General features: G+C 69.5%; 58 protein-coding genes and 3 pseudogenes (1 of these 61 only partly in view). 33 read left to right on the forward strand and 28 right to left on the reverse strand.

Translation table 11 applies throughout. The features are described 5' to 3' along the window. Together AB0H64_RS30955 and AB0H64_RS30960 are read left to right on the forward strand one after the other, a co-directional pair. Positions 1-314: hypothetical protein (locus AB0H64_RS30955; RefSeq protein ID WP_357631723.1), on the forward strand; the 314-nt coding region annotated here is incomplete at its 5' end. After that, a complete protein-coding gene (locus AB0H64_RS30960) occupies positions 275-2,083 on the forward strand; it encodes a transposase (RefSeq protein ID WP_357631726.1) in 1,809 nt (602 codons plus the stop codon). The genes AB0H64_RS30955 and AB0H64_RS30960, both read left to right, overlap by 40 nt. Positions 2,084-2,449: 366 nt before the next feature. Here the strand turns inward: AB0H64_RS30960 and AB0H64_RS30965 are convergent, their stop codons facing one another. Both AB0H64_RS30965 and AB0H64_RS30970 read right to left on the reverse strand, forming a co-directional pair. After that, positions 2,450-2,821, reverse strand: a complete 372-nt coding sequence (locus tag AB0H64_RS30965; RefSeq protein ID WP_357631729.1) for a beta/gamma crystallin domain-containing protein — start codon at positions 2,819-2,821, stop codon at positions 2,450-2,452. Positions 2,822-2,985: 164 nt separating this feature from the next. Continuing rightward, entirely contained in the window at positions 2,986-3,684 is a 699-nt protein-coding gene (locus tag AB0H64_RS30970) for an SDR family NAD(P)-dependent oxidoreductase (protein ID WP_357631732.1), read from the reverse strand. Positions 3,685-3,932: 248 nt separating this feature from the next. On the opposite strand from AB0H64_RS30970, the gene AB0H64_RS30975 reads away from it, so the two are divergent. Then, on the forward strand, positions 3,933-4,832 hold the full coding sequence (locus AB0H64_RS30975; protein WP_357631735.1) for a helix-turn-helix transcriptional regulator: 900 nt from the start codon (positions 3,933-3,935) through the stop codon (positions 4,830-4,832). Between the two features lie 508 nt (positions 4,833-5,340). Then, on the forward strand, positions 5,341-6,267 hold the full coding sequence (locus tag AB0H64_RS30980) for a recombinase family protein (RefSeq protein ID WP_357631738.1): 927 nt from the start codon (positions 5,341-5,343) through the stop codon (positions 6,265-6,267). A 309-nt stretch (positions 6,268-6,576) separates the two neighbouring features. Here AB0H64_RS30980 and AB0H64_RS30985 read toward each other — a convergent pair whose 3' ends face one another. The 9 genes and pseudogenes from AB0H64_RS30985 to AB0H64_RS31025 all read right to left on the reverse strand — a co-directional run. Further along, positions 6,577-7,428, reverse strand: a complete 852-nt coding sequence (locus AB0H64_RS30985; RefSeq protein ID WP_357631741.1) for an oxidoreductase — start codon at positions 7,426-7,428, stop codon at positions 6,577-6,579. Positions 7,429-7,570: 142 nt separating this feature from the next. Beyond that, a complete protein-coding gene (locus AB0H64_RS30990) occupies positions 7,571-8,446 on the reverse strand; it encodes a helix-turn-helix transcriptional regulator (protein WP_357631743.1) in 876 nt (291 codons plus the stop codon). A gap of 419 nt (positions 8,447-8,865) precedes the next feature. Then, entirely contained in the window at positions 8,866-10,131 is a 1,266-nt protein-coding gene (locus AB0H64_RS30995; RefSeq protein WP_357631745.1) for a hypothetical protein, read from the reverse strand. After that, positions 10,128-10,265, reverse strand: a complete 138-nt coding sequence (locus AB0H64_RS31000; protein WP_357631747.1) for a hypothetical protein — start codon at positions 10,263-10,265, stop codon at positions 10,128-10,130. The genes AB0H64_RS30995 and AB0H64_RS31000 overlap by 4 nt, the downstream gene beginning before the upstream one ends. A 287-nt stretch (positions 10,266-10,552) precedes the next feature. After that, on the reverse strand, positions 10,553-11,173 hold the full coding sequence (locus AB0H64_RS31005) for a recombinase family protein (RefSeq protein WP_357631749.1): 621 nt from the start codon (positions 11,171-11,173) through the stop codon (positions 10,553-10,555). A gap of 269 nt (positions 11,174-11,442) precedes the next feature. After that, a complete protein-coding gene (locus tag AB0H64_RS31010; protein ID WP_357631751.1) occupies positions 11,443-12,375 on the reverse strand; it encodes an amidohydrolase family protein in 933 nt (310 codons plus the stop codon). Next, a complete protein-coding gene (locus tag AB0H64_RS31015) occupies positions 12,372-13,028 on the reverse strand; it encodes a TetR/AcrR family transcriptional regulator (protein ID WP_357631753.1) in 657 nt (218 codons plus the stop codon). The genes AB0H64_RS31010 and AB0H64_RS31015 overlap by 4 nt, the downstream gene beginning before the upstream one ends. Beyond that, positions 13,025-14,461, reverse strand: coding sequence for an N-acyl homoserine lactonase family protein (locus AB0H64_RS31020; protein ID WP_357631755.1), 1,437 nt, complete (start codon positions 14,459-14,461; stop codon positions 13,025-13,027). The genes AB0H64_RS31015 and AB0H64_RS31020 overlap by 4 nt, the downstream gene beginning before the upstream one ends. Before the next feature lie 338 nt (positions 14,462-14,799). Further along, positions 14,800-15,006: pseudogene (locus tag AB0H64_RS31025) on the reverse strand (Tn3 family transposase); the annotation flags it as partial. A gap of 640 nt (positions 15,007-15,646) precedes the next feature. On the opposite strand from AB0H64_RS31025, the gene AB0H64_RS31030 reads away from it, so the two are divergent. Then, the gene (locus AB0H64_RS31030; protein ID WP_357631757.1) at positions 15,647-16,546 is read left to right on the forward strand and encodes an alpha/beta hydrolase; all 900 of its coding nucleotides are present in this window, start codon (positions 15,647-15,649) and stop codon (positions 16,544-16,546) included. A 358-nt stretch (positions 16,547-16,904) separates the two neighbouring features. Here the strand turns inward: AB0H64_RS31030 and AB0H64_RS31035 are convergent, their stop codons facing one another. From AB0H64_RS31035 to AB0H64_RS31055, 5 genes are all read right to left on the reverse strand, one after another. Then, complete coding sequence (locus tag AB0H64_RS31035) at positions 16,905-17,264, reverse strand: hypothetical protein (RefSeq protein WP_357631759.1); 360 nt, start codon at positions 17,262-17,264, stop codon at positions 16,905-16,907. A 50-nt stretch (positions 17,265-17,314) separates the two neighbouring features. Then, entirely contained in the window at positions 17,315-18,220 is a 906-nt protein-coding gene (locus tag AB0H64_RS31040) for an NAD(P)-binding domain-containing protein (RefSeq protein WP_357631760.1), read from the reverse strand. Between the two features lie 75 nt (positions 18,221-18,295). Next, a complete protein-coding gene (locus AB0H64_RS31045) occupies positions 18,296-19,180 on the reverse strand; it encodes an RNA polymerase sigma-70 factor (protein ID WP_357631762.1) in 885 nt (294 codons plus the stop codon). 71 nt (positions 19,181-19,251) lie between these two features. Next, on the reverse strand, positions 19,252-20,196 hold the full coding sequence (locus AB0H64_RS31050) for an NAD(P)-dependent oxidoreductase (protein WP_357631764.1): 945 nt from the start codon (positions 20,194-20,196) through the stop codon (positions 19,252-19,254). A 218-nt stretch (positions 20,197-20,414) separates the two neighbouring features. Then, positions 20,415-20,738, reverse strand: coding sequence for a tyrosine-type recombinase/integrase (locus AB0H64_RS31055; RefSeq protein ID WP_357631766.1), 324 nt, complete (start codon positions 20,736-20,738; stop codon positions 20,415-20,417). Positions 20,739-20,871: 133 nt separating this feature from the next. Here AB0H64_RS31055 and AB0H64_RS31060 point away from each other — a divergent pair. Next, positions 20,872-21,216: pseudogene (locus AB0H64_RS31060) on the forward strand (Tn3 family transposase); the annotation flags it as partial. After that, positions 21,202-21,594, forward strand: a complete 393-nt coding sequence (locus AB0H64_RS31065; protein WP_357631918.1) for a Tn3 family transposase — start codon at positions 21,202-21,204, stop codon at positions 21,592-21,594. The pseudogene AB0H64_RS31060 and the gene AB0H64_RS31065, both read left to right, overlap by 15 nt. Before the next feature lie 609 nt (positions 21,595-22,203). On the opposite strand, the gene AB0H64_RS31070 is transcribed toward AB0H64_RS31065, so the two are convergent. Next, positions 22,204-23,043: an NAD(P)H-binding protein gene (locus AB0H64_RS31070; protein ID WP_357631767.1), complete on the reverse strand. Its 840-nt coding sequence runs from the start codon at positions 23,041-23,043 to the stop codon at positions 22,204-22,206. Positions 23,044-23,315: 272 nt separating this feature from the next. Between AB0H64_RS31070 and AB0H64_RS31075 the strand changes: the two genes are divergently transcribed. From AB0H64_RS31075 to AB0H64_RS31115, 9 genes are all read left to right on the forward strand, one after another. After that, positions 23,316-24,197 (forward strand): sigma-70 family RNA polymerase sigma factor, encoded by an 882-nt coding sequence (locus AB0H64_RS31075; protein WP_357631769.1) that lies wholly within the window; start codon positions 23,316-23,318, stop codon positions 24,195-24,197. A gap of 84 nt (positions 24,198-24,281) precedes the next feature. Continuing rightward, positions 24,282-24,755 carry a carboxymuconolactone decarboxylase family protein gene (locus AB0H64_RS31080; protein ID WP_132597164.1) on the forward strand — a complete coding sequence of 158 codons (474 nt, stop codon included), beginning with the start codon at positions 24,282-24,284 and terminating at the stop codon, positions 24,753-24,755. A gap of 93 nt (positions 24,756-24,848) precedes the next feature. Further along, a complete protein-coding gene (locus AB0H64_RS31085; RefSeq protein WP_357631771.1) occupies positions 24,849-25,235 on the forward strand; it encodes a DoxX family protein in 387 nt (128 codons plus the stop codon). 405 nt (positions 25,236-25,640) lie between these two features. Further along, positions 25,641-25,952: a tyrosine-type recombinase/integrase gene (locus AB0H64_RS31090; protein ID WP_357631773.1), complete on the forward strand. Its 312-nt coding sequence runs from the start codon at positions 25,641-25,643 to the stop codon at positions 25,950-25,952. Positions 25,953-26,103: 151 nt separating this feature from the next. Then, positions 26,104-26,271 (forward strand): alpha/beta hydrolase, encoded by a 168-nt coding sequence (locus tag AB0H64_RS31095; RefSeq protein WP_357631775.1) that lies wholly within the window; start codon positions 26,104-26,106, stop codon positions 26,269-26,271. Positions 26,272-26,449: 178 nt separating this feature from the next. Beyond that, the gene (locus tag AB0H64_RS31100; protein ID WP_357631777.1) at positions 26,450-27,280 is read left to right on the forward strand and encodes a hypothetical protein; all 831 of its coding nucleotides are present in this window, start codon (positions 26,450-26,452) and stop codon (positions 27,278-27,280) included. An 830-nt stretch (positions 27,281-28,110) separates the two neighbouring features. Beyond that, a complete protein-coding gene (locus tag AB0H64_RS31105; RefSeq protein ID WP_357631779.1) occupies positions 28,111-28,710 on the forward strand; it encodes an RNA polymerase sigma factor in 600 nt (199 codons plus the stop codon). A gap of 2 nt (positions 28,711-28,712) precedes the next feature. Next, positions 28,713-29,615 carry a CU044_5270 family protein gene (locus AB0H64_RS31110; protein WP_357631781.1) on the forward strand — a complete coding sequence of 301 codons (903 nt, stop codon included), beginning with the start codon at positions 28,713-28,715 and terminating at the stop codon, positions 29,613-29,615. A 3-nt stretch (positions 29,616-29,618) separates the two neighbouring features. Further along, positions 29,619-29,789, forward strand: coding sequence for a hypothetical protein (locus AB0H64_RS31115; RefSeq protein WP_357631783.1), 171 nt, complete (start codon positions 29,619-29,621; stop codon positions 29,787-29,789). Between the two features lie 407 nt (positions 29,790-30,196). On the opposite strand, the gene AB0H64_RS31120 is transcribed toward AB0H64_RS31115, so the two are convergent. The 3 genes and pseudogenes from AB0H64_RS31120 to AB0H64_RS31130 form a co-directional block, all read right to left on the reverse strand. Continuing rightward, a complete protein-coding gene (locus AB0H64_RS31120) occupies positions 30,197-30,790 on the reverse strand; it encodes a TetR/AcrR family transcriptional regulator (protein WP_357631785.1) in 594 nt (197 codons plus the stop codon). Positions 30,791-30,828: 38 nt separating this feature from the next. Beyond that, positions 30,829-31,911 (reverse strand): saccharopine dehydrogenase, encoded by a 1,083-nt coding sequence (locus AB0H64_RS31125; RefSeq protein ID WP_357631787.1) that lies wholly within the window; start codon positions 31,909-31,911, stop codon positions 30,829-30,831. Between the two features lie 296 nt (positions 31,912-32,207). Next, positions 32,208-32,444: pseudogene (locus AB0H64_RS31130) on the reverse strand (helix-turn-helix domain-containing protein); the annotation flags it as partial. Positions 32,445-32,639: 195 nt separating this feature from the next. Here AB0H64_RS31130 and AB0H64_RS31135 point away from each other — a divergent pair. After that, positions 32,640-32,912, forward strand: coding sequence for a TetR family transcriptional regulator C-terminal domain-containing protein (locus AB0H64_RS31135; RefSeq protein ID WP_357631789.1), 273 nt, complete (start codon positions 32,640-32,642; stop codon positions 32,910-32,912). A gap of 231 nt (positions 32,913-33,143) precedes the next feature. Here the strand turns inward: AB0H64_RS31135 and AB0H64_RS31140 are convergent, their stop codons facing one another. Together AB0H64_RS31140 and AB0H64_RS31145 are read right to left on the reverse strand one after the other, a co-directional pair. Then, positions 33,144-33,287 (reverse strand): hypothetical protein, encoded by a 144-nt coding sequence (locus AB0H64_RS31140; RefSeq protein ID WP_357631791.1) that lies wholly within the window; start codon positions 33,285-33,287, stop codon positions 33,144-33,146. Between the two features lie 66 nt (positions 33,288-33,353). After that, on the reverse strand, positions 33,354-34,034 hold the full coding sequence (locus tag AB0H64_RS31145) for a TetR/AcrR family transcriptional regulator (RefSeq protein ID WP_357631793.1): 681 nt from the start codon (positions 34,032-34,034) through the stop codon (positions 33,354-33,356). A gap of 34 nt (positions 34,035-34,068) precedes the next feature. On the opposite strand from AB0H64_RS31145, the gene AB0H64_RS31150 reads away from it, so the two are divergent. Beyond that, a complete protein-coding gene (locus tag AB0H64_RS31150) occupies positions 34,069-35,523 on the forward strand; it encodes an FAD-dependent monooxygenase (protein ID WP_357631795.1) in 1,455 nt (484 codons plus the stop codon). Positions 35,524-35,866: 343 nt separating this feature from the next. On the opposite strand, the gene AB0H64_RS31155 is transcribed toward AB0H64_RS31150, so the two are convergent. The 3 genes from AB0H64_RS31155 to AB0H64_RS31165 form a co-directional block, all read right to left on the reverse strand. Next, entirely contained in the window at positions 35,867-36,151 is a 285-nt protein-coding gene (locus AB0H64_RS31155) for a hypothetical protein (RefSeq protein WP_357631797.1), read from the reverse strand. Between the two features lie 175 nt (positions 36,152-36,326). Further along, positions 36,327-36,881 carry a carboxymuconolactone decarboxylase family protein gene (locus AB0H64_RS31160; protein ID WP_357631799.1) on the reverse strand — a complete coding sequence of 185 codons (555 nt, stop codon included), beginning with the start codon at positions 36,879-36,881 and terminating at the stop codon, positions 36,327-36,329. Further along, on the reverse strand, positions 36,878-37,477 hold the full coding sequence (locus AB0H64_RS31165) for a helix-turn-helix domain-containing protein (RefSeq protein WP_357631801.1): 600 nt from the start codon (positions 37,475-37,477) through the stop codon (positions 36,878-36,880). Before AB0H64_RS31165 ends, AB0H64_RS31160 begins: the two co-directional genes overlap by 4 nt. A gap of 427 nt (positions 37,478-37,904) precedes the next feature. Between AB0H64_RS31165 and AB0H64_RS31170 the strand changes: the two genes are divergently transcribed. After that, complete coding sequence (locus tag AB0H64_RS31170) at positions 37,905-38,390, forward strand: DUF1062 domain-containing protein (RefSeq protein ID WP_357631803.1); 486 nt, start codon at positions 37,905-37,907, stop codon at positions 38,388-38,390. Positions 38,391-38,462: 72 nt separating this feature from the next. Next, on the forward strand, positions 38,463-39,095 hold the full coding sequence (locus AB0H64_RS31175; protein WP_357631805.1) for a single-stranded DNA-binding protein: 633 nt from the start codon (positions 38,463-38,465) through the stop codon (positions 39,093-39,095). A gap of 51 nt (positions 39,096-39,146) precedes the next feature. Here AB0H64_RS31175 and AB0H64_RS31180 read toward each other — a convergent pair whose 3' ends face one another. Then, positions 39,147-40,049 (reverse strand): LysR family transcriptional regulator, encoded by a 903-nt coding sequence (locus AB0H64_RS31180; protein ID WP_357631807.1) that lies wholly within the window; start codon positions 40,047-40,049, stop codon positions 39,147-39,149. Positions 40,050-40,237: 188 nt separating this feature from the next. Between AB0H64_RS31180 and AB0H64_RS31185 the strand changes: the two genes are divergently transcribed. The 6 genes from AB0H64_RS31185 (at position 40,238) to AB0H64_RS31210 (ending at position 46,304) form a co-directional block, all read left to right on the forward strand. Further along, positions 40,238-40,540: a DUF1330 domain-containing protein gene (locus tag AB0H64_RS31185; protein WP_357631809.1), complete on the forward strand. Its 303-nt coding sequence runs from the start codon at positions 40,238-40,240 to the stop codon at positions 40,538-40,540. A gap of 840 nt (positions 40,541-41,380) precedes the next feature. Continuing rightward, positions 41,381-41,614: a hypothetical protein gene (locus AB0H64_RS31190; protein ID WP_357631811.1), complete on the forward strand. Its 234-nt coding sequence runs from the start codon at positions 41,381-41,383 to the stop codon at positions 41,612-41,614. Beyond that, positions 41,611-42,093, forward strand: a complete 483-nt coding sequence (locus AB0H64_RS31195) for a Clp protease N-terminal domain-containing protein (protein ID WP_357631813.1) — start codon at positions 41,611-41,613, stop codon at positions 42,091-42,093. Before AB0H64_RS31190 ends, AB0H64_RS31195 begins: the two co-directional genes overlap by 4 nt. Before the next feature lie 120 nt (positions 42,094-42,213). Continuing rightward, entirely contained in the window at positions 42,214-43,107 is an 894-nt protein-coding gene (locus AB0H64_RS31200) for an ABC transporter ATP-binding protein (RefSeq protein WP_357631815.1), read from the forward strand. Then, positions 43,104-43,937 (forward strand): ABC transporter permease, encoded by an 834-nt coding sequence (locus tag AB0H64_RS31205; protein WP_357631817.1) that lies wholly within the window; start codon positions 43,104-43,106, stop codon positions 43,935-43,937. The genes AB0H64_RS31200 and AB0H64_RS31205 overlap by 4 nt, the downstream gene beginning before the upstream one ends. A 429-nt stretch (positions 43,938-44,366) precedes the next feature. Further along, positions 44,367-46,304: a BRCT domain-containing protein gene (locus tag AB0H64_RS31210; RefSeq protein WP_357631819.1), complete on the forward strand. Its 1,938-nt coding sequence runs from the start codon at positions 44,367-44,369 to the stop codon at positions 46,302-46,304. A gap of 250 nt (positions 46,305-46,554) precedes the next feature. On the opposite strand, the gene AB0H64_RS31215 is transcribed toward AB0H64_RS31210, so the two are convergent. Next, on the reverse strand, positions 46,555-49,728 hold the full coding sequence (locus AB0H64_RS31215; RefSeq protein WP_357631821.1) for a S8 family serine peptidase: 3,174 nt from the start codon (positions 49,726-49,728) through the stop codon (positions 46,555-46,557). Positions 49,729-49,974: 246 nt separating this feature from the next. Here AB0H64_RS31215 and AB0H64_RS31220 point away from each other — a divergent pair, with 246 nt between their 5' ends. The 4 genes from AB0H64_RS31220 (at position 49,975) to AB0H64_RS31235 (ending at position 52,728) form a co-directional block, all read left to right on the forward strand. Beyond that, positions 49,975-50,106, forward strand: coding sequence for a hypothetical protein (locus AB0H64_RS31220; protein WP_357631822.1), 132 nt, complete (start codon positions 49,975-49,977; stop codon positions 50,104-50,106). Positions 50,107-50,174: 68 nt separating this feature from the next. Then, positions 50,175-50,741, forward strand: coding sequence for an RNA polymerase sigma factor (locus AB0H64_RS31225; protein WP_357631824.1), 567 nt, complete (start codon positions 50,175-50,177; stop codon positions 50,739-50,741). Then, the gene (locus tag AB0H64_RS31230; RefSeq protein WP_357631826.1) at positions 50,734-51,801 is read left to right on the forward strand and encodes a CU044_5270 family protein; all 1,068 of its coding nucleotides are present in this window, start codon (positions 50,734-50,736) and stop codon (positions 51,799-51,801) included. The genes AB0H64_RS31225 and AB0H64_RS31230 overlap by 8 nt, the downstream gene beginning before the upstream one ends. A gap of 81 nt (positions 51,802-51,882) precedes the next feature. Continuing rightward, positions 51,883-52,728: a hypothetical protein gene (locus AB0H64_RS31235; protein WP_357631828.1), complete on the forward strand. Its 846-nt coding sequence runs from the start codon at positions 51,883-51,885 to the stop codon at positions 52,726-52,728. A 70-nt stretch (positions 52,729-52,798) separates the two neighbouring features. On the opposite strand, the gene AB0H64_RS31240 is transcribed toward AB0H64_RS31235, so the two are convergent. Beyond that, positions 52,799-52,930 (reverse strand): hypothetical protein, encoded by a 132-nt coding sequence (locus AB0H64_RS31240; protein WP_357631829.1) that lies wholly within the window; start codon positions 52,928-52,930, stop codon positions 52,799-52,801. A gap of 101 nt (positions 52,931-53,031) precedes the next feature. Here AB0H64_RS31240 and AB0H64_RS31245 point away from each other — a divergent pair, with 101 nt between their 5' ends. From AB0H64_RS31245 to AB0H64_RS31255, 3 genes are all read left to right on the forward strand, one after another. After that, the gene (locus tag AB0H64_RS31245; RefSeq protein ID WP_357631831.1) at positions 53,032-53,613 is read left to right on the forward strand and encodes a dihydrofolate reductase family protein; all 582 of its coding nucleotides are present in this window, start codon (positions 53,032-53,034) and stop codon (positions 53,611-53,613) included. 144 nt (positions 53,614-53,757) lie between these two features. Beyond that, a complete protein-coding gene (locus AB0H64_RS31250) occupies positions 53,758-54,027 on the forward strand; it encodes a hypothetical protein (protein WP_357631833.1) in 270 nt (89 codons plus the stop codon). 257 nt (positions 54,028-54,284) lie between these two features. Further along, on the forward strand, positions 54,285-54,804 hold the 5' portion of the coding sequence (locus AB0H64_RS31255; RefSeq protein ID WP_357631835.1) for an MFS transporter. 20 nt of this gene lie beyond the right edge of the window; the window shows 520 of its 540 coding nt (coding positions 1-520); the start codon lies at positions 54,285-54,287; its stop codon lies beyond the right edge, outside the window.

Here is a 54,804-nt window from a genome sequence, read left to right on the forward strand (position 1 = left end):
ACAGCAAGGTGACCAAGGAGCTGATCAACGCGTTCAAGCGGGTGACCGGCAAGGAGAACATCCTGTTCCGGGTCGCCGACGCCGCGCTCGGGCATCCCGACGATCCGGTCCGCGCGGTCATCTTCCCGGCGGTGACCGGTGGTGAGCAGACGCTGAAGGACTTGGTGTACGAGTTCAAGACCAAGGGCCCGGCCTACCGCACCAGGGTGCAGACCACGCTGCGCGCCTCCTACACCAACCACTACCGGCGCGGGTTGATCGCGTTCTGGACACCTTGGAGTTCAAGAGCAACAACACCGCCTACCAGCCGGTGATCGAGGCGTTGGAGCTGGTCAAGCGGTATGCCAAGGCGGGCAACACCACCTACTACCCGCGCGGCGAGCGGGTGCCTGAGCATCGCGGCACCGCCGGGGCCTGGGAGGACCTGGTGTTCAAGCGCGACAAGCGCGGCCGCCGGCGGGTGGTGCGGATGGTGTACGAGATCGTCACCTTCCAGGCGCTGCGCGAGGCACTGCGGTGCAAGGAGATCTGGGTGGTCGGCGCGGGCTCCTTCCGCGACCCGGAGGAGGACCTGCCCGCCGATTTCGCCGCCCGTCGCGTGACCAACTACGCCGAGCTGCGCAAGCCGCTGGACCCGGCGGTGTTCATCGCCGAGTTGAAAGCCCAGATGCGCGCCGAGCTGGAGGCGCTGGACACCGCGCTGCCCACGCTGGACTGGGTGGAGATCAAGGACCGCAAGTCCGGTGCGATCAAGCTGACGAAGATCGGCCCGGCGGAGGAGCCGCGGAACCTACGCAAGATCAAGAACGAGGTGGGACGCCGCTGCGGTTCGGTGCCGCTGATCGACATGCTCAAGGAGGCGGTGCTGCGCACCGGCTGCCTGAACGCAGTCACCTCGGTGGCGGGCACCTCTAGCCTGGCGCCGGAGGTGTTGGCCGAGCGACTGATGCTGGCGATCTTCGGGTACGGCACCAACACCGGGATCCGGGCGGTCGCCGCCGGCGGGCACGCCCACAGCGAGGACGACATCCGCTACGTGCGGCGTAGCTACCTGACCCCGCAGGTCGCCGCGGACATCGCGATCGCCATCGCGAACGCGACCTTCACCGCCCGCGACACCGCGCTGTGGGGCGAGGCGACCACCACCGTCGCCTCCGACTCCACGCACGTGCGCGCCTACGACCAGAACATCTTCACCGAGTGGCACTCCCGGTACGGGGGCCGCGGCATCCTCATCTACTGGCACATCGAGCGCGGGTCGATGGTCGTGCACTCCCAGACCCTGCGCGCCTCGGCCTCGGAAGTCCACGCGATGATCGAGGGCGAGGTCCGGCACGGCACCACCATGAAGGTCGAGGGCAACTACGTCGACTCCCACGGCCTGACCGAGATCGGCTTTGGCGTGACCCGGCTGCTGGGGTTCGACCTGCTGCCGCGCATCAAGCAGATCAACAAGGTCAAGCTCTACCGCGTCGAGACCGGCGAAAGCGACCGGTACCCGCGGCTGACACCGGCGATGACCCGGCCGATCCGCTGGGAGCTCATCGAGCAGAACTACGACCAGATGATCAAGTACGCGACCGCGATCAAACAGCGCACCGCCTCCACTGAGGCGATCCTGCGCCGATTCACCGAGTCTGCCTCCCACCCGGTCTACCAGGCCATGCTGGAGGTCGGCCGCGCGCAGAAGACCATCTTCGTCGCCCGCTACCTGCGCCTGCGCGAACTCCAGCGCGAGATCCAGGAAGGGCTGAACGTGGTGGAGGCCTCCAACGGCGCCAACTCGGTCATCCTCTACGGGAAGGGCGGCGACATCGCCACCAACCGGCGCGAGGAACTGGAGATGACCGTGCTGTGCCTGCGCATCCTGCAGGCCGCTCTCGTCTACATCAACACCCTGATGCTGCAAGACGTCCTGGCCGACCCCGAGTGGGTCAAGCTGCTCAAGCCCGCCGACCGGCGCGGCCTGACGCCCTTGTTCTGGCAGCACGTCCAGCCCTACGGCGAGGTGCGGCTGGATGTGGCCAAGCGCCTGCCGCTCGGCGGGCAGGAGCAGACCGGGCGGGCGCCCGCCTCCCAGTAACGCCGAGATCGACAGAAGACGGCCCGTCCCGGGCCGGGCGGATGCCAGCATCGACACCATGAACTGGTGGCGACGCAAGCCCTCCCGGCCCACCGACAGCGACCCCGACCTCGCCGACATCCGCCGCGACCTGGTGTGGAAGTTCGGCGAGGACATCGCTTACGCGATCTGGCTGACCGGCAAGGATCAGACGCCGGCCCGCACCCCGACCTGGGACACGCTGGTTTCGTCCGCGTTGATGTCAGTGGCGGTGACGCGAACTCGCGACCTCAATGTGGGAGCCCGGCTTTCCCGGGGCTGTGCCCCGGGGCCTTGCCGGCCGGAGCGGCGATCGGGCAGGACCGCCGCCCCGATATCGCCGGCAGTTCAGAGGATCCTGATCCCCTGGATGCGGACCCCACCGGGATGGTTCGGCCAGGTGAACACGGTCCACTTCGGGATCGGCTGGGCCGGCTGCCACCTTCCGTCCCCGTACCACTGGACGCGGTTGTTACCGGTCGAGATCCGGGTGACCCACCAGATGTTCAGGTCGTACCTGTCCTCTCCGGCGTTGGCGTAACAGTAGTCGACTGACGAGCTGATGTTTGAGTGGATTGTGGCGCGCACGAGGTCGGTCCGGTCGCCGCACGGGACCTCATTGATCGCGTACGCCGCTGTCGGGAGGGCGACGGCAAGTGAGGCCGTCACCGCGACGGACGCCAGAGTGGCCAGCGCCGCGCGTTTGGCGATGCGTTTCATGGACTTCTCCTTTGCAGGTGAGATTCATGCGGTGGAAATGGAGCCGGACTATCCGCAGACTTGACCAGGAGATCTCTGGCCACCTGCCGGGGTGGCTGTCTCGCTTCCGATAGGAACACCACGGCTCACGACCGGCTGCGATGCCACAGGGTGTCAGATCTGCCTCAGACGGGCTGGCCGACCGGCCGGATGGTCAGGGTGTTGAGGTCGACGTCGGCCGGCTGGCCGAGGGCGAAGCAGATGGCCTTGGCGATGGGCTCGGGGGACAGGGCGAAGGGCGGGACGCCGCCTTGCCAGAAGGCGGTGTCGGTCATGCCGGGGTTGACGAGGGTGACGCCGATGCCGCGGCTGGTGGCGTACATCCGCAGGTTCTCGGCCATGCCGGTGACGGCCCATTTGGTGGCGGAGTAGAGGTTGGCGGGGCTGTTCTTCAGGCCGGCGACGCTGCCGATGAGCACCAGCCGCCCGCCCGTGGTCTCGAGGTGGGGCAGGGCGGCGTTGGCCAGCAGGGCGGGGCCGAGGACGTTGGTGAGGACCATGGGCGCCCACAGTTCCGGGTCGCCGTCGGCGATGGTGCGTGGGTGGTCGGCGGAGATGAAGCCGGCGTTGGCCACCGCGGCGTGCAGGGCGCCGAAGTGTGCCACGGTGCGGGTCACGGCGGCTTGGGTGGCCGGCCAGTTGGCGGCGTCGGCGATGATGCCGAGCAGCCGGTCGGGGTGGCCGGTCTCGTCGAGGAAGGACTTGAGTTTGGTCTCGTCCCGGCCGGTGACGGCCACGCGGTGGCCGCGGTCGAGGAGTAATCGTGCGGTGTGGGCGCCGATGCCGCTGGTCGCGCCGGTGATCAGTACGGTCTTGCCGGTCATGGTCATACTCCCGGGTGCTGGAGGTCCTGGTGGTGCATCACAGGAGGGCGTCGACGGTGATGGGCGGCCCGATCACCACTACAAAAGCTGGTCGGACAGGGTCCATCTCCGTGTCGCAGGTCGCGTTCGATTCGCTGATCCCAGGAAACCCGCCTGGCCGGGCGCGAGACAGAGCGCATTTATAGGGGGGATAAGCTCAACCCCTTTACCGTCGGCGCCTGCGCGAACCCTGCGGTTACCGTGGGAGCATGGACGACCGGCCCGACAACCGCGACCAGATCCGGGATTTCCTCGCCATCCGGCGCGCGAAGCTCACTCCGGAGCAGGTCGGGCTGCCCACCGGCGGTCGGCGCCGGGTCCCCGGGCTGCGCCGCGAGGAGGTCGCGGTGCTGGCCGGTGTGAGCACCGAGTGGTACACCCGGCTGGAGAAGGGCCACATCAGCGGCGTATCGGAAGAGGTACTCGACGCGGTCGCCCAGGCCCTTCGCCTGGGCCAGGACGAACGCACCTACTTGTTCGACCTGGCCCAGGCCGCCCGGCCCGCCCGCCGCGCACCTTCGCGCCGCAAGGACGTCCAGGTCCCGCCGCGCGTCCAGTGGCTGCTGGACTCCATGACGATGTCGGCGGCGTTCGTACGCAACGGCCGCACCGACATCGTCGCCCACAATGCGCTGGCTCGGGCCCTGCTCGCGCCGGTCTTCGACAGCCCTGCCACCACACGGCACGGCCGCGCCAACCTTGCCCGCTACGTCTTCCTCGACCCGGGCTCCCAGCGGTTCTTCGTCGACTGGGACGCGGCCACCGCCATCAGCGCCGCGCTGCTGCGCGCCGAGGCCGGACGCGAGCCCCACGACCGGGCGCTACGCGACCTCGTCGGCGAGCTGTCCACGCTCAGCACCGCGTTTCGCGGCCAGTGGGCCGCCCACGACGTGCGCATCCGCCACGCTGGCGGCAAGCGGCTGTGGCACCCGCAGGTCGGCGACCTGGAGCTGACCTACCAGTCCCTTGACCTGCCCATCTCCAGCCGGACAGTGTACGGCCTCACCATCTACACCGCGGAACCGGGCAGCACCTCCGAAGAGCGGCTCAAGCTCCTGACCAGCCTGGCAGCCACCCAGCCGGCACACCCCACCAGCCAGCCGCGTTGAAGCGCGCCGACTTGCTCACGGCCTGCAGCTCGGGCACCTATAGCTACGGCGAGCCGCTGCGCTGACCGGGCCCCGCGGACAGGCATTGAACGAACATCACCACGACCTGAACACGCGTTCACCCCAGCATGCCAGCCAACGTGCCTTTACGTGCCTGGCAAGATCACATCTCCCTGCTCTGCGAAAAGATGCGAACAACCCCAGATAGCCACGGCGACGCCTGTCATCATCGAGGTCCAGGTGTGCTTCGAGAAACGATCTCCCAGAAGGCGGCACGACGAGAGCGTGAACCCCGCCGTGCCAAGCCGATGGTGAGCGGGGGCGCAATCGACCGACTACGCCCCCTCACTCGATCCAATCAGAACCCAGCGCCCGACCTGCCGAAACCGGGCGCCGATCCAATCAGATCCGATCTTCACTTCCGCCCCTCCTTTTCGCCCCCTAAAGTGGCCATCAGAGCCCGCCGGACACCTCCCGGGCCACCTGCGGGGAAGGAACCTGATCGGGCATGGCCGACCGCGTCTACCTGCGGCACTCCACCGACAAGCAGACCGACGCCCGCCAGCGGCACGCCCTGGCCGCGCTGATCGCCTCCGGCGCCCCCGTCTACGACGACCCCGCCACCTCCAGCCGCCAGCTCTCCCTGGACCGGGTGGGGTTCACCAAGCTGCTGCACGAGGCCGCAGTCGGCGACACCATCCGCATCGCCGATGCCGCCCGCCTGTTCCGCTCGGTCGCCGACATCCTCGCCCTGCGCCCCGTGCTGATCCGCCGCGGCCTGCACCTGCGGGTGGAGTCGGGGCTGCTGTCGGGGATCGACCTGGCCGCCGACGATCCCGGCACCAAGATGATGGTCAACGTCCTGGCCTCGGTGCTGGAGTTCCAGCGCGACATGATCAGCGAGAACACCCGCCAGGGCGTCGCCGCCGCCGAGGCCTCCGGCAAGACCCTCGGCCGCCCAACAGCGCTTGCCCCGGACAAGGCCGCCGAGGTCGTCACCGCCTACTCCGAAGGCGCCGCCGTCAAGGCCCTGGCCCGCGAGCATCACGTCGCGCCCAAGACCATCCGCCGCGTCCTGGACGCCGCCCACGCCCGCCGACTCCCCGACCAGCTCGACGCGCTCCCCGTTCCCGAGGAGCCGTCCGGCCCCGCTGCGGACACGCCCGTGACGCTCGACCTGCCTGGCCTGCTCGCCGACCACCTGCGGGCCGCCGGCGACGACACCATCCGCCAGGCGCTCATCTGGGGGCGGATCATCCGCCGTGGCAAGGGCTACTCCATCCGCCTCACCATGCCGCTCGAACTCCACCACGCCGCGCTGCAACAGAGTGCAGCCCTCGCCGCCGAGGGCGCCGGGCCGGCCGAACGCAAGGCCTACCGGGTGTACGCCACCCGCATCACAGCTGCTCAACAGCAGAGGACGCCCGGCAACTAACCACGCCGCTTCGCCGGGCTCACCAGCCCCTGGCCGTACTGATCCGCTACCTCGGGCTCGTTTGGGGCTCATGACACGGTTCTTACCGGCACCCCTACTTTGGGGCTCGGGTCAGCTTCGGGAGGAGGACGCCGTGCTGGATGGCCCCCTCGTGACCAGCGACGACCCGGCCGCCGAGTCCGGGGCGGTGCGCATGGTCCGCGAGGGCCGAGGCCCGCCGTCTCGTTGATCATGTGTCCGATGTGGCGCTGTCTCCGGGTGGGTCGGTAGCCACAGCGCCGTCACCGCCGCTGTCTTGGTGAATTGTCGTCAGGCGACTGTTACTCCGCCTTCGGCGGAGTCGGTGGAGCGGCTGAGTTCCTCCCAGGCGTCGAAGTCGTCCTGGACGCGCTGGCGCCCGGCGGCGACCAGGCGTAGCGCGTCCGAGCCGAGCAGGACATGCACGGGAGGCTTCTCCACGTCCAGGAGGGTGAGGATGGCGTCGCCCGCGCGATCGGGATCACCGATGCCCTGACCCGCGAGGGCCTGGCGGCGGGTTCGGATCGGGTCGAACAGCGCGTCGTAGTCGGCGATGCTGCGTGGTGCGCGGACCAGTGACCTACCTGCCCAGTCGGTTTTGAACGCACCGGGAGCTACGGCGGTGACCCGCACGCCGAACTGGTTGACCTCTTGGGCGAGGGTGTCGGTGATGCCTTCCAGGGCGTGTTTGCTGCCTTCGTAGAATGCCAGTCCGGGGAAGGTGGTGTGCCCGCCCATCGAGGTGATGACGAAGATGTGGCCGCCGCGCCGTTCCCGCATGCCGGGGAGGACCGCTTTCATGGTCGCTACCGTGCCGAATACGTTGACCTCGAACTGGCGGCGCAGATCGGCCGTCGATGACTCCTCGAAGGTGCCTTCGAGCCCGTAGCCGGCGTTGGCCACGAGCACGTCGATCGGGCCCAGTTCCGCTTCGGCGGCCCGCACCGTGGGGTCGATCCGGTCCGCGTCGGACAGGTCGAGGATGAAGGCCCGGGCGCGGTCGGGGTCCAGTGCCTGGAAGGCGGCCGCGTGCTGCTCGGTGCGCACGGTGCCCGCGACCCGGTGCCCGGCCGCCAGGGCTCGTCGGGCGATGGCCAGTCCGAGGCCGGTGCTGACGCCGGTGATCAGGAATGTCTTGCTCACTACGGATGTCCTTTCGTGGATGAGTGTCAGGCCGCGGGGCGTGCGCGGGCACGGCGGCATAGACCCCGCGGGTATGGCGGGGTCGTGTCTGGGTGGTGTGGGTGCTGGATCGCCCGGTTCGGGCGGTGGTATCGGGCGGTGGTCAGGACTCGGCGGCGGTGTCCCGGATAGTCGCGGTGGCGGGTTCGCTGCCCCAGCTGGCCAGCAGCCGCAGGCGCTCCTGAGATGGCGAGCCGGACGGCGCGCAGTAGACGACGAGCGATTGGTCCGGGTCGGCGACCGAGGTGAAGATCTCGTACTGCAGCTCCAGGTCACCGACGACAGGGTGGTGGAGGCGTTTGAGGCCGGTGCTGCGTTCCTGGACGCGGTGTTCCGACCACCACGCCGGGAACTCGGGTGAGCGCATCATCAGCTCGCCGATCAGGTTGGCGATGCGCTGATTTCGCGGCTGGGTGGCGGCGGCCAGCCGCAACCCGTGCACGTAGTCGCGGGCGACGCGTTCCCAGTCGCGCCACACCAGGCGAGCACGCGGATCCAGCAGCGTCCAGCGCGCCATGCTGCGTTCCCGGCGCGGCAGCTCGGCCACATCGGGAAACAGCAACGCCCACAACGTGTTCCCGCCGACGACAGTGAGGTTCCGGTCGCTGACGAAAGCAGAGGCCAGCTCCATCGACTCCAGCACCTGTCGCAGCGCCGGTCGTAGCTGTGACGAGTGCTCGGCCCGGTTCTTGTGCCCGGCTGTCGTGCCCGCGAGGGCGAACAGATGCCGCCGCTCGATGTCGTCGAACCGCAGTGCGTCACAGAGGGCATGCAGTACCTGTTCGGACGGCTGCCGGGCGCGGCCCTGTTCCAGACGGGTGTAGTACTCGGTACTCACCCCGGCCAGCTGCGCGACCTCACTACGCCGCAGACCGGTGACCCGGCGACCGGTGCCGAACTCGACCGGCAGACCGATCTCATCCGGCGTGAGTCCAGCACGGCGGGCCCGCAGGAAGTCGCCCAAGTCGTTGTTGCCCATGCCCCAAGTCTTGTTCTCACCCAGTCGACCTCCAAGGGCATAGCTGGCCCTGCCAGTACTACACACCAGGTCGTGCGGGGCCGCAAGACTCGGCCAGGTCGGCCGAGAACGGAGTGGCGCTCGACCGCGGCCGCGGGGCGGCGTCGACGGGCGGGCCCTCCCAGCCGACGGGAGCCCCTGCCCGCAATGCGATGTCACCGCCGGCGGTGCCTGCCGCACCCGAGCCGGGAAGACCGCCGCGAAGCGGCACACCGTAGTCGGACCGCAGACGCCGCATCAGCGTGGCCGAGGACAGGCGGATGCGCGGCATCAGGTCGAACCCGACCGTGGACGTGACCTCGGCACGGGCCGAAGCCCAGGAACGACACTCCCCGATCCCGTCCATCCGCGCGCTCCTCCCCCGCGCTTCCGGGCCGCCCTCACCTGCCGCGCAGCTCCGCCGCCACCGCCCGTTCCCGCAGCTCCGCCGCCTCGGCCCGGACAGCCTCCAGCTGCGCCCGTACGTCGTCCAACCGCGCCCGCTCCAGCCGCAGCTCCACCCGCAACTCGTCACGCTCGCCGGCCAGGGTGTCGGCCCGTTCCCGCTCGGCCGCCACGGCCTCGCCGCGCCGCGCCGCCTCCTGCTCGGCCACCGCGGACGCCTCCTGACGTGCCGCCTCCAGGCTCTCCGCCATGGCGGCGAGCTCGCTCTCGGCCCGCTCGCGCTCCCGCCCGGCCTCCGCCGCCTCAGCCTCGGCGGCCTCGCGCGCCTGCTCGGCCGCGTTGAGCGCCACGGCGCGGTCACGCTCCGCTTCCGCGGCGGCCCGCTCGGCGCTCTGCGCCCGTGCGACCGCCCGGTCCCGCTCCTGCTCGGCCGCCTCCGCCCTCGCCCGCGCCGCGGCCACGTCGCGCTCGGCCTCCTGCCGGGCCCGCACCGCCGCGGCCACCTCCTGCCGGGCCTGATCCCGTTCGGCCCGCGCCAGCTCCGCTTCCTCACCGGCTCGTACGGCCTGCTCCAGCGCCTCGTTCGTACGGACCTCGGCGGCCTCGACACGTTCGGCCAGCTCCCGAGCCGCCTGAGCGCGGGCCCGTTCAGCCTGCTCGGCCCGGCCGTTCGCCTCCCCCGCCCGCCGCTCGGCCAGCTCGGCCCGGCGGGCGGCCTCCTCGGCACTCTGCAACGCCTGCCGCTCGGTGCTGGCCGCCTCCCGCAGCGCGGCGAGGGCCTGCTCGCGTGCCCGTTCGGCGTCACCGAGCGCGGTGTCGCGCTCGGCCTCGGCCTCCTCGACCCGCAGCCGCATCTGCGCCGCCTCCCGGCGCGCGTGCTCGGCCGCCTCACGCGCCAGCCGTACCTGCTCGAACGCCTGCTCCCGCTCGGCGCGGGCCACCGCCACCCGGGTGTGCGCCTCGGCCTGCACGGCACTGAGCTTCGCCTCCACCCCGGCGGGACTCAGCTCCTGCGCCAGCGCGTGCGCGAGCGGCTCGATGGCGGCGGCGAGCCCGCTCTCCATCCGCTCGTACAACTGCTCGGCCCTGGCCAGCGCCCCCTCCAGCCCGGGGGTGGCGCGCCGCAGCTCACGCTCCCGCTTGGCGGCGGCCTGGCAGTCACTCTCGGGACAGTACGCCTTCGGCCGCCCTCTCCCCCGCCGCTGCTCGATCGGTGCCCCACAGTGCTTGCACGGCGTCACCACGCCGGTCTCTACGGTCACAGCAGCACCTTACCATTTTCGATTTTCCAGAAAATAAAAATCCAAAAATCAGATCCGTTGCGCCGTGGTGGCTCCTCGCCAACTTGCGGGAATGCAGAATTCCCGCAAGTTTCCTGTACCAGCGCGGGGCTCACGAGGACTTCGTACTGGAGATGTCTGTCCTGTCTCACAGAAGGTGGCGTCCTGTCTCACGAGACATGGCGTGCGTCTCATCCACCTGGCGTGATTCGCCATCCCGTCTCACCTAGTTGGCGTGGCTGCCTGATCACGCACTCTCGGTGTCTCATCTAGGTGGCGTGCGCGGAGCGGATGTCTCACCTAGATCGGGGTTGAGGAACCGGCGGACAGCCGTTATCGATGAGAATGATCTTGCTAGGGCGCCGAAGGGGCAGCAGCGGGATGCGGGTGGGATAGCTGCTGGTCAGCGTCCGACGAGTGCCGCGTAGGCGGTGGAGCGGCCGATTTTGAGGGTGCGGGCGGCTTCGGTGACCGAGATGCCGTCGTCGACCAGGCGGCGTAGTGTGGCCAGCTCGGCGGGGCCGATGACGCGCGGCCGACCAGTCTTCTTCTTGCCGGGCAGCATGGCACCGGTGGCTTCGCGGCGCTTGGCGGCGGCGATGCCCTCGGCCTGGCGCTCGGCTCGCAGCTCCAGCTCGTATTCCGCGGCTGCGGCCAGGACCGCGAACATGAAACGGCCCTCCTTGGTGCCCAGATCAAAGTTCTCGGTCAGCGACACCACGGTGATGCCCCGGTCGCGCAGCTCGTTGACCGTGGTCAGCACGGACCGCGTCCGGCTACCGTGATCACCGCTACGGCGCTTCTCCACCAGCAGTGTCGCTGCGCGTGCGGCCAGCTCCCATGAACTGGCGCGGGCGGTGGATGCCGCGCTGCTCGTCGTCGACGGATCGCCGCCATGCCTGCGGGTCGATCCAATGGGCGATCGTAGCCTCGATGAGGTGGCGCAGTCCGGCCGGGTCGAGGCGTGGCGGGCGGCGAACGAGGGCCAGCGCGGGTCCACGGCCTTGTCTGGCGCGGCAGGCATGGTGTACGCGAGAGCCTGCTCGGGGGGTGAATGCGATTTGTTCCACGCTCGACAAGCAGCCACCGGGTTCGGGGCAGCCAGTCGGTCAGGCTCGCCTGCTGGTCACGCTCCGCGGACAGCTTTCAGCAACTCCAGCGCGCGGTTGATGGTGTGGGATGTTGCGTACGTGAACGCCGTTCTCGTCTGAGCTGAAGTCGGCTGACGCTCGGCCGTCCAGCCACGTTGACGAAGGTAACGTGGCTGGACGTGCTGGCAGCCGTCGGCGGAGGTCAGCGTCTGGCCTCAGACAGGCGGGTGAACAGCAGGTGAGCGTTGCGGTGGCCGATGTCGGTGGTGTCCTGGTCGGAATTCCGGAGGTGGCCGTTGAAGTAGGAGACGGCGAGTTCGGGGACGAAGGGCCAGTCGCTGGCGTACAGCACGTGTCCCGGCTTGGCGAACGCGAGCAGTGAGGGCAGCGCGGCCGGGCTGCCGGACAGGGCGGTGTCGAAGTAGAAGCCGGCGAAGTCGTCCAGGATGTGGTCCAGGTCCCGGCCGGTCTCGGCGAAGAGGGCCAGGGCCAGGCGGTGCGCCGCGTACGGGAGGAAGCCGCCGGCGTGCGCCAGGATGAACCTGATGTGCGGGAAGCGGCGCGGCACGTTGTGGCGGACCAGGTTGAAGGCGGCGCGGGTGGTATCGAGCAGGAAGTCGGCGGCGAACGGCGGGATGCCCGGCGCGGCGGGGCCGGGCAGGTCGGCGGGGTGCACGAGGACCACGGCGGAGCGGTCGTCCAGCATCGTCATGAGCGGGTCCATGGCCGGGTCGCCCAGGTAGAGGCCGCGGCTGTTGGCCAGCAGGATCACCCCGTCGGTGGCCAATTCGTCGAGGGCGTGCGAGGCCTCGGTCACGGCGGCGTCCACGTCGGGCAGGGTGAGCGTGGCGAACAGCCCGAACCTGCCGGGATGGGCCTGGGCCAGCCCGGCGCCGAACTCGTTCACGGTGCGTGCCATGGCCGAGGCGTCGGTGCCGTCGCCCAGATGCACGCCCGGCGTGCTGACGGACAGGATCGCGGCGGCGATGCCCTGGCGGTCCATCAACTCCAGCGCCAGTGCAGGGCTCCACTCGGGCAGCTCGCGCCCGCCGGGAGCGTGGACCCCATGCTCGCGCAGCCAGCGCGCGTAGTCGGCGGGGATCATGTGCTGCTGGACGTCGATGTATCCGGTCATGCGGGTTCTTGCCCTTCTTCCTGTCGATGGGGCACGTCGGGGAGCCGCAGCAGCCGGTCGGCTTGGCGGAGGACGGCCTGCAGGTACTGGCGTGTGGCGGCGGGGTCGGCTGGTGTGTCCGGGTTGATGAGCATGCGGTACATGGCCGCGCCGACGACCATGTCGATCACGGTGTCGATGTCGGCGTCGGCGGCCAGCCGGCCGTCGCGGCGGGCGCGTTCCAGCGCGGCGTGGATCAGCTGGCGGCGGGTCTGGATGTACTGCTCGCGGTAGGTGGCCAGCAGCGACGGCTGGGTGACGCTGGAGCCGATGAGCTGGGCGAGGATCGCCCGGAAGCGGGCGTCGCCGAAGGTGCGCACCCAGGAGTCCATGAGCCGCTCCTCGACCGGCTGCGCCGTGGCGTCGGTGGTGGCCCAGATGTCGGCCTCGGGGACGAGGGTGCGGGCCTGCTCGATCGCCTGGATGAGCAGTTCCTCCTTCGATGACCAGCGCCGGTAGACGGTGACCTTGGCCACGCCGGCGCGCTTGGCGATCTGCTCGAAGTTCGCGCCCTCCAGGCCGCGTTCCACGAACAGCTCCAGCGCCGCCTTCATGATCGCCTCGTCGGCCTCGGGGTCACGGGGCCTACCCCGGGTGCGCCGCGTAGAGGTCATCGAAGCTCCACCCGTCCCATGCCCGTGCCGGACGCCGGCGGCACGAAGCGGGGGGTGTGCCCGGGCCGCAGCCGCCAGTCGGAGGTGAGGACGGTCTCCATGTATCGGCGCAACTCCCGCAGCCCCTCCTTGCCGGGCGTCCCGTGGGCGAACGCGGAGACGACCAGGTCGGACTGGTAGCGGGTGTTGTCGTGGGCGAACAACGGCACGGTGGCGGGGTCGGAGGCCAGCAGGTGCTGGATGCGCCGGGCGGCCTCGATCTGGTGGGTCGTGTCGGCGCCGCCGATGGTCATTTGGCGGACCTGATCTGTGGCCAGGTGGGGCAGGGTGTAGAGGGTGTCGCCCATGAACAGCACGTTGCCGGCGTCCAGGCGCAGGAGCACGCACATGTGGCCGGGCGAGTGGCCGAGGGTGGGCAGCAGGATGAGGCTGCCATCACCGAAGTGGTCCTGGCTGTCGGGGAAGGCGCCGAAGGCGCCGGAGTCGAAGGCGGGGAAGGAGAGGTTGTTCTCGACCAGGTCGAAGGAGTACGGGTAGACCGTGCCGTGGTCCCAGTCGCGGCGGTCCAGCACCACTGTTGCCTGGGGCAGGTAGCGCAGCCCTCCCGCGTGGTCGTCGTGGACGTGGGTGAGGAACACGGTGGTGATCTCCTTGGTGTCGTAGCCGAGCCGGGCCAGGCGGACCCGCAGGTCCTGCTCGGGGGTCAGCCGGTACTCGCCGCGCTGGGTCAACAGGCGCGAGACCATCTGGTTGTGGTTGTAGTACCCGTCGTGATCGTGGGCTTGTTCCCAGTTGACGCCGCTGTCGACCAGCAGGACGCCGTGCCGGGGGTGGTCGATGAGGTAGGCGTAGACCGGCACCGCGATCTGCGCCTTGTCCACCAGAGTGCGCAGGTAGCCGTTCAGCCCTTCCCAGCCGTCCAGACCGCCGTAGAACTGGCCGTAAGTGACGATGGTGTCGCCGGTGTGAATCGGGAACACCCGCACGGCGCCGTCGACGATCCGCCGCCGCGCGCCCGGGGCGCGCACGGCCGCTTGCCGCTCCTGCTCGCCCCGCGCCAGCACCTCGCGTCGCTGCCGTTCCACCCGATCGACGGAGAATCCGCTCAGCACTCCCAGCACCAGCCCGGCACCGCCTGCTAGGAAGGCGCGCCTGGTGCTCCGAGCACCCCGGCCGCCCGCCGCCCGGCGTCCGCGCAGGAAGGTAGCCGCCGCCCATGCCAGGCATGCGGTAGCGGCCAGGGCGAGCAGCACCGGTAGGTCCGTGACGTAGTAGACGACCCCGAGGTAGAGCCCCAGCGTGCCCAGGCCGACCGGAACCCCGATGAACGCCAGCACCCGGCACCGCGTGGCTAGCCGGCCGAGCACACCAGGCCACAACAGCCCGACCACCAATCCGACCAGCAGCAGCCCATAGACGACCAGCAGCGGCACCGGCACGTCCTTCAACCGCAGGACAACCAACCAGGCAGCGCCGACCGCAAAGGCGGAAACGAGTAACCCGATCTTGCCTAGAGACTTCAACATCCGGCCACCTCATTTCATAAACGCATACGGATGCGTTTACATAATAGTGCAGCCACGATCACCTCGCGCCGCAGTCCTGGTACGCAAGAAGCGGGGTGCACCGTCGCGTTCAGCGCCGAAACCATGGCGGGCGCCTACGGCGTGCTCTAGTTCCTCGTCCTGCAATCCAGACCGGCCGTAAGCGGAAGGCTTCGGCCCGATCTTGACCGGGGGCCGACGAAGGCTGCACCGAGATCCCTGCGGGTTTAGACGCCGTCCTCGTCCACGACGGCAGAAGAAGCGTCCTGGGGCAGCGCCGCCACTCCGAGCGGCCGCAGGCCCTTGTCCGGGGTCGAGGAAGCGATCGCGTAGCGGCCCAGGCAGTTGAGGTGGGCGTGGCCCAGTGGGGACAGCCGCGCCACGTCCTCATCCTTGACCGGCACGCCCTGGGCACGCAACTGGTCCACGATCGCCGAGAAATACGCGATGCCGCCGTAGCCACGCCACCGACTGCTCGAACAGCGCCACCGGCCCCTCGGCGTGCCGACTCTCTTAGCAGAGATCCGACGGACCGTCGCCCGCCGCTACGGCAGGCCTGGGCAGGACTGGAACGAATGGCGGCACGATCCCCTCCACCTCTGGATCGAGAACGAGCGCAAGAACGCCACGATGATCCTCCGACAAGCGAAGACCGCGACCAAGAAGGACGCCTGGCTCCCTGGCCTCGCTATTCCGTGATCACACGCCAACTGATCTGGGACGCTTTGGCCTGACCGGACATCATCACCATGATCGCCCGACGCAGCTTGACCGGATCCTTCGCGGTCCGGGTGATGCGCTGGATCTTCCGGCCCTCCTCCATCGACAAGGGCGGACGAACACAACCGGTGGACGAGCCACGACTACCTCCCAGATTCCAGAGGCAGCCAGCCCTACGGGTTCACCGTTCCGAGACGGGCCATTAGCTGGCGTGTTTCGCCGTTCCGTCTCACCTGGGAAGCGCACTACACCAACTGACATGCGTCAGCCCTGGAGAATCCCATCGTCCGGACGAAGCTTCCGTGGGGAAGAGCGCCGTCTCCCTACCTGGGGCGCATTCCCTAGCATGCTGCCATGACGATCTCTGGACACGCTCAGTACCGGACACGTGTCCTGCACGACGAGTCGCGCTGCGACCTCCGCGACCCGAAGCGCCCCCGCCCCATTCGCCTCTACCAGTGGGAACCGCAGCCACGACCGGCGACGCCCGCTCCACTGATCATCGTGTCGCACGGCACCGGAGGCTCAGGAAGCGCCATGGAGTGGCTGGTGGGCCCTCTGGTGGCGAGGGGCTTTCGAGTCGTCGCTCTCGACCACCACGGCAACAACTTCATCGACGGCTACGAACCCGAGGGCTTCCTCTTCGGCTGGGAGCGCCCCCGGGACATCTCGTTCACACTGGACGCCCTCGCCAAGGAGGAGATGCTGGGCCCGGTTGGCGCCGCCGGCTTCTCCTTCGGCGGCTACGCCGTCGCCGCGCTGGCCGGCGCGCGGGTCGACTCGCAGAAGGTGGCCGCTGTCTTGGCCGAGACCATCCCGTTGCCAGAGATCCCGGAGTTCCCCGGAGTCCTTGCGGCGCTTCAGAAGAAAGTCGCACAGGACGAGCAGCTGATCCATATAGACAGGTCAGGAGCCGACCTGACCGATGCCCGGATCCGCGCTGTCTTTCAGGTCGCACCCGGGTGGGGGCCTCTCGTAACGTCCAGCAGCCTGGCATCCATCCGGATCCCCGTGGAGATCATCTGGGGCGGCGCCGACACGATCGCACCATTCCACGAGATCAATTCCTACTTGGAGGGCATCCCCACGGCGACGGGCCGTTCGGCCGGACCTCATGTCCGCCACGAGGACTTCTTCGACCCCACAGCGACCAACACGAAAGCTCGCGACCATGTGGCTCAAGAAGCAGCCACCTTCTTCACGCGGCATCTCGGCCACCCCTCCCAGGTCGACCGCCCACGGGGACACCAGTGACCGCTCACCTGCGGACCACTCTGATCGTCCACACCAGACGCCGCGCGAGCAACATTCCATGATCAGCGCTATGTCTCGTGAGACGTTCGACCTTTACACGCCAACTCGGTGAGACGCCTTCAGCATCCCTTGTCTCACCGAGTTGGCGTGTCCCAGGTCAGCTACATGCCCACGCGCCAACTCGTTTGAGACAGGACAGTAGCCGGGTGAGAGATCTCTTGGAGGTCCGGGCCGTTGGAGATGCGGGTGGTGCCGTCGTCGCTCTGGACGGTCCATCGGCCGTTGGCGAAGTTGCCGGCGATGATGACGCCGACGGGGAGCTTCGCTTCGCGTCCGGGGCGGTGTGCGGGCGCGTCGGCTACGCCTGAGGTGCCACGCCGAAGCGCAGGAAGCCGGCGATGCGGGGGGAGAACGTGAGCGGGGTCTGCTCGCCGAGCGACGAGCGCAGGCCCGCCGCCACCTCGGCGTCCGGCTCACCGAACACCTCGAAGTGCTCCACCCGGCAGTGCTTCATGACGTCCTGGATGAACGGGTCCGCGAGTTTCCAGTGCAGGCGGACCGCGTCGGAGTCCCGATAAAGCTGGAAGCTGTGCGCGAGCATCCGCTTCTCGTCCACGAAGGTCTGCACCATCAGCTGCGGGCCATGCTGCTGGGCGAACTCCACGGCTCGGGCGATGGCGTTGCGGAAATCCTCCAGGTGTCCGTCGGTGATTCGCATGGTGTTGCGGAAAAGGAGGATTGTCTCGTCCTGGTGGCTCATGACGCGATTCAGCCTTCCTTCGCCAGCAGCTCGAACAGGCTCGAGAATCCCTGTTCGCCGTGGCCGTCGGCGATCCGGCGATCCATCAGTTCCTTGACCTGGCGCATCCGCATGGCTTCCACGCCGACGGACTCCCGGTGGTCGATCATGTCGTCCATCAGCGCGGCCTGCACGCGGAGCGAACCGAGGTCCGGCGGGTATTCCCCGCTCGCGACCGCCTTGGCGATCCCGGTCAGCAACGGCGGATAAGCGGCCAGCGAGCCGGCGACGCGCTCGGCGAACTCCGTCACGTCGACCCCTTCCGCCCGAACCAGCTTGAGCACGTGCAGAAAGCCGATGAGCATCTCGTAACCCATGGCGACCTGGGCCATGAACTCCACGGCGGCCAAGCCGGCGTCCTCGCCGTGGTAGCCGACGCCGCCCAGCTCCCTAAGGGTGGATGCGTGGGCATCGAAGGCGCTGCGGGAACCGCTGAGCAGGACGGTGATGTTCGGTGTGCCGACGTACGGCGGGTCTCCCATGAGCTTGCCGTCGATGTACTCGGCGCCGTGCTCACTCGCCCAGCGCTCTTTGGCGCGCGCCTGGGCGGGTGAGCCGCTGGTGAGGTTCACCAGCACCTTGCCCTCGACCACGTCATCGACCGAGGCCAGCACTTCGTCGACTGCTGCGCCGTCGAGGAGGCAGACAACGACGAGCGGGCTGGCCGCCACCGCCTCCGCGGCCGTCGCGGCCGCCGTGGCGCCGACGTCGACCAGCGGCGCGCTCTTGCTTGCCGTTCGGTTCCAGACCGTTGTGCGATATCCGCGTTCGACGAACGTTCTGGCGATTGCCGATCCCATGGAACCTAGACCGAGCACGGTGACCCGGCTCGCCGCGGTGGTGGCGTTGTCAGTCGCGGCTGTTGTCGTCGTCATGGTGCTCCCTTTCGTATCGGATTCGGATGGAAGGAATGGCCGCTTGCTCGACTCGGGAAGATCACCCGACAGCGGTCATGCTGTGCTCGCCGGGTCGAGGCCCGACAGCTTGTCGGGGTTGAGGATGCCGAAGATTTCGTGGATGCGTCCGTCGCGGATGCCGAAGGTGACCAGCTGCCGCTGCCCGCCGATCACGGTCCAGATCGCGGGCTCGCCGTTGGCCTCGGTCAGGCGGGCCTCCTCCAGCGGATACCGGGAGATCAGCCCGACCACGAATGCCAGCACGTTGGTGCGGCCGGTGACCGGACGCAGCGCGGCGCGCACCTTGCCGCCGCCGTCGTTGTAGGCGATCGCGTCCTCTGCCAGCAGTTCCGCCAGCGCCGTCACGTCGCCGTTCTGCGCGGCGTCCAGGAAACGCTTGAGGAGCTCGGTGTGGTCGCCGGTGGCCGGGTTGAACCGGCCGCGGCCTTCGGTCAGGCGTCCCACCGCCCGGTGGTGCCATTGCCGGCAGGTCGCGGACGGGCTGCCGAGGATCTTGGCGATCTCGTCGTAGGGCAGGTCGAAGGCCTCGCGCAGCACGAACACCGCGCGTTCGGGCGGCGACAACCGCTCCATCATGTGCAGTGTCGCGTAGGAGAGCGTGTCGCGCAGTTCGGCAGTGTCCAGCGGGCCGAACGCCTGGGCGTCCACCGGTTCGGGCAGCCACGGGCCGGTGTAGGACTCGCGGGTCGCCCGCGCGGAGCGCAGCTGGTCGAGCGCCAGCCGCGTGACGACCGTCACCAGGAACGAGCGCGGCTCGCGGATCTGCTGCCGGTCGGTGTTCGTCCAGCGCAGGTAGGCCTCCTGCACCACGTCCTCGGCGTCCCACATGCTGCCCAGCAGCCGGTACGCCAGGCCGAGGAGGATTCGGCGGTGCTCTTCGAAAAGCTCGACGGCACCGTTGCGTGCGCCACTGGTCATGTTCGGCTCCCTGGGCTCGGCCGTCGCAGGCCCCGCGGCGGCGTGGCCCGCCGATCGAGCCGCCACAACGCTCACGCCGCCGCGGCCATTCCGCCGCGCAGCTCGGCGGCGAAGCCCTCGGTCACCGACGCGTACCGGGGACGCCAGTCCAGCCGCAGCCGGGCTCGGGTGTTGTCGGCGCCGCGCAGCCGGTTCATGAACGCCACCCCCCAGCTCCCGACGGCCAGCCGCGCCAGCGCAGCCGGCGCCTTCTTCGGTGCCCGGGCCCCCAGCATTGCGGCCAGCTCCGGCAGCCATTCCCGCAGCGGCGCGGGCCGGTCGTCGACGATGTTCAGCACGCCGGTGACATCGGGCTTGTCCAGCGCGGCGGCGACGGCGGTGGCGACGTCGTCGGCGTGGGTGAAGGAGAACACCGCGTTGCCGCCGCCGACCAGCGGCACCTTCCCGGCCCGCACCTGCCGGACGAACGATCCGTCCGCGGCGTAGATTGAGCCGGGCCCGTACAGGTGGCCCAGCCGCAGCACCAGCCCGCTCACCCGGGTGGTCAGGCGTTCCAGCTCGACCAGGGCGTCCAGCACGAGTGCGAACTGCTTGGGCGTGCCCGTGTGCCACAGTGGGACCTCCTCATCGGCCAGGCCCTCGCCGGGCTGGTAGGCGTAGGCCAGGCCCTGGCTGATCAATCGCGCTCCGGGCGCCGCCTCGATCAGGTTCTTCGTGCCCTCGGTGCGCAGCTGGTTGGTCAGCGCGAAGTCGTGCGCCAGATGCTTGGGGTCGATCTCGGCCGGGATCGCGGTGAGCATGTTCACCACCGCGTCGGGCGCTGCCTGCCGCACCGCGGTGCGCAGCCCGTCCCGGTCCAGCGCGTCGGCGACCACCACCCGCGCACCCGCCGCCTCCAGCGCGGCGCTGTCGCCTCCCGGCCGTACCAGCCCCAGCACCTCGTGTCCCACGGCCGACAGCAGCGGCACCATCTGGCCACCGATCACTCCGGTGGCTCCCGCGACGAGAACTCGCATGATCACTCCTTGGCCGGTCCCGGCGGCCGTGCCGGGATACGTCGCTTACGGCAACCAGACGGGCCAGCCCCCCTCGGTGTGACAGCCGAGACAGTGATCCGCAACACAATCCCAGCGCACGGTGAAATGACCGGCGAACAGCGGCACGGGCCACGATGGGGGCCAGACCAAGTACGAGAGAAAGGGGCAGTGTCCCGCCCTACCTGAGAGATCGCTGATCAGTGGGTACGGCGGCGGGGTGCCAGGACCTCGGTGACCTTGGCGATGGCTTCGGCGCCAGGTTTGACGTAGCGCATGGCGGTACGGGGGTTCTTGTGGCGGGTCTTGCCCATGATGAGCTGCAGCGGGACTTCGGCGTCGCCGAGGTGGGTGGCGGCGCTGTGGCGCAGCTGGTGCAGGTCGAGGCCGGCGTACTTGTCCAGCAAGACGCGGGCGCGGGCGTAGCCGAGGCGGGCGCGGCCGGTGTGCGGGCAGATCTCGCCGGCGGCCGGGCGGCGAGCGGGCCCCGACGCCGTCGAACAAGTCCGCGCCGAGTTCGCCACCCGCCATCAAGGGCTCTAACCTCACTGACCCACGGATCACCCCTCAGCGCCCAACAACCAGGGCGGACAATCCTTCCGCCTCGGTGCGGAACACCGCTTCGTTGGATTCTGCTCAGTTGCTAGGGGGACCCCTCTATGCGCAGAACCCGCCAGAACCCACCATTCCAGGCGGTTATGGAGCCACGTGGCCCAGAACTACCTGTCGGCCGAGACGTTTTCGCTGGCCAACGCGCCGCTGATCGAGGAGCAGGCGAAGATCGGTTTCGCCCGGCAGCTTGGCGGCGGCCTGGTCGCCGCGATCGACGGCATGCGGTTCGTGGTCCCGGTGCCGTCCATCTACACCCGGCCCAACCGGAAATTTTTCGGCGGCAAGAGGGGCCTGACCTGGCTCAATATGATCAACGACCAGGGGGCGGGGCTGGGTGCGAAGGTGGTCACCGGCACCGTCCGGGACTCGCTGCACATGATCGATGTTCTGTATCGGCGTGACGATCGGCGTGACATCAAGGGCATCCGCAACCTGCAAGAATCCCGCCACGCCCTGGCCGGGAAGATCTTCCACGGCCGCAAGGGTGAGGTTCACCGGCGCTACTACAAAGGCATGGAGGACCAGCTCGGCGCGCTCGGGCTGGTGCTCAACTGCGTCACCTTGTGGAACACCTTCTACATCGATCAGGCCCTGGCCCGTCTGCGGGCCGCGGGCTACCCGCTGGCTGAGGAGGATGTCGCCCGCTTGTCGCCGTTCGGCCGCCGGCACATCAACGTGATCGGCACCTACACCTTCGCGCTGCCCGATCTCGGCCCTGGAGGCATGCGGGAGCTGCGAAACCCGGACGAGCCCGAGTGGGACGACTGACGTTGCTTCGCCCAGTGCGAGCTGGAAGACGCCGGCGCGCAGCGCTACGAGTCGACGATCGCGGACCTGGATAAGACCGTGGCGTACCTGGCGGACCTCACCGAGATTCTCACTCTGGTGATCGGCGATATTGAGGAAGACGACGACCCGGACTCACCTCTCAGCGGTCCACGCCAGACAGAGAGTGAGACCAAGAGGCGCCGGGCCGGTCAGCGTCTGGCAGTCGAGTGCAAGTGCACACAGCCCCGCCGCCTCCAGCTGACCCCGCGCGCGCTGGAGGACGGCCGATCATCAGCGGATTGTGCGAGAAGCGCTTCGCCGTCGTCGAGCAGAACGAGGGAGCCCCCGTATAGATCGCGTCACAGAACAGCAGCAGAAAGAGCGCCTCGCCGACACGGGGCGCTCTTTCGCGCGAGGAGAGTGTCAATAGCGTTCCAGCCACGGTCAAAGGATGATCATAACGCGTGCGACCAGCGGAAATACCATGCACCGCGGCGACATACCAAGCCCTGACCTTGTCGATGAGAGACGGCTTCGGTTGACAGTCGGCTGGTGCCGCCGGGCTCGTCCTCGGGACATGCGTGAAGGCCGGCGGGTGCCGCCAATCCGTCAGGCCGACGCCGCGCCGAAGGCGGCGGCGTGGTCGGCGACCCACTGTGCGTAGGTGAAGGGCGGGCGGCCGGTGACCTGTTCGACCGTCGGCAGGATCTCCGTGGGCTTGCCGACTCTCGCGGTGAGCAAGTTGACGTAATCGTCGATCCCCGGAGCGGGCATGCCGGCGCGGACCATCTGGTCCCGGAACCAGTCCTCGGACTGCTCCTCCCACCGCAACGGCCGCCCGATGGTCTCCGCGATGACGCGCACGCGGTCGATCTGGGTCAGCGACTGCGGTCCGGTCACCGAGTACCCCTCGCCGGCACGCCCATCGAGGAGGCTGCGGACGGCGACCGCGGCGATGTCGCGCGGGTCGATCGGGGCCGTCGCGGCCTCGCCGTAGCGTCCGCGTACGACATCGCCCTCGATGATCTGGGGCGCCCAGACCAGGTCGTTGGTCGTGAGCCCGTCGGGCCGCACGAAGGTCCACGCCAGCCCGGACGCTTCGACGGATCGTTCGAGCCGCAGGTGCACCTCGCCGACCCAGCCGGGCTCGGGCCACGTGACGGACACCGAGGACAGCATCACGACATGCCGCAGGCCGGCTCGCTTGGCCACGTCGAGGAATCCGTCGCCCCCCTGGAAAACGGGGAACAGGAAGGCCCGCTCGATGCCGGACAGTGCCTCAGACAGCGTTTCCGGCTGGGTCAGGTCGCCGGTCACGACCTGGACCTGGTCAGGGAACGCATGGCCGCTGGGGTTGCGGGTCATGACGCGGACCTTCTCACCCTCCTCCAGGAGTTGGCGGACGACGTGGGAACCGACGTTTCCGGTGGCACCGGTTACCAGGATCATGGTGGGGATCTCCTTTAGTTTCTTGGTTTCTTGAGCCGGGGGCCGGTCGGTGACGATCGCGTCACTCGACCAGCCGTCCGGTGGATTCGAGGTCAGCGCTAAGTTCCACGAGGCGCGTGGATCGTTTGCGCGGCGTCCTGACGACCATGAGGCGCCGGCGACCCGATCCCTGTGACATTGCGGTCTCCCATCAGGACGCACGCCGAACGGTTACCTCGGCGCCTTCGGTCGCGTCATGACCATGACGGAATTCGCGCAAGGAAGGTAACAACATGGCCGGGTCAGGTCCGCACGAAGCACTGGCGGGAGCCTTCGAACAGCAGCGCGAGCGCCTGGTGGCGGTCGCCTACCGGATGCTGGGGTCGCGGGTGGACGCCGAGGACGCGGTGCAGGAGGCGTGGATGCGGCTGGCGCGGCAGGACGCGGCCGCGATCGACAACCTGGCCGCCTGGTTGACCACGGTGGTCGGCCGGGTCTGCCTCGACGTGCTGCGCTCGCGCAAGACCCGGGCCGAGCTGTCGTACGACGACTGGCTGCCCGAGCTGGTGGTGACGGTGGACGGCGGGGCGGCACCCGAGGACGACGTGATGCTCGCCGAGTCGGTCGGGCTTGCACTGCTGGTGGTGCTCGACACCCTCACGCCTACCGAGCGGCTGGCGTTCGTCCTGCATGACATGTTCGCGGTGCCCTTCGCCGAGATCGGCGAGATCATCGGCCGGTCCGCCGACGCGACCAAGATGCTCGCCAGCCGGGCCCGCCGGAAGGTGCAGGGCACGTCGCGGCCGGAGGAGGAGCCGCGGCGGCAGCGCGCAGTGGTCGACGCATTTCTTGCCGCGGCGCGGAACGGGGACTTCGAAGGGCTCGTACGGCTGCTCGATCCGCAGGTGACCTGGCGCACGTACCACCCGCAGGGCGTGCTGACCACGGTCGGGGCGGCCGAGGTGGCCGGTCCGGTCCTGCGCGGCATCCGGTCGATGACCTCGGCGCTGGCGGTTCTGGTCAACGGCGAGCCCGGGTTCGTGGTCTGGGGTGCGAAAGGCAAGGTGCTCGGCGTGGTGGGGTGCACCGTGGTCGACGGCCGGATCGTCGAGCTCCTGACCGTGAGCGACCGCAAGCTCCTCGACACCATGAATCTGCCCGCGCGACCCGAGTAGCGCACGTCCGTCGCATGGGTTGTTACGTCTTGGCGGAGGGCTTCGTCGTAGTGGTGCAAGCATCCGAAGACGAAGGAGATTGAGATGGAAACTCGGATCAACTGGATGGGCACCGAGGTCGGGTCGAAGTGGGCCAAGTACATCATCTCGTCGAACAAGGTCATCACCGACTCGGCACTGCCGAAGGCGGTGCAGGAGCTGGTGAAGATCCGCGCCAGCCAGATCAACGGCTGCGGCGGCTGCCTTGACATGCACACCAAGGACGCCGCGGCCGCCGGCGAGAGCATGGTGCGGATCAACCTGGTCGGGGCATGGCGGGAGACGACCGTCTACACCGAGGCGGAGCGGGCGGCGCTGGAACTCACCGATCAGGGCACCCGCCTCGCCGACTCCAGCGGCATCACCGATGAGGCGTGGGCGAACGCGGCCAAGCACTTCGACGAGGATCAGATGATGGCTCTGGTGGCCCTGATCTGCACGATCAACGCCTTCAACCGGCTGAACGTGATCACCCGGACGCCCGGCGGCGACTACCAGCCCGGACAGCAGTTCATCTGACGCGGACATTCCCCCTCAGGCTCTAGGCGGACCCGGGACCCCGGGTCCGCCCCGCGGCCGCCACCCCCAGACACTCTGCCAAAGAGAAGACTCATGAACATCGCACTGTGGATCATCACCGGCCTGCTGACCGCCCTCTACCTGTTCTCCGGCTTCGGGAAGCTGTTCGTGCCACGGGAGAAGATGGCCCAGATGGCCAACGCCGCGCGCTGGGTCCTCGACTTCAAGCCCGGCACCCTTAAGGCCATCGGAGCGCTCGAGGTCCTCGGTGCCGTGGGCCTGATCCTGCCCGCCTTGCTCGGCATCGCGCCGGTACTGGTACCGCTGGCGGCCAGCGGCCTGACGCTGCTCATGACCGGCGCCGTGATCATGCGGATCCGCCGTGGCGAGACCAAAGCCGCGCTGGTGGACGGGAGCTACCTTGCCCTGGCCGCCTTCGTGGCGATCGGCCGCTTCGCACTGGAACCCTTCACCGGCTGACCGGCCCGTCACCCGGGCGGGATGCGGGCCGCGATCCGCTCCTGCGGGTGGGCGCACTCGCCGAAGGGCAGCGACAGGGCAGGGCGCGCTCGATGAGCTTCTGTGCGCCCTGGTCGGCGACATGACCGGGCGGCTGCGGTGCCGGTAGCCAGGGATGACCACGACGCAGCGCTGCTGGCTGAAGAGCGCGCCGTCGAACGGCTGACGCGACTCAGTCAATCCCTTCCGAAAAGGGTCAACGCGCCCGAGATCGCCAAATGCCCACGGGAGTGTCTGGCTCCTCGCACCAAGGTGTGAGGAGCCAGACAACATGCCTTACATGCCTGAACAGATCATCTCACTCTGACCTGCGAGAAGAGTCCAAGAACCCAGATAACGATGGGCTGCGCACTCATTCCCGCTTTGGTGTTCCTGTCCGCACGGCGCCCCGTCCCCGCTCGCCGCCCGGCCGCCGTCGACATCTGCCCGCATACCGGCCGCGCCCGCCTGGGCTACGACCGCGCCCGCGTCCTGCTGGAGAAGTACGCCGGGCTCGACCTGCACCAGCTGCGCCACAGCGCCGCCACCCACCTCGGCGAGGCCGAGGTGCCGCTGCAGCTCATCATGGGCAAGACCCGGCACAAGAACCCCCGCACCGCCATGCGCTACGTCAAACCCGGAGCTGAGGCCATCGCCGCCGTCACAGAGCACCTTGCTCCACCCCGGCGCCGACACTGATCCGTGCTGTTCCGAGCTGTTGCCTGGACGCCTCGTAGCGCCGAAATGCGGGGCGACCCTTCGGACGCCCAATCCGGAACGGAATGTCACGCCAAGCCGCTTCCGCCCGGCCCACTAACGCGACTTTTCGTTCGTATGCTGCTCAACCCCCGTGAACGCGCTGCTGCCGGACAGCCGACTGCTGGTCAACGAGGGATGGGGGCACGTGGCCACGCAACAGTCGACGTGCGTGGTGCAGGCCGTCTCCCGCTACTTGGTGGACGGGACGCTGCCCGCCCCGGGCGCCACCTGCCAGCCGGACACGGTGCCGTTCGCTTAAGGGTGTCTCTGAACTGGGGAGACGATCTTTTGCGGTTCACCACTCGGGGACGCGAAGCACTGCTCTAGTGATCGCTACCGGAGAACAGCAGCTTCTCGCGAAGGATGCCCTGCATGGCGAACGATGACCCACATGCAATGATCTTCATAGCCTCCTCCGATGACGGAAGGAAATGAGAATGCGGCTCAGCCTCCCCCGTAGCGCCCTGCCGGCAGCGGCGGCCCTGGACCTGCTCCTCGTCTTATTGCTAGTGGTGGGACTTTTGACGCCCACGCCGGCGGGACTGGTGGCCGCGGCGGTGGTCGCGCCTCTGTCCGCCATGGGATACGTGCACGCGTACCGGCTGTTCAGGGCCGCTCGTGAGGCCGGCGCCGCGCCGTGGGACGCGCTGGGGACGGTCGCCGATGCCTTGGTGCCGCTGCAGATACGCATGCTCATGAGAGCGGAGCACAGAAACCTGGCCAGCCTCGCCCTGTGGGTCAGGCGGCGCCAGGACGGGGTGCCGCCGGGTGGTACCGCCCTGGCGTATGTGAAGAATCAGCGGTCGCTGCTGCTGATGCTGCTGTTCGCCGTGGTCGTGCAGGCGATCGCCCTGGAGTGGATGCTGGCGGTTTCGAACGCTGCGCCCGGCCTGCGCGCCGTCGTCATGGCGGCCGATGTCTATCAGCTCCTGTTCGTGCTGGCCCTCGGGGCCGCCTCCGCCACCCGGCCGCATGTCGTGACCGCGGAGGAGTTGCGCATCCGCTATGGCGCGTACTTCGACCTGCGCGTCCCGCGCGAGCTCATCGCCTCGGTCAAGGTGAGCCCCAATTACAACGCGCGCGGTGTGATCAAAGTGGCGGACGGCCATCTCACGCTGGGAGTGGACGCCCAGACCAACCTGATCGTCAACCTGACCGGGCCGATCGCCGTCACCAGACCCCTCGGCCGTCGCGAGCACATCACCACGATCCGGCTCTACGCCGACGACCCGGGCTCAGCTGTGAAAAGCCTGAATGGGCGTTCGTGAACCAGGTTCGAGCACGATCACACGTGCCCGGCGGGCTCCCCGCCGGGCACCACCATGACCCGCATTGACACGGGGTCCTGGTCATATCCGGCCGGAAAATTCCCGCCAAGCAGTGACGTGCTGGTCAGCGGGGCTCGTCCCTGGCAGTCCAGCCATGTTTGGTGATGAGCTTGGACAGCGCAGCGCGGAGCTGGTTGACGCGTTCTTGGGCGTCGGGGCCCTGGATACCGATGGTGAGGGCTGAGTCGGTGGCGTAGCTGATGGCCGAGGGCCGGATCCCGGACGTTGGCCGCCTCCCGCTCGATCGCCTGCGGTAGCTCCCGCGTTCAGCCGTTCTCCATGCGTTGACGGGCCGGGCCCGTCAGTTCGCGGTCTGCTGGTCGTGTCGCGCAGCATGCGCAGGGCGGGTCGCGGCCGAGGGGTGACGGCCCTTTTTGGCGCCGCTGGTGATGACGAGCCGGGCGGCTTATGAAACGCTCCACCTCCTCACGGCGCAATCCGAAGAGTCTGTACGAGGCTTGAGTAGGCCCGCCTGCGCGATAGGCGCGCGGTCACACACGTCGCTGAGCCCGACTACGACAATGCAGCGCTCCCTGTAGACCAATTGTCGACGGTCTCACCGGCACGCTCGGGTCGCCATCCACCACAGCCTTCCGCTGCCCCCGCTTGACGACGCGTGGTTCGGCCCGTTGCCTCTCCTGGCACCGCTTCGTCTCAAGGGATGTCGCAATGTCCTCCACGACAGCTGGTGAAACACTTGTCCGTCCATCGGCGAAGGAGGGCAACCGTTCAAGCTACAGAAGGCAGAAAATGACACGAAAGATCTGGATATGGCCGCAATGACCCGGGCGCTTCCGGACCAGGAGGTCAGCGACGCGGCGATCATCGAGCAATCCTGGCAAGACCCGGAACGCTTCGCCGCGGTCTTCGACCGCTACTACTTCCAGATCCACGGGTTCGCCGCACAGCGGTTGGGGCCGAGCCTCGCCGACGACGTGGCCGCGGAGACGTTCCTGCTCGCGTTCGGCCGACGTGACCGCTACGACCTGTCGCGTGAGGATGCCCGGCCCTGGCTGTACGGGATCGTCGCCAACCTCATCGCCCGGCATCACCGGGCGGAGGCCAGGCGGTATCGGGCACTGTCCCGGACACCTCTCGCGCAGGCCGACGACGGCCACGCCGACCAGGTTGCGGGCCGCGTCGACGCCCAGGTGCAACGGGTGCCTCTGATGGCGGCGCTCGCGAAAATTCCTCGCTCCCACCGGGAGGTGCTCCTGCTCATCGCCTGGGGCGGGCTGAGCTCCGAGGAGGCGGCCGAGGCACTCGGCCTCACCAGCGCCGCCGTCCGAACCCGGCTGCACCGGGCCCGCAAGACCCTGCGCGCCTCGCTGAACGGCGCCGAGCCGACAACGATCGGAAAGGACGGTTGACCATGGACGACATCGAGATGCTGCACGCGGTGCGCCCGCAGCCCGACGCGCCCTCACACGCCGCCTATACGGCCGCCCGCGCGGCCCTGCTGGAACGCGCCGTCAGCCCGTCGCCCACGGCGCGCCGACGCACCCCCTGGCGGCAGGCGCGATGGATCCTGATCCCAGCGGTCGCGGCGGCCGTCGCTGCCGCACTCGTGATCGTGCCGGGCCGTTTCGGCGACTCCCCGCCGGCGGCCTTGAGTTCGCGCGACGTCCTGCTCGTCGCCGCCGATACGGCGGAGCGCACCCCCGAGGGCGCCGGGACGTACTGGCACATCACCATCACGAGAGAGGGGGCTGCGACCGCGGAGACCTGGTATCGGCGCGACGGTCATTGCTGGATCAAAGGCAAGGGGATGAAGGGCGGAGGCAAGCTCTTGGAGTGGCCGATGAAGCCTCAGCCTTTCGCGGTGGGACCGTTGCGCATGACCTTCGAAGAGCTGCGGTCGCTGCCCGCCGACGAGAACGCCCTGTACACCCGGCTCTGGTCGGCCGTCCCCGCAAGCGGTGTCCGCCCCAGCGGGGGACCGATCACGGCCGCCGAACAGGACGGCCTCGCCATGGTGGCGCTGCTCTCGCTGATCAGTGAGGCGCCGGTCTCGCCCCAGGTCCGTGCCGCCGCCTACCGAGCGCTCGCCTCACGACCGGGAGTCGTCGACCTCGGCGAGACCGATGGGGGGCGACGCCTGCAGGTCCCGGTGGTTTCCGGCAAGGGCATCGGCAAGGGCATCATGGTCGTCGACCCGGACACCGGGCGGATCCGCGAAACCTCCGTATGGGCTCCCCTCTCAGGCGGAATCGCTTATACCGACAGCATGGTGACGATCGATACTGAATGGACGGACCAGCTCCCGCCCGGGTGAAATGTGCTTCTGCTCCCTGCAGGAGCGACCACGTGGCGATGCGCCCGGCTGCGCGCCCGATCTCCGATGGTCGTCGAAAGGAGCCGCAACGGGTTCGAGGAGCGGGCCTCGAAGTGGGAGGCACTCGGCGTGCCGGCGATCGAGATCAAGCTCATCGAACCCGTCACCGCGTGAGACATCTCAACCCACCACCATGACGATGGCCCACGCATCGCGTCGGGCCATCGTCAGCCCGGAGCACACCATCGTTGCCGTGCGGCACGCTGGGTGGGTGATCGCCCTCGTCAGCGACATGACTGACCCTTTCTCCCGTACATGGTCTGCCCCCCATGGACGGCCTGGAAAGCAGCTCGGCGCCGGCGTTCTTGAGCAAGAAGCCGCGGGCGCCCGCGCAGACGTACTCGTCGGTGTCGCACGTGGTGATGAATGCGAGCGCGGCGGCGCGTAGGTGTGAGCCGCGTGGTGGAGATGGCGCGAGCCAGGTACGGCTGAGTAGTGCGTACTGCACCGGAAGGCCGGCCATCCGGCTGGATCCATGTTGGGCTCGGCGACTTTTGAGCGGTCGTTGAGAATCGTGACGATCATTCGAGTCTGTCGGTTCCGAGAAGCTGCAGGGCGGTCTGCACCAGTTGGGTGTCGGTGGCCGCGGAGCGGTCGCCGGTGATGCCTGAGCGAAACAGGGACGCTCCTTCCAGCAGCATGACCAGGACCTCCGCTTGGGCGAGGTGCGAATCGCCGGGCCGGCCGGGGTCGGCGCGAGCGATGACCGCGGCGACGTGGTCGCGGTAGTCGCGGTAGAACGCGCGGGTGACGGCGGCGATCGCGTCGTCGCGTGCGGCCAGCGCCCAGATCTCGGCGAACAGCCGGGTCAGGCGCGGGTCGGCGTGTTCGGTCAGCAGCGCGGTGACGAGTTCGGCCGGGTCGCCCTCCAGGGGTGTCCCGGCCGGTGCTCCGGTGGTGCGGGTGAGCCGGTCCAGTGAACGTTCCAGCGCCCGGGCCAGGACCGCCTGGATCAGGTCGGCGCGTGCGGGGAAGTAGTACTGCAGATGGCCCAGCCGCACTCCGGCGGTGGTGGCGACGGCCCGCATCGACAACCGCGCGTTGCCCCGGTCGATCAGAATGTGCTCGGCGGCGTCCAGCAGCGCGCGACGCCGGTCGTCGCCTTTGGCCGTCAACGGCGGGGCGTGCTCCTCAGGCGTCGGCCGCCCGGCCATCAGGCCGCCCGTGCCGCGGTGGCGGGGTGGCGCAGCAAGGTCACGCCCATCCCCTGCAGGACATCCAGCACCTGTGCGGGACGAGGGGTCATCTCGGGGAAGACCACGCCCTGCGGGGCGGGGGCGCCGTCGGCGCCCAGGACGCGGCACAGGCCCGCCAGCGCGCCGACCGCGGTGAGGTGCGCCTGACCGCGCGGGTCGCCGACGGTCACCGCCGCACTCCGATCCCCGTCGGCGACGTCGACACGCACCTGTGCGGTGCCACCCCGGCCCGGGGAGTACAGCACGGCGCGGCGCAGCGCGGTGAAACGCTCACCACGTCCCCAGCGGAACAGCCCGGTGCGCTTGACCGCCAGCAGCGCCGAGGTGGTGGCGGTCGAGCTGAACCCGATCCGGGTCGTCGCGGTGGTCGCGCCCAGGGCGAGCGGCAGGGTGAACTGCTCAGGGGTGTCGATGCGGGCCACGCACGTCACCGTGTCGCCGATCCGGACGCGGCGGGTGTCGGTGAGGGGCATCACCAGCCGCCGCCGACCCTCCTGGACCACCTCGTAGTCCAGGCCGAGGCGGTCCATGAACTCCACCGAGTCGGCTCCTGCCTGGTCGGCCAAGTCCCAGCGGATCGCCACCTCCACCCGGTCGACGCCGCCGAGCTCGGCCGCCAGCGCCGCGGCCACCAGGTTGGTCACCCCGCCCATCCAGCCCGACGACAGCAGCACCGCCGCCCTGGGGCCCGCCATGGCCGCCACCGTGGCGGCGCGCTGCAGTCGCGTGGTCCACCTGGTGATGTCGACATAGGGCACACCGGCAGCCAGCGCGGCACGCAGCACCCGGTCGTCGGGGTCGTTGACCGCGCTGACCACCGCCCGAACCGAGGCCGAGAACCCTTCCGGCTCGGCCAGGTCCCAGCGCCGCACCTCGGCCCCCAGCCTTTCGGCCAGGGCCGCGCCCCGTTGAGGAGAGCGGCCGGTCAACAGCAACGGCCACCGCGGGGCCGCCATCGCCGCCAGCTCCGCTCCAACCGTGCCGTAGCCGCCGACCACCAGCACCGGCCCTGCTTCGTCCAGGCGCAACATATCGTTCATGACCAGCATTATAGGTCAGATGACCTATAAGTGGAGATGCTCGGTGCGGTTCGAGCGTGGCCGAGGCGGTCTTGAACCGATACTCGAGGCACGGGTGGGACAGCCGCTCCCGCCCAGTGGTCGGGTCGATGTTGGCGGCCGCGGGCGCGCGCGGGCCAGAAGCGGCAGCGCCGGTCGGTCAGGAACACCGGTCCCGTGGTGCGACCGACTGGCTGTATTGACCACGAGCGTTGTTGACAGTGGGGTCTTGATCAAAAGAGAAGCCTCCGGTTGGTGAAGGTGTCGAATCAGTACCGCGGATGAGCGCGCCGCAGCTCGTAGATCAGCGCCTCCACAGCGGCCGGCGTCTGCATCGGATGCGACTTCGGCGAACGGTCCGCCGGCCCCGCCAGGCCACCGTCCTGGTATCGGCGCACCCAGACATGCGCCGACTGCCGCGACACCCCATACCGGCCCGCCACGTCGGTGACCTTCGCCCCCGACAACACCTCGATCACCGCGTGTCTGACCGAGGTGGCCGCCCAGGCCGGCATCTCACCCGGCCGCGTGCAGCACTACTTCCCAGCCATACTCCTGGAGGCCGCCTTCGAGCGCGGCAACGAGCTGCCCAGCGCCCGCATCCGGGTCAAGGCCGGCGCCGACCTGCAAGCCGCCGAGCCGCGCCTGGTGCTCACCACGGTGCTGGGCGAGCTCATCCCCTACGACGCCGCCACCGAGGCGCACATGCGGTGCGGCAGTCCTTCCACGCCTTCGCCTTCGCCGAGGAGGCCATCGCGGCCCGGCTGCGTGTCCTGTACGCCGACTTCCACCACCGGATGGCCGACCTCATCGCCCGCGACCAGCAGGCCGGCCGCATCCCCGCCACCCTCGACCCTCACGCCGCGACGCTCGCCCTGGTGGCGCTGGCCGAAGGGCTCGCCGCCTACGTGCTCACCGGCGTCACCCCCGCGCACACCGCCCGTCAGCAAGTGCTGGCGGCCATCGCCGACCTCTACCACTGAGTCATCGGCAAGAGCTCGAGCACATCAAGCGGTAGGTCCCACGAGTGCCGCTCACCACGGTCCGCCGGCCGCGGTGGGCGGACATCGCGGCGTTCGTTGTCCGCCCATCGCCGGCGCGCACCTGCGCGGCGGCGTACCGGCGGAGTCTTCCTCGGCCGGGTCCGCCATACACCGCTCAGGCCACAGGTCACGACCCAGCCGATCACGCCGGCGGGCCGGCGTGATCCGGCGTCAGTCGTCCCAGTCGGGCTCGTCCGCGTTGCGCAGCTCCCGCACGCCCCCAGGGCCGAGATCAGGCAGCGTGAAGGTATAGGTGCCGATCACGTTGATGTCCGGCCGCTGCCCGCCGTCGCGCCGAAACAGCACGTCGATCATGTGCAGCGAGTCCCGGATCGAGCCAGCCGGTCGCTCTGGAGGCCCTGGAGGCCCCGCACGCGGGAGTCAGCCTGCGCTGATGCCGTCGAGGATGCGCTCGAGCCCGAAGCTGAACTGCTCGGTGAAGCTCTGGTCGCGCGCCTCGACGACACCTCTGGCGAAGTGGGGGTAGGCGCCGCTCTCGACGATCTCTCGGATGTACGGCGCGACGTTCGCGCGCCACTCATCCTCACTTTGTCCCGTGCGGCGCTGCGCTTCGCGTTCGGCGAGCTCGCGTGACACGGCGCCGAGCACATAGTCGCCTATCAGAGCGATGACGTTGGCCGCCCGCGTGGGGTCGGTTGTCAGCGACTCGGCCGCCGCCAGCGCGTAGTCCGTCTGGCGCAGCGAGTGCGGGCCGAGCGCCGGACGGGAGCCGAGCAGGGGGGCGAGCCACGGATGGCGCAACATCAGCTCGCGCTGGCCGTGCGCGATCTGCGTCAGATCGGCCCGCCAGTTACCGGAGGGCGGATGCGGGGGGTCCTCTCCTTTGACCGCGTCGACCATCAGATCGAGCAACTCGTCGCGGTTCTTCACGTACCGGTAGACCGACGTGGTGCCCGAGCCGAGCGCAGCGGCCACCCTGCGCATCGACAACGCCTCCAGGCCTTCGGCGTCGGCGATGGCGATGGCCGCTGTGACCAGGCTCTGCATGCTGATCGCCTGCCTTTTGGGGCTGTACGGCTCGCGGCTCCACACCAGTGACATGGACACATCCTACCGTTATGGGTACAGTGTGCCCATGAATGGCAACAGTGTTCCCACTCAGGATGTTCTGATCGTCGGCGCCGGCACCGTCGGACTCGCCGCCGCCGTCTTCCTCGCCCACCACGGCGTACGAGCGCTCGTGATCGAACGCGAGTCCGGTCCGCAGGTGCACCCGCGGGCCACCGGGATCGGCCCGCGCACCATGGAATTCCTGCGCGAGGTCGGCCTGGCCGAGGCCGTCAACGCGGTCGCCATCGACGCCAAGGGCGGTTCGCTCGGCAAGATCTCCGTCCGGACGATGGCCTCGGCCGACTTCACCACGATGCGGCCCAGCGCCCAGGTCTTCGCCTCACCCCCGGCCTACACGCCAGGGGTGGTGCGCGGCACCTGCCCGCAGAACCGGCTGGACAGCGTCCTGCTCAGCCGGGCCTCGGTCACCTACGACACCCGCCTCGTCTCCCTCGACCAGGACGCCGAGGGGGTGACCGCGCTGCTGTCGGGCCCCGAGGGCCCTTACCGGGTCCGCGCCCGGTACGTGATCGGCGCGGACGGAGTGCGCAGCACTGTACGCACCGCCCTCGGCATCGATACCTCGGGGCCAGGGGCGGTCGGACAGCGCACCAACAACGTGCTCTTCCACGCCGACCTGCGGCCGATCGTGGGCGGCGCGCGCTTCGCCGCCTGCGACATCACCACGCCGGACTCCCCCGGCATGATCGTGACAATCGACGGCGAGAAGGAATGGGTCTTCCACACCACCGCCGACGCCTCCCACGCCGCCGACCTGGTGCGCGGAGCCATCGGCGACGCGTCCGTGGAGGTGCGGATCGTCAGTGTGCTGCCGTGGCGACCCCGCGCTCAGGTGGCCGACGCGTTCTCCGCCGGCCGGGTCTTCCTCATGGGCGACGCCGCCCACGCCGTGCCGCCGCTGGGCGCCTTCGGGCTGAACACCGGCGTCGCGGACGCGCACAACCTGGCGTGGAAGCTGGCCTACGTCCTGCGCGGCGAGGCGGGCCCCGGACTGCTCGACACCTACGGTTCCGAGCGGCGGCCCGTAGCGGTGATGACCATGGAGCAGTCGCTTCTGCGCCTGTCCGATCCACGGCTGCACTGGGGGCGGGGAATGGCCGCAGAGCGGGCCCGTGTGGGCGCGATCAACGCTCCGGTAGTGCACATGGGCTACCGGTACGGCACAACGATGTCGGCGTTGCCCTCGACGGAGGACGTGGAACTGGACCTGGACGGCTCGGTCGGCTCTCGCGTCCCGCACCTGTGGGTCGCAGACGGCGTCTCCACCCTCGACCTGGTGGGCTCGCGGTTCACGGTGCTCGCGGACGCGGGAGACCCGGTGTGGGCGACGGCCGGTGCACAGCTGATCGACGGCTGGCCCTACGGCCCGCTCCTGGTCCGCCCCGACGGCATCGTCGCCTGGAAGGCCACCACCCCGGACGCCCTCCCAAGGATCATGAACGACCTGCTCCGCCGTTGACCAGGAGGCCGGCACTGGCGAACCTGTCCACCGACCCGCGCGGAGCCTTCCCCGACGTCAACAGCCATGATCGCCTGGTGACTTCGCGACACCTCCCTCGATGCCGGCCAGGACTCCTGTACTCGCTGCCAGGTGCTGTGGGGTGAGGGCGCGAGGAAGCCGAGAGAGAAAGGCCGCACTGCCGGAACGGAGGTAGAAGCAGTGGCACGATGCGCGTCGCCAGGGGAAACCCCCTGACGACGCTGGGTGGCCGGGGCGGCATCCTGGACTGACCATCACGACCAGCGCATACGAATCACGGCCCGCCCTCACGGAAGCGATGGTTCGCCCTGTGCGTGCCCGCTCAGAAAGGCACGCTACATGTCACCTTCGTGCCCGTACTGAACCACGTGACCGGCACGTAGTAAACATAGAAATGGTGAGTCCGCGTGCCGTGACCACCCTTTCCGATGGTTGAGGTGTACTGATATTCCCATTCGTAGGTCCCGTTGCCCTGACTCTGGGCGATACATTGCGGTGGCGGGATGGCGGCAGGTGGTATGGGGTTTGCCGCGGCGGGGCCGGCTTGTGCCGTCAGGGTGATACCGGCCGCGGCCAGCGCCGACGCCAACAGAGCGATCCTTTTCATAAGGTCAAGGCTCATGGATTCGAGGTCCCGGCACCAGGGCGATGGCAGGACATCGGCAGGACATCGGCAGGACATCGGCGCGGCCGGGTTCCATGTGCCGCCGAGATCGTCGCCCGTTCAGTCTGCGTCACGGTCATCCACCGGCCCGCCTGCGCGCCCCGAACGCAACCCGCCCCTATGCGCGGCTCCATTCCTGCTCCTGCCAGGCGGGGTCCAGCGGGGTGTGGGCGATGTGGTTGGTATAGTTCGACAGCGTCTTCATCCCGACCCCGAGCACGATGTCGAGCACGTGGCGGCGGGTGTAGCCGGCCGCGAGGAATGCCTCGATCTCCGCGTCGTCCACCCAGCCGCGCTGGGCGACCATCGCCTGGGTGAGGCGCCGGGCCGCCTCCAGCGCGGCGTCCGGCAGCGGCTTGCCTGCCCGCAGGGCCTCGACCACCTCGGCCGGGACGCGGGAGCGCAACGCCAGGGTGGAGTGGGCGGCCACGCAGTACGCGCAGTCGTTCTCCACACTGGCCGTGATCCACACCACGTGCTTGGCCGGTCCGGGCAGGGAGGACCTGCCGAACTGCTCGGCCAGCGCGTTGTAGCCGGCCAGCAGTTCGGGTGATTCGGCCATCACCCCGTTCAGCGTGGTCACGAACCCCATGCGCTTCTTGGCCGCCTCCAGCATCGGGCGGGCCGCCTCGGGGGCGTCGCTCTCGTCGTACACGCGGAAATCGATCATCATCTCTCCTCGGTGCGGGTGAAACCATCCAGTACGGCGCGCACGCCGGCCATCAGCTGCGCCGCCTCGGCTCCTGCCCGCGAGCGCAGGTTGACCCCGTAGGCCAGCAGCGCCAGCGCCTCGGCGCCCGCCTCCAGGTCCAGGCCGGGACGCACCTGACCGCGCTCGCGTGCGCTCTGCAGCGCGGCGCGCATCGCGGTCCGTAGGGCGGCGTGGTGGGCGTCCAGGACCTGCCGGATCTCTGGGATCTCGCGGGCGGCGCCGGTGTGCGTGTTGGTGACCAGGCAGCCCCAGCGGGCGTGCCGGCCGGTGCAGCGTGCCGCCACCAACTGCTCGAAGAAGCCGGTGATGGCGGGCAGGCCATGCTCGTCGGCGGCGAGCGCGTCAAACACAGGCCGCGACTGCCGTTCCAGGTAGTGGCGCAGCGCGGCCGCCTGCAGCCGCTCCTTGCCGCCGAAAGTCGCATACAGGCTGGACCGGCTCAGGCCGGTGGCCTGCACGACCTCGGCGATGCCGGTGGCCTCGGTGCCGCGTTCCCAGAACAGGCGCATCACCTGGTCCAGGGCCGCGTCGGGATCGAAGTGCTTGACGTCCGGCATCCGCCGACCTCCAATCTTGGAACGACTGTTCCAAGATAACGTGATGCGACACGAAGAGCAATCGCTCCACCTGCCGCGGTGCCGGTTCGGCCGAGAAGACGGTCCGGGCGCCTCGCCAGCCGGAAAACCGTTTGCCCCTTCCTTCCGCGTTCTCGTAGGTTGCCTGCGGCCCAGTCGCAGTGAGGACAGAGGACAAAACCGCGTGACCCCGCCTGCTCTTCAGACCTGACACCTTCTTCCGCTCACCTTCACGCCGACCCTCGCGTCGGCTCTGCCGGGCTGCCCGTGTGCGCCCGGTCATACAGCGTTTGAGGCCGCGCGCAATCGGCCTCGTGTCAGGTCTAGAGAGATCATGTCTTCACAACCTCATACTGTGCTGCCCTGGGTCGTTCGTCGGACCAGGCTGCCTCTGCTGTCGTTGCGGTGCGTGGACTGCCGGTCGGAGTCGGCCACCACCGGCGAGGGCAGGTTCCGCGTCAACGCCAACGGCAAGCTGCTGGACGTGTGGCTGCTGGTGCGCTGCGTGTCCTGCGATCGGACCATCAAGCTCGCCGTCCACGAGCGAACGCCGGTCACCTCCTTCGATCCGGCCGAGCTCGACGGCTACCACGCCAACGATCCGGAACTGGTGGCCTCCAGGCTGTTGGATCCGCTGCTCGCCCGGCGCAACCGCTTCGCCCTGGACTGGCAGGGGGCCTGGCGGCTGGACACCCCGTCGGCATGGCTCGACCAGGGGTGGCCGGTCCAGGTCGAGGTCGTCTTCCACGACCCGGTGCCGGTGCGCCCGGAGCGGCTCATCGCGCAGGGGCTCGGCCTCAGCAGGAACGAGGTGCTGCGCAGGGTCAAATGCGACATTCCGCTGCGCCGTACGACGAGTGCCGGGTTCACCTTCACCGTGATGGCCGGGGACTAGCGGACCGGGCGGCCCGGAGGCAGGACTCCTCCGGGCCACCCGGCGGACCAGCGGAGATGGAGGCGCGGCGCTGTGACGGACGCCACACACCGCCCGCGGCGCCTGCACTGCTCGGCGTTTCGGCAGCTCGCCGAGAACTGCGCGGAGTCGCTGACCCGAGGCTGCCGAACGGTGGTGACCGGGCGGCTGAAGCAGCGCAGCCATGAGGATCGCGAGGGCGTCCAGCGGACGGTGTTCGAAGTCGAGGTCGAGGACGTCGGCCCGTCGTTGAAGTGGGCGTCGGCAAAGGTCGTCAAGACGTCCCGGCGACCAGGGCGCAGCTGCGCCTTCACCTGCTGGCGCGGGGCCTGCTGTTCCATCGAGCGACCCGTGGGCGACGAGCCCGGCGCTGGCCGCTGCCGGCTCCGGCTTCTCGTCCGGCCTCGGGGAGCAATGGAACAGTGGTTGGCGTTAAGCATTGACCGACGTCATGGACGCCGTTGCCGGCGGGCGTTCCCGCCGGTTACCCGTGCTTGTCCGGCTCGGCGTCGGCGAAGGCGCGGTATCCGCCGAGATCTCGGGCTGGGCGAGGACGTCGCCGCGGTGTACGACTCGGACCGGACCCGGGGCCATCATCGGATGCTGATCCGCCGGCGTAGCGAGGTCGTGTCGGACATTCAGCAAGACCGCCGTCGTCGTCATCACCGCGAAGTCCGCCGGGCGTAAGGTCTTCGGCCTCGCCACCGCAGGCGTCCGTCTCGCTTGACCTCTTGCGCGTCAGTCCGGCAGCCAGTGCAGCTCGTGCGCCAGGGTTTTGGCGACGGCACGGATGCGGCGGTGTAGCGGCGACTGCTCGCGTGGGAGGACCAGGTGGATCGTCAGGCTGGGCGCGCCTCGCAGCGGTCGCCAGGTGAGACCGGCCGTTTGTGCCGTGGCCGCGGCTTCTCCGGCCGGGGCGAGGGTGACCCCGTCGCGCAGGTCGCGCTGAGACATGTCGAAGGAGACTGCGGGCGTGTGGAATCGGGGGTGTGGTCGGGTGTCTCGGAACAGTGCGGACAGCTGATCGTGGATCACGGGGTTGGCCGCACGGTCCGGGAGTCGCAGCGGATACGCGGCCGCGTCGGCGATCTCGATCTCCGGGTGTTCGGCCAGCGGATGGTGCTGCGCCAGCTGGACCCCGACGCGCTGACGCCGCAGCAGGAACCGGCGCACGCCACGGCCCGGCTGTTCACCGCGGGTGATCCCGGCATCGATGCGGCCGTCGGCGACCGCGGGGGAGATCTCCGGTGTCGCCATCGGGACCGCGCCGACCTCGAGTCCTCTGTTGCCGCGAATCAGCCTGTCCACCAGGGCCGGTGCCGTCTCGGCCCCGGCGCTGAGGCTGTATCCGATGCGCAGCGTGCCCAGTTCACCGGCCGCCGCGCTCCGGGCGGTGTCCCATGCCCGGTCCAGCGCCGCCAGCGCGGGCGGCGCGGACTCCGCCAAAGCCGCACCGGCCGTGGTCAATACGACGCTACGTGTGTTGCGGACCAGCAGGGCCGTACCGAGTTCCGCCTCCAATCGGCGCATCCGGGCGCTGAGTGCGGGCTGTGCGATACCGATCCGTGCGGCCGCGCGGGTGAAGTTCAACTCCTGCGCCAGCACCAGGAAGTACCGCAGGCTCACCGTATCCGGCGCCACGTGCCCTCCCTGCCGATTGATAACGATCCGTTCTGAGTCTATCCCGTACCGATCTTTCCCTCGACCGCACATCAAGCCCTAACCTGCGCATATGACGATTCCACTGACCGCAGTACCCGTCGCCGGGATCGATCGGTCTGAGTGTCAATGCGAAGTCGGACGTGTCCGGCCCAACACAGGAGGTTTCCATGGCTAAGGGCTACTGGGTCAGTGTCTACCCCGCCATTGACCCTGAGAGGCTGACTGCCTACGACAAGCTGGCCGGTCCGGCTGTCCAGGCTGGGGGCGGGCGCGTCCTGTCCCGGATCCCGTCCCGTGGCGGTCGAGTCGTCGCCCACGAGGCCGGAATCACGCAACGCGCCGTTCTGATCGAGTTCGACAGCTTTGAACAGGCCGTCGCGGCATACGAGAGCGAGGCATACCAGAAGGCGCTGGTGGCCCTCCCCGACGGCTTCGAACGCGACTTCCGCATCATCGAAGGCATCGACTGACCGGCGGCCCAGCCATCGCTGAGCATCCGTCACCTGACACGCACACGGTGCTGAACGACGACTCACGAGACGAGTTCGACGCCATGCCCCGCGTCCCAGTTCGTCGTCGACGTCCTCGACGGCCTGATCCCTGTCGGGCGGATCGAAGAAGCGACGCGACGTCCGGGGCAGCTGGACTGGCTCGCTGACCTCGTCGACGAAACTCACCCTCGCCCGAAGCGAACCGCTTCTCACACGACAGATCGGTCCAGCGAACACACGGCTTCGATGACCAGGGGCGCATCCTGCATCCATCTGCCGTGTGCCCCGTCGGGGCTACTCAGAGTTTGAAGAACCGCAGGTCAAGCCCTCTTTCGAGAGGTTTCGACCTGCGGTTCTTCTGTTGTTGAAGTAGCCCGGAGGCGCGCCAGGATGGCGCACCGGAGCCGGCCGCCCTGCTTCGGGGAACAGGTGGTCATGCCACAGATCTACCGCGAAGGCCCGTTCCCCGTGAGCCCTGCTTGCGCGAACTGGCCGACCTGAAAGTCGGCCATGCGGCCGTCGAGGCTTGAGCCCATCGCCGCATCTCATGCACGCCCGTCACGGGGCCGCGCCGGTGCGACAGAGCCGCGTTGGAGCTATTGATCGTTTGATGGGTAGGACATCGCGTACCCCTGGTCTTGCTGGGCCGAGGCTTGCACCCGAGGCCAGGGCAGGCGCTTCGGGATCGGCGGCGATGACCGTGGCGTCGTTCCATCCGGTGGGAAGGCTGGTCGGCCATTCCGCGGCGATACGACGCCATCCCTCGCGGCCTAGCAACCACGGTTGACTATCGCGAATTAGTCAACTAAGGTTGCTTGCATGCTGGCAGAAGACGTATCCGTTCCCCAGGATCCCGCCGACGCGCTCGCGGCGGTCGCGGCGCTGCGGCGCCTGGCCGACCAAATCGAGGACGCCGCCGTGGAGCAGGCCATGCGCGCCGGGTGGGGCTGGCCGGAGGTCGCCGAGGCGCTCGGCGTCACCCGCCAGGCGGTCCACAAGAAGCACGCCAAGCGGCTCATCGCCGCCGGCGTGACGCTGAGGAGACGACAGTGAGCACGATCGACCACTACATCAACGACATCATCATGCGGGGAGCGGCCGAGGCGCGGGAGGAAGGCTCTGCCGCCACCGAGGCTCACCACCTCCTGCTGGCCATCGCCGCCGTCGAGGGCACCGCCGCACACCATGTGCTGACGGCGGCAGGGCTCGAGCGGCAGGCGATCAGGGATGCTCTGGACCGGGAGTTCGAGCACAGCCTCGACGCGGTCGGGTTTTCCCTCGCCTCCTATGACCTTCCGAAGCCCTTCCGCGACCCCAAGGATCATCCGAAGCCCGGCGCCTCCGCCCGGCTCGCGCTCGAACGCGGCTTCGCCGCCGCCAAGGGCAAGAAGGACCTGCGTCCCGCCCATCTGCTGCTCGGCGTCCTGAGCGCCGACGTCGGCACCGTGCCCCGCGCGCTCACCCTGGCCGGCGTCGACCGGGCCGGCCTGATGGATCGCGTCGAGGAGACGCTCACGCACGAAAGCTGGTAACCAGCTCCCTGCCCCACGCTCCGGCCCCGGTTCGGGCCGCGATGCGCCATGCCCTCGTGCCGGGCTTCTGCCGGCATGTGTCCGGCGCGAGGTTGTCTGATCACGAAGAGAGGTCATCATATGACGCACAGCAACGGTATCGTGCTCGACGTCGACGGGCTGCGCATGCGCTACGGCTCGCTCGACGTTCTGCACGACGTCACGTTCCAGGCCCGCCACGGCGAGGTCCTGGCCTTGTTGGGGCCGAACGGCGCGGGCAAGACCACCACGATCGAAATCCTGGAAGGCTTCCGCATCCGGTCGCAGGGCCGGGTCTCGGTGCTCGGCGCCGATCCCACTCACGGCGACGAGCGGTGGCGGGCCAGGCTCGGGATCGTGCTGCAGTCCTGGCGCGACCACGGCAAATGGCGGGTACGCGAGTTCCTCGCCCACCTCGGCACCTACTACGCCTCCTACGCCGTCCCCGGGATCCCCCGGCCCTGGGACCCCGACGAGCTGATCGAGAGGGTCGGCCTGGCGGAGCACGCCGGCAAGAAGCTCAAGACACTGTCGGGCGGCCAGCGGCGCAGGCTCGACGTGGCGATCGGCCTCGTGGGGCGCCCCGAGATGCTGTTCCTCGACGAGCCCACCACAGGCTTCGACCCGCAGGCCCGGTCCGACTTCCACGATCTCGTACGCGACCTGGCCGACGCCCGCGAGACCACCGTCCTGCTCACCACCCATGACCTGGACGAGGCCGAGAAGCTGGCCGACCGCATCCTCGTGCTGAACCGCGGCCGGATCGTCGCCGACGGCACCGCCGCCGAGCTGGCGCGGCGGATCGCCGGTGAGGACGAGGTGCGCTGGGTGCGCGACGGGCGGCGGTACGTCGACAGGACGCCCGACTCGACCAAGTTCGCCCGCGAACTGTTCGCCCGCTACGGCGACGACGTCCAGGCACTGGAGGTCCACCGGGCCTCGCTGGAGCAGACGTACCTGGCGCTGGTGCACGAGGCCGAAGGGGTGGCCCGATGAACGCGACCGTACTGCGCGCGGGCTGGTCCCGGGGCCTGATCGAGCTGCGGCAGTCGTTCACCAACGGCGCCGAGCTGTTCTCCCACTTCCTGTGGCCCGGGCTGATGGTGGCCACACTGTTCTTCATCCGGGACCTGCCGGTCGGCGCTCTCCTGCTCGGCACTCTGGCCTTACCCGGCATCCTCGGCATGAACGCCGCGACCAGCATGATCAGCATGAGCCAGCAGCTCACCGCCGACCGCGAAGACGGCACGCTGCTGCGTGCCAAGGCGACCCCGCACGGGATGCCCGCCTACCTGATCGGCAAGGTGATCTCGGTGTCCGGCAGCCTGCTGGCCGACCTGGTGATCTTCCTGGTGCCCGCCGTGCTCCTCGTCGAGGGCCTGCGGATCGGCCCGGATTCGTGGCCCAGACTGGCCTGGGTGCTGGCGATCGGCCTGGTCGCGACCCTGCCGATCGGCGCGGTGCTGGGCTCGGTATTCACCAGCGCCCGCGCCCAGGGACTGGTCCAGCTTCCGTTCCTCGCGCTGATCGGGATCTCCGGCATCTTCTACCCGATCACCTCGCTGCCCGAGTGGCTGCAATGGATCGCCCAAGTCTTCCCGATCTACTGGATGGGGCTCGGCATGCGGTCGGCCCTGCTGCCGGACTCGGCGGCCGCCGTCGAGATCGGCGAGTCGTGGCGACACCTGGAGACCGCCGGAGTGCTGGGCGCCTGGGCGCTGCTCGGGCTGCTCTTGGCGCCGGTCGTCCTGCGGCGGATGGCACGCGGGGAATCCGGCTCGACGGTGGCTGCACGCCGCGAGCGTGCCCTGCAACGGGTCGGGTGAAGGCCGTGACCATCACGACGATGACCGGCCGATCCCCGGCGCCGGACCTGGCCCGAGGCGTGATGCTGCTGGCGATCGCGGTGGCGCACGCGCCGGCGTTCGTCACCAGCACGGCCTTCGGGTAAGCGCTGGGCCAGTTCGCGTACCAGCATCAGCTGAAGGGCGGGGCTGGGCCACGCTCAGGAGACTCTTGGGCGCCGCAGTCGATGGCTGATCGTCATCGGCTTCGTTCACGAAGTGCTCGTGCCGCTGGACATCATCGCGGCGTAAGGGCTGAGGTTAACCCCCGCGCCCTGGGCCGCCGTCCTCGCGCACACCTTCACCGGGTATGCCGGCGGCATCACCCTTGCGGCAGTGTGGACGGTGCCGGCGCGGCCCGGCCTAACTTGGGTCGTATGACGCTGCATGGTGCGTCTATCCTCCACAGCTATGGATCTTCGAGGCAAGACCGTCGTCGTGGCCGGCAGGTTCCGTACCGAATCCGTCGCGAAGCTGAGGATGCGGCTTCAGGGGGCCGGGGCGACTGTCGTGGACGAGGTTTCGCGTTCCGTGGACATCGTGTTCGACGGGGACGACGGCAGTTACCCGAACGAGCGCGTCCGTGCGGCGGAGCGACTGGGCGTGCCGGTGTTGTCGGTGGAGGAACTGCTGGCCTCGCGGACCAGGCGTACGGGGTCCGGGGATTTTCCCGGGCATGCCGATCTGGAAGCGGTGCAGGACGATCCCGCGGCCCTGCTCCACCTGCTGGAGGAGGCCGACTGGTCGGCGTTCGAGCCCGAGCGGGACCTGCTCACGCTGCGCGCCCTCCTGACCGGTGTGGAAGAGCGGCACGGCGTCACCGGTGCGCACCTGCTGGTCACCGAGCGCCTGCGCGAGCGCGGGGCGCGGCTGCGTCACCCGTACACCATGTTCGGCGGCGGCTTTCAGGACTACGCGCTCAGCCCGTGTGGCCGCTACCTCGCCACGGGCCGAGGGCCGGCGGAGGGTCAGTACGACGGCACCGGTCCCCTGCAGGTGTGGGAGATGGCCACGGGACGCCTCGTCAACACGATCGACGTCATGTACGGCGTCGGCTGGCCCGGCCGCCGCGACACCGTGCAGTGGTCCGCGGACGGCACCCGGGTCGCGCTGGCGTTCTGCACGAACAACGTCGGGGTGTGGGACCCGTTCGGCGCGCGTACCAGTCCGTACGGGAGCGCGGACGTGACGGACGGGTACGACGCCGCGGCCATCTTCGCCCTGGCCCCCGACGGGCGGCGGGCCTACATCTCGATGAGCAGCGAGCACGAGATGATGGGCTGCGTCGCGGCGCTGGACGAGGGCAAGGTCTTCTACAACGACTACCGCCTCCACAACACAGGCCCCGAGCCGGCCATGCTGACCGAACCGCTGCCGGAGGAGGTGAAGGAGCGGCTCAAGAACGACTACTTCTCCTTCCGCCGGGTGCGCTGGTCCCGCGACGGCGGGCGGCTGCTCGGGGACAACGAGACATGGGCCGCCGTGGTCGATCTCCCGGGCGGACGGATGCGCTGGCTGGCGCTCACCGCCGGCCCCGTCGTGTGGAGCCCGGACGACCGGTACGCCGCGGCGCTGACGCCGGGCCGCCCGCGCCGGCTGACCGTCCTCGACTCCGGCACCGGGCGGCCGGTGGGCGACCCCGTGGACCAGGCCGAGGGGTCACTGCACTGGGGCATGCGCGGGACCGAGGCCCGGCTGGCGGTCGTGGTGGAGAACGGCGGCGGTGCCGACGTTTACGACGCGCGCGGCCGTCACCAGTACCACCTGCCCATCGCCACCACCAAGCGCATCGGCCGGTACTTCTACGACGGCCAGGAGCGGCCCTGGGCCTGGGAGAGCGCCGGGGACTTCGCCGCGTGCCTGACCGCGGACGGGCGGGCGGAGGTGTGGTCACTGGGCGGCGAACCGGCCCAGGTCGGGTCAATCGAGGCGCCGGACGGGACGCAGGCGGTGTTGTGGGGCGCGGACGGGGTGCTCGCGCTGATCGGCGCGCAGACTCTCCGCTTTGTCGGCGCCTTCACCGGCGCCGTGCTGGGCGACTTCGTGTTCGGCCGTTACTTCGACAGTGAGCGGAGTCCGCTCGACGACGATTGCGCAACCCTGCACGGGATGTTCCGGTCCGACGCCTTCCCTCTGGCGGACTCCTCGTGGTGCGCCATCGCCGACCCAGCCGTCGGTCCCGCCGCGGCCCTGGTGGTCGCCGACGAGGACCGCCTGGACTCCCCGGACGACCTCGACGCCGTCCTGGCCTGGACCGTCGACCGCCGCTTCACCTGGCCCGTCCGCTGGGGCCGTCTCGACGTCGTCGCGAGCGTCGAGGCGGCGTCCGCTCTCCTTCGTCCGGCCTGAAGTTGTCGCACCAGCGCCCGGCCCTGAGCGGCCCGATGCCGCCACCAGAGGCTTGACGCGCGTCGTTGCGATCACCGTCTTTCCGAGTCCGGTACAAGGTGGAGAGGCCCATGCCGCGCGCGGCGACCGCGCAGGAGGGTGCGCACCACCCCGTGTCCGGCACCAGGCAGCACAGCACGGGCTGGCGTTCCACGTCCGCTGACCTGGCAGGTGTCCCTGCCCGAACGGGTGCCGGGCAGGGATCCTGGCGTCAGCCCACCGCGTACGCGCGCGTCACGGTCTGTGTCACACGGCCGCCTCGGGTGTCGGCGACAGTGGCGCGCAGGGATACGTACCCGCTGGTAGCGGGGTTGGCCAGCAGCGCGACCCAGCCGGAGCCGGACGGGGCCACCGGCACCGGACGCCAGCTTCCGCCGTCGTCGAACGACGCCTCCAGCTTGATCGTCCTGACCCGCGCCTCTGCCGCGCCGGGGTTGCGCTCGACACGGAGGGGAATTCGGGTCAGCGACCGGGGCTTGGCGCGATTGTGGTCGTCCAGCCCGGCGGGGACGTAGCGGACCGCCATCAGGGGCAGCGCTCGCGCCTCGGCGGCCCGCTCCGAGCGGAACGTCCATACCGACTCGATGCCCGTGGACAGCGTGCCCTGCCGCTGGGCGGACGCGGTCAGCGTGTAGTCGGCCGCCTCGGCAGGGAGCTGTCGGGCGTCCAGCAGGCATCGGGCGGGCTGGAGGTAGGCGCACCCGGCCAGGTCCGCCCTGGCGAGCACCGCACCGCCGCGGGCCAGGGTGAGCGTGCCGGTGGTGGCGCTGTCGGCGCCGGTGAGGGAGGCTGCGTCGGTGAAGAGCCGGTCGGCGCTGAAACGCAGCCGGTCACCGTCGCGATCGCCGGCCGGTGTGCCGAACGCGGGGCCGGTCACGGCGGCGTTCCACGTCTCCTTGACGGTGCCGCGCTTGAGGACCCCGGTCGTGCCGGCCACGACGTGCGTGCCCGTCCACACCTCCGTCGTCCAGGCGAACCCGGGCGTCCGGTAGTGCGTCATCGTCCCGGGCAGGTCCGTGACGGGGCTGGCGTAGGGGAAGACGAAGTCCCAGGAGTACCCCGGAAGCCGGACGCCCACGTATGCCCGGGCCTGGGCGGCCGTGCCGGGAGCCCGGTAGCTCGCCTCCACCTTCACCAGCTCGCTCGTCCGCGCCGTGTAGGTGGGATCGTCCGGGATGCCGTTCTCGTGGTAATGGACCAGGTCGTAGCGGTACGGGCTCGGCCGAGTGTCTTTCTTGTGCCAGACGGTCTTGGCCAGGTACGTCAGACCCGGCGTTCTGACAGGGAGCGCGTAGTAGGTCAGCTCGCCGCCGGCCATGAACCCGAACATCCAGGACCCGTTGATCAGGTTCATCTCCAGCAGATCGGCCTGCTGAGCGGTCGGCTCGTCCACCGCGAACTTCACCTGCCTGCCCTTCCGCACGTCGAGCGTCACCTCGCGGTCGGCGTCGGTCAACGGCACGGCCTGGTGCGCGGTCATGGTCACCTTGTCGTCGCCCACGTCGGCGTAGAGGTTCCAGTCGCCCTTCGGCAGGCGGGCCTTCGCCACGCCACGCTGGAAGAACAGCAGCTCCCAGCGTCCGGTCTTGAGGTCGTAGACCTCGCCGGAGCTCACGAAGAGCGGCTGGCCCTCCTTGCCGACGGCCTTGACGGTCAGGTCGTACGACTCGGGCTCCACGTACGCGCCCGCGAGGGTGCGCACCACGATGTCGCCGGACCTGGCGGTGACGGTGCCCGGGTAGTCGCCGGGGGCCTTGCCCTCGGCGTGGATCGTCAACGTGACCGAGGCCTCCCCCTTGGCGGGCACCTCGAGCCGCTGGTGCTCCAGGCGCAGCACGTCGTTGGAGGTGGTGAGGTCCAGGGTGACCGGGGTGTCGCCGGAGTTGGCGTAGGTGAGGGTCTTGGTGGCCACCCGCTCCCCCGTGCCGTTCCAGGGGAACGCCGCCCACACGTTGCCGCTCATCTCCACCACGGGCTGGGCCAGGGCGCGGACCAGGTCCACCCTGCCCGCCCCCTCCTGGTACGGCGTGGAGCTCCCGTTCGGGGCGGCGCTGCCGATGAGCGCCGCCTTCAGCCGCGCCCCGTTCCAGTCGGGGTGCCGCTGCGCCAGGATCGCCGCCGCGCCCGCCACGTGCGGAGCCGCCATCGACGTGCCACTGTGCGCCACGTACGGCCCGTCCGCGGTGCCCGCCGCGGCGGCGGCCATGATGTCCACACCCGGCGCGGTCACGTCCGGCTTGATCGCGTGATCGCCCTTGCGGGGCCCGGCGCTGGAGAAGGGCGCCCTCATGTCGTCCCGATCCACGGCGCCGACGGTCAGAGCGGCGTCGGCGCTGCCGGGACTGCCCACCGTCCCGGCGAGCCCGTCGTTCCCTGCGGAGATCACGAACAGCGCGCCGGTCCGCTCCGACAGCGTGTCGACCGCCTGCTCCAGCGGGTCCGCGTCGGGCGTGTCCGGGCCGCCGAGGCTCATGTTGACGACCTTGGCCTTGACCTCCACGGCGGCCCACTCCATGCCGGCCAGGATGTGGGACTCGAACATCACCCGATCCCCCACCTTGCCGAGGGCGATCTTCGCGTCCGGGGCCACGCCGCGCTGCTTCTCTCCCGCGCCCGCGACGATCGACGCCACATGCGTGCCGTGGCCCACGTTGTCGCGCGCGTCGGTGCCGCCGGTGAAGTCCCGCGCCTGCGTGACCACACCCTTCAGATCGGGGTGATCGTGGTCGTAGCCGGAGTCCAGCACGGCCACCGTGACGCCCTTGCCCGTCAGGCCCTGCTGCCACGCCTGCGGAGCGCCGATCTGCTTGACGCTCCGGTCCAGGCTGAACGAGCGCTTGCCGTCCAGCCACAGCTTCGTCTTCCCGCCGCTCAACGTCCGGGCGCCGCCGGCCAGGCCCTTCCACGCCTCGGCCGCGCTCTCCTTCGGCACCTGCATGGCCGACATGCCCAACTGGGACAGGTGCCCGGCCTGCCTCGCGCTCCGCGGGGCGGGCACGTCCCCCTGCGCGATCAACGGGATGTCGCCCCGCCGATCGTCGCCGTACCCCCACTCCAGCAGCTGCGTCACGTCGAACAGCCGCTCGTCCAGCACCCCCTGCGCCACCAGCGCGAACGCGTCGGACGGATAGACGTGCAGGTGCCCGTCACGGTACCGGGTGGAGTAGCGGACCCGCCTGCCCGGCCCCGGCTCCACCCGGTGACCGGCGGGGGTGACGACAACCCGGTCGCCGGTGAGCAGGGTCACCGTGCCCGACCGGCCGCTCCCCTGCTGTGCGACCGCCTGCCCGGAGTCCTGCCCGCCGGGATCGGCGGGCGCCTGCACGGTCGCGAATCCCACCGACCCGGCCAGGACGGCGGCGACCAAGCCACTGCCTAAGCTCATGCGCACCTCTCCGATGATTGAAGATCGACACGAGGTATTACCGCCGGGCGGCTACGGAGTTCATGACGCTTCTCCGGGCCGTGAGGGAGGTGGCCACGTCGGAGTGGTCGCAACCGGCCGTTCGTCCCACCTGGCGCGGCCGGCGACTGTTGCCGGTCAGGCTGCGCAGCACCAGCGACATCCCTTCACAGCGGCCGAGGAGCAGGCCGCTCACGTGCAGCGTGCGTGGTGTGCCAGGACACCCGCGTGTCCGCCGGCGCGGCGGCCCTCTACCCCCAGCGCTGCACCGGCCCGGCCGCGCGGCGCCGCCTGCTGCACGGCGTCAAGGGGGTACGGCTGGTGCCGCGACTGAGCAGAAATCGAAGGGCCCTGGTGTGAACTCTTCGGCGGAGCAGCGGTAAGAACATGCGAATCTGCCCGCAGCGCGCGAAGGAGCTGAACCGTTCATGGCCGAACCGGCGACAGCCGAGGCCGCCGACACCGACCTGATCCGCCGCTCCCTGCGGGAGCCGCAGGCATTCGCCGCGCTGTTCGACCGGCATGCTCCCGCCCTGCACCGTTACGCGGCCCGCAGGCTCGGTCCGGAGGCGGCCGAGGACGTGGTGTCCGAGACGTTCCTGGCGGCGTTCGAGCACCGGCACCGCTACCTGTCCTGCCAGGCCGACGCCCGGCCCTGGTTGTACGGCATCGCCTCGAACGTGATCGGCAAGAGGCGCAGGCGCGAGGCGGCCCGTTACCGGGCGTACGTGCGTGGTGGCGTACACCCGGCGGAGATCGGCGGCGGGCTGGTGGAGGACGGCGTGAACACGCTCGCGGTGAACAAGCCGCTGGTGGCGGCCCTGGCCGGGTTAGGCGCCGGCGACCGGGACACGCTGCTGCTGGTGGCGTGGGCGGGGCTGACGTACGAGGAGGTGGCCGAGGCGCTGGACATCCCGGTCGGGACTGTCCGCTCCCGGCTCAACCGGGCGCGCAAGAAGATCCGGCGGGCTCTGGAAGGGACAGACCATGAATGAGATGGAGGAGCTCGGCCGCCTGTGGGCCGACACGCCCGAGCCGAGCGCGCACGACCTGGCGGCCTCCCGGGCTGCCCTGATGTCCACGATCGCCCGTCCCCGCGGACGGGGCGTGCTTGCCCGTCCGCGTGGCCGTGGGGTGCTCGCCCGTCCCGGCGCCTTTCTGCGCACCAGGCGAGTCGCCCTGACCGGCGCCATGGCGGTGGCGCTCACCGTCGGCATCCTCGCCGCCCAGGTGGGCCTGGGCGGCTCCGATCCGGGCAACCCGCTCGCCGCGCCTCCCGCCGACGCTCAGACGCTGCTCAAGCTGGCCGCGCGGGCCGCCGCCGAGCAGCCGGACACGGTGCCGGCCCGCGGCCAGTACGTGCACACCAGGAGGCTGACCCAGCAAAGTCTGTTCACGACGGACGAGGCCGGCACGTCGCAGTACACCAAGGTGCTGGTCAACGAGGAACGCTGGGAGGCCGCCGACGTCGGCAAGCCCTGGCTGAGCCGCGAGCAGGCCGTGTCTGCCACGGGACCGGCGCCCCGCTACCGCTGGGACCACGGCGTCGAGGACACCGTGTACGAGCCCGCGACCTGCCCCGGCCAACCGGCCTACGCCCGGCTGCGCAGCTGGCCCACGGACCCCGCGCAGGTGCGCGCGAAGATCGTGGCCGACACGGGCGCGGATCCGCTGCGCATGTGGTCCTCCCTCCAGGGCCTGGTCGCCGAGTCGGTGGTTCGCCCCAGCCTGAGCGCCGCGCTCTACCAGGTGGCCGCAGGGTTGGACGGCATCGTGCTCATCCCCGGCACCGTGGACGTCGCCGGCCGGCCCGGCCTGGCCGTCGGGATGGACCAGGGCGACGGCACTCGCGCGGACCTGATCTTCGACGAGCGCACCTATCGCTACCTGGGCGAGCGCACGGTGAGCACCAGGGACAGAAAGGCGAAACTGCCCTTCGGCGAGGTCATCGAGAGGAAGGGCACGGCGAACGGCACCGCGGTGCTCACCGTCGATGTCGTCCCCGGTCTGCCCGAGGTGTCGCCGAACGCGTCCCGCATGGAGATCCCCTGCTGAGACTTCCCCCGATCCGGCCTTTCAGCCGGAAGTTCTGTTTCGCATGCCGCTGTTGCGCATGCCCAAGTGAAGGAGCAAACCATGTTGATCGCAGCGAAGGCCGTCGCAGCCACCCTGCTCATCAGTACGTTCAGCGGTCTCCCCTCGCCGGAGACGCAGGCCGCCTACGAGAAGAAGGCCGCCATGGAGGAGACCAGGGTGGCCTGCATGCAGGAGAAGGGGCTCACCTACCTGGCCGAGCCGATCGTCAAGCGCAAGTGGCAGCCGGGAGAGCGCGAGCGGCTGGCCGGCGACCATGAGGCGCTGCGCGCGTACCGGGCCAAGTACGGGTTCGGCGTCTGGTCCAAGCTGGTCTATCCGCGTGACCCGGCGGTCAACCCGGTGTCCGGGGAAAGCGTGAACAACAAGAACCTGATGGCGATGCCGGCGGACAAGCTCAAGGAATGGCGCGCGGCAGACGACGCCTGCTTCGCCGAGGCGGCCGAGAAGCACCTGGGCCTCACCGTCACCTCGCAGCGAGGCGACTACCTCACCCAGCTCAACGCGGCACTGGACAAGTCCGTGGCCGCTCTCGACAAGGACAAGCGGCTCGCGCAGCTCGGTGGGCGGTTCGCCGCGTGCCTGGGCATCAGCGACACCAGTCCTTCGGCCCTGGCCGAACGCGGTCGGTCGACGTTCACGAAGCAGGCCACGCAGGTCGCCAAGAAACTGCGCAAGAGCCCGCTGCCGAAGGAGCCCGAGGGCCGCACCCTGGCTCTGATGCCGCCGCTGAAGCCGGAGCAGGCCAAGCCGTACCTGGAGAAGGAGATCAAGGCGGCGCTGAAGGACCTGGAATGCGGCAAGTCCTTTTACGCCGCGTACTCGCCCAGGGTGAAGGCGGCCAATGAGCAGGTGTACCAGAGGTTCGCCGTGGACTTCGCGCTCTGACAGGGGCGGGCGCGGGGGCCTGGTCGCTCGGGGCAAGCGAGCGACGTTCGAAGTGATGGAGGGGCGCCGTTCACAGCTCGGCGAACGGGCCCCTCCATCCGGCCTCGGGGAACATCGGTACAGCGGTTAACGCCAATCCGGTGATCATGGCGTCCAGCACGGGTGACAGGCCCGGCGCGGGGTTGGGCGGAAGATCCCTCATCAGGGTCGGGACGGTGGCCGCTGCCGGCCGATTGACTTCTTTCAAGAGCGACAGCTCACGACACGCTAATTTGGGGGCACGCCAAAGCAGAGGAGCGCCCCGTGGGCAAGGTGGTCATGTACAGCTCGGTGTCGGTGGACGGCTTCATCGCGGACGAGAATGACCAGCCCGGACCGCTGTTCGACTGGTTGTCCAGCGGTGACGTCCCGTTGGACGAGAGCGGCGAGCTGAAGGTGTCGCAGACGTCCTACGACTACACCCGGGCGTACTGGGACCAGATCGGAGTCACGATCGTCGGCCGCCACGTCTTCGACCTGACGGACGGCTGGGGCGGCAAGCCGCCGGGCGGCATCGACCACGTGGTCGTCGTGTCGCACCGGCCGATGCCCGAGGACTGGGACCCCGAGGCGCCGTTTCACTTCGTCGACGGCGTCGAGGCAGCCGTGGCCAAGGCGCAGGAGCTTGCGGGTGACCGCATGGTCGAGGTCTCCGCTGGCGACGTCGGTGGCCAGGTGCTTGCCGCGGGCCTGATCGACGAGGTGCGCATGGACGTCGTACCCGTCGTGTTCGGGTCCGGCAAGCGCTACTTCGGGTCGGTCCACGCGCAGCACCTGTTGGAGGATCCTGACGTGGTGATTCAGGGCAACCGGGTGCTTCACCTGCGCTATCGGGTGCGCCGTTGACCGATCTGAGCGGGTACGCGAAAGTCTCACCGCGAACGGTGACACAAGATCGGGCCTCCGGCTGCGTTTGCAATCGCCGCCCGGCTCGTCATCACCAAGGGCAAGAAGACGGGCCGACGCCCCTCCCCGGCCACGGTCATGCGCATGTTCCGCGAGCACGACGCCGAAGCCGCCCCGGCATGGCATCCGCCACAGGATGACCAACCGGCCCTCAGGTCCACGTTGCTGCTGGTCCGGCTCGGCCTGTACGCCACCGACGTGCTGCGACTGCGCCGCGACGACTTCGACCCCGACCTGCCCGAGAGGGACTTCACCACCCTGGCCGAGGCGGCGTGGCAAAACCACCTTGCGGGCTGGAAGGGTTCGCCGGTACTTCGGCAACCCCGAGCGGGGCAAGCCTCCACCGCGGCTTGAGGCTTTCCCGCCCATAGGCCCCAGCCCTGTTCGCGACAGGCGGCGGAAAGTCTCCGGGATCAGTTCAACGACAGCCTTGAAGTCATGAGCTCTGACGACCACGAACAGCCTGGCGGCCCCGAAGCCCGCCAACAAGACGTTCGTCCCGCCGCTGCGCCGGGATCCGGTCGGCGCGCGATCCGACTCTCGGCCGTGGCCGGCGCCTTCGACCCCCGGGAGGCGCGATGCGGCCCTCAACGAGTCGTGGAGGTGAACACGTGAGCCCCACTCCACCTTCCGCGCCGCCCGCGTGGCGGGAGTTACTGGGCCGGGAGCATCTCGGCGCGGCCATCGTGCTGGCCGGCGGGGTGCTCGTCGGCGCGATCAACATCTACCTGGCGGCGAGCCTGCTGCCGACCGCGGTGTCCGAGCTCGGCGGCGAGAGTTTCTACGCCTGGAACATGACCGTCTACCTCGTCGCCATGGTGATCGCGACGATGCTCACCGGCCGGTTCCTGTCCCGGTGGGGCAACGTCGGCGCCTACCTCTTCGGCTTTGCCACGTTCACCGTGGGCTCGCTGGTCTGCGCGGTGAGCGCGTCGATGGCGGTGCTCCTGGCCTCACGGGGTGTTCAGGGCCTGGGGGCCGGGTTGCTGTCCGGGCTGGGGTTCGCCGTCATCCGATCGGCGCTGCCGGCCCGGCTCTGGACGCGCGGCGCAGCGCCGACCGGGCTCGTTGTCCACGAGCACAAGCGCCTGGGCCGGGCCTGGAGCTGGCCGCGCTGGCCGCGCTGTTGCA

The organism is Nonomuraea sp. NPDC050733 (assembly GCF_040654215.1).
Classification (GTDB): domain Bacteria; phylum Actinomycetota; class Actinomycetes; order Streptosporangiales; family Streptosporangiaceae; genus Nonomuraea.

Bases quoted from the DNA above. Each gene is read 5' to 3' on its own strand.
- AB0H64_RS30965 (WP_357631729.1), bottom strand. From the start codon at position 2,821: ATGAAACGCATCGCCAAACGCGCGGCGCTGGCCACTCTGGCGTCCGTC.
- AB0H64_RS30970 (WP_357631732.1), bottom strand. From the start codon at position 3,684: ATGACCGGCAAGACCGTACTGATCACCGGCGCGACCAGCGGCATCGGC.
- AB0H64_RS30975 (WP_357631735.1), top strand. From the start codon at position 3,933: ATGGACGACCGGCCCGACAACCGCGACCAGATCCGGGATTTCCTCGCC.
- AB0H64_RS30980 (WP_357631738.1), top strand. From the start codon at position 5,341: ATGGCCGACCGCGTCTACCTGCGGCACTCCACCGACAAGCAGACCGAC.
- AB0H64_RS30990 (WP_357631743.1), bottom strand. From the start codon at position 8,446: ATGGGCAACAACGACTTGGGCGACTTCCTGCGGGCCCGCCGTGCTGGA.
- AB0H64_RS31005 (WP_357631749.1), bottom strand. From the start codon at position 11,173: ATGCCTGCCGCGCCAGACAAGGCCGTGGACCCGCGCTGGCCCTCGTTC.
- AB0H64_RS31010 (WP_357631751.1), bottom strand. From the start codon at position 12,375: ATGACCGGATACATCGACGTCCAGCAGCACATGATCCCCGCCGACTAC.
- AB0H64_RS31015 (WP_357631753.1), bottom strand. From the start codon at position 13,028: ATGACCTCTACGCGGCGCACCCGGGGTAGGCCCCGTGACCCCGAGGCC.
- AB0H64_RS31030 (WP_357631757.1), top strand. From the start codon at position 15,647: ATGACGATCTCTGGACACGCTCAGTACCGGACACGTGTCCTGCACGAC.
- AB0H64_RS31035 (WP_357631759.1), bottom strand. From the start codon at position 17,264: ATGCGAATCACCGACGGACACCTGGAGGATTTCCGCAACGCCATCGCC.
- AB0H64_RS31040 (WP_357631760.1), bottom strand. From the start codon at position 18,220: ATGACGACGACAACAGCCGCGACTGACAACGCCACCACCGCGGCGAGC.
- AB0H64_RS31045 (WP_357631762.1), bottom strand. From the start codon at position 19,180: ATGACCAGTGGCGCACGCAACGGTGCCGTCGAGCTTTTCGAAGAGCAC.
- AB0H64_RS31050 (WP_357631764.1), bottom strand. From the start codon at position 20,196: ATGCGAGTTCTCGTCGCGGGAGCCACCGGAGTGATCGGTGGCCAGATG.
- AB0H64_RS31065 (WP_357631918.1), top strand. From the start codon at position 21,202: ATGATCGATGTTCTGTATCGGCGTGACGATCGGCGTGACATCAAGGGC.
- AB0H64_RS31070 (WP_357631767.1), bottom strand. From the start codon at position 23,043: ATGATCCTGGTAACCGGTGCCACCGGAAACGTCGGTTCCCACGTCGTC.
- AB0H64_RS31075 (WP_357631769.1), top strand. From the start codon at position 23,316: ATGGCCGGGTCAGGTCCGCACGAAGCACTGGCGGGAGCCTTCGAACAG.
- AB0H64_RS31080 (WP_132597164.1), top strand. From the start codon at position 24,282: ATGGAAACTCGGATCAACTGGATGGGCACCGAGGTCGGGTCGAAGTGG.
- AB0H64_RS31085 (WP_357631771.1), top strand. From the start codon at position 24,849: ATGAACATCGCACTGTGGATCATCACCGGCCTGCTGACCGCCCTCTAC.
- AB0H64_RS31100 (WP_357631777.1), top strand. From the start codon at position 26,450: ATGCGGCTCAGCCTCCCCCGTAGCGCCCTGCCGGCAGCGGCGGCCCTG.
- AB0H64_RS31105 (WP_357631779.1), top strand. From the start codon at position 28,111: ATGGCCGCAATGACCCGGGCGCTTCCGGACCAGGAGGTCAGCGACGCG.
- AB0H64_RS31110 (WP_357631781.1), top strand. From the start codon at position 28,713: ATGGACGACATCGAGATGCTGCACGCGGTGCGCCCGCAGCCCGACGCG.
- AB0H64_RS31125 (WP_357631787.1), bottom strand. From the start codon at position 31,911: ATGAACGATATGTTGCGCCTGGACGAAGCAGGGCCGGTGCTGGTGGTC.
- AB0H64_RS31140 (WP_357631791.1), bottom strand. From the start codon at position 33,287: ATGATCGACGTGCTGTTTCGGCGCGACGGCGGGCAGCGGCCGGACATC.
- AB0H64_RS31145 (WP_357631793.1), bottom strand. From the start codon at position 34,034: ATGTCACTGGTGTGGAGCCGCGAGCCGTACAGCCCCAAAAGGCAGGCG.
- AB0H64_RS31150 (WP_357631795.1), top strand. From the start codon at position 34,069: ATGAATGGCAACAGTGTTCCCACTCAGGATGTTCTGATCGTCGGCGCC.
- AB0H64_RS31155 (WP_357631797.1), bottom strand. From the start codon at position 36,151: ATGAAAAGGATCGCTCTGTTGGCGTCGGCGCTGGCCGCGGCCGGTATC.
- AB0H64_RS31160 (WP_357631799.1), bottom strand. From the start codon at position 36,881: ATGATGATCGATTTCCGCGTGTACGACGAGAGCGACGCCCCCGAGGCG.
- AB0H64_RS31165 (WP_357631801.1), bottom strand. From the start codon at position 37,477: ATGCCGGACGTCAAGCACTTCGATCCCGACGCGGCCCTGGACCAGGTG.
- AB0H64_RS31185 (WP_357631809.1), top strand. From the start codon at position 40,238: ATGGCTAAGGGCTACTGGGTCAGTGTCTACCCCGCCATTGACCCTGAG.
- AB0H64_RS31190 (WP_357631811.1), top strand. From the start codon at position 41,381: ATGCTGGCAGAAGACGTATCCGTTCCCCAGGATCCCGCCGACGCGCTC.
- AB0H64_RS31200 (WP_357631815.1), top strand. From the start codon at position 42,214: ATGACGCACAGCAACGGTATCGTGCTCGACGTCGACGGGCTGCGCATG.
- AB0H64_RS31205 (WP_357631817.1), top strand. From the start codon at position 43,104: ATGAACGCGACCGTACTGCGCGCGGGCTGGTCCCGGGGCCTGATCGAG.
- AB0H64_RS31210 (WP_357631819.1), top strand. From the start codon at position 44,367: ATGGATCTTCGAGGCAAGACCGTCGTCGTGGCCGGCAGGTTCCGTACC.
- AB0H64_RS31215 (WP_357631821.1), bottom strand. From the start codon at position 49,728: ATGAGCTTAGGCAGTGGCTTGGTCGCCGCCGTCCTGGCCGGGTCGGTG.
- AB0H64_RS31225 (WP_357631824.1), top strand. From the start codon at position 50,175: ATGGCCGAACCGGCGACAGCCGAGGCCGCCGACACCGACCTGATCCGC.
- AB0H64_RS31230 (WP_357631826.1), top strand. From the start codon at position 50,734: ATGAATGAGATGGAGGAGCTCGGCCGCCTGTGGGCCGACACGCCCGAG.
- AB0H64_RS31235 (WP_357631828.1), top strand. From the start codon at position 51,883: ATGTTGATCGCAGCGAAGGCCGTCGCAGCCACCCTGCTCATCAGTACG.
- AB0H64_RS31240 (WP_357631829.1), bottom strand. From the start codon at position 52,930: ATGAGGGATCTTCCGCCCAACCCCGCGCCGGGCCTGTCACCCGTGCTG.
- AB0H64_RS31250 (WP_357631833.1), top strand. From the start codon at position 53,758: ATGTTCCGCGAGCACGACGCCGAAGCCGCCCCGGCATGGCATCCGCCA.